Annotated in this window: 58 protein-coding genes and 2 pseudogenes; 44 read left to right on the top strand and 16 right to left on the bottom strand. The window is 62.2% G+C overall.

Going from position 1 to position 51468, the window contains the following annotated elements:
* The 28 genes from VQ045_RS14035 to rplQ all read left to right on the top strand — a co-directional run.
* Positions 1 to 708 (top strand): EF-Tu/IF-2/RF-3 family GTPase (locus VQ045_RS14035; RefSeq protein WP_331830552.1); only part of this gene is annotated, 708 nt, incomplete at its 5' end.
* A gap of 164 nt (positions 709 to 872) precedes the next feature.
* Positions 873 to 1181, top strand: coding sequence for a 30S ribosomal protein S10 (gene rpsJ, locus VQ045_RS14040; RefSeq protein WP_007066362.1), 309 nt, complete (start codon positions 873 to 875; stop codon positions 1179 to 1181).
* Between the two features lie 25 nt (positions 1182 to 1206).
* A complete protein-coding gene (gene rplC, locus VQ045_RS14045) occupies positions 1207 to 1935 on the top strand; it encodes a 50S ribosomal protein L3 (protein WP_327625617.1) in 729 nt (242 codons plus the stop codon).
* A complete protein-coding gene (gene rplD / locus VQ045_RS14050) occupies positions 1935 to 2555 on the top strand; it encodes a 50S ribosomal protein L4 (RefSeq protein WP_327648133.1) in 621 nt (206 codons plus the stop codon). The genes rplC and rplD overlap by 1 nt, the downstream gene beginning before the upstream one ends.
* Positions 2552 to 2845, top strand: coding sequence for a 50S ribosomal protein L23 (locus VQ045_RS14055; RefSeq protein ID WP_253965826.1), 294 nt, complete (start codon positions 2552 to 2554; stop codon positions 2843 to 2845). The genes rplD and VQ045_RS14055 overlap by 4 nt, the downstream gene beginning before the upstream one ends.
* 23 nt (positions 2846 to 2868) lie before the next feature.
* Positions 2869 to 3705 carry a 50S ribosomal protein L2 gene (gene rplB, locus VQ045_RS14060; protein ID WP_327625615.1) on the top strand — a complete coding sequence of 279 codons (837 nt, stop codon included), beginning with the start codon at positions 2869 to 2871 and terminating at the stop codon, positions 3703 to 3705.
* Between the two features lie 12 nt (positions 3706 to 3717).
* Complete coding sequence (gene rpsS / locus VQ045_RS14065; protein WP_206453998.1) at positions 3718 to 3996, top strand: 30S ribosomal protein S19; 279 nt, start codon at positions 3718 to 3720, stop codon at positions 3994 to 3996.
* A 2-nt stretch (positions 3997 to 3998) separates the two neighbouring features.
* Positions 3999 to 4388 carry a 50S ribosomal protein L22 gene (rplV, locus tag VQ045_RS14070; protein WP_327625613.1) on the top strand — a complete coding sequence of 130 codons (390 nt, stop codon included), beginning with the start codon at positions 3999 to 4001 and terminating at the stop codon, positions 4386 to 4388.
* A complete protein-coding gene (gene rpsC, locus VQ045_RS14075; protein ID WP_327648134.1) occupies positions 4388 to 5092 on the top strand; it encodes a 30S ribosomal protein S3 in 705 nt (234 codons plus the stop codon). The genes rplV and rpsC overlap by 1 nt, the downstream gene beginning before the upstream one ends.
* Before the next feature lie 26 nt (positions 5093 to 5118).
* Positions 5119 to 5532: a 50S ribosomal protein L16 gene (gene rplP / locus VQ045_RS14080; protein WP_206454001.1), complete on the top strand. Its 414-nt coding sequence runs from the start codon at positions 5119 to 5121 to the stop codon at positions 5530 to 5532.
* A 12-nt stretch (positions 5533 to 5544) separates the two neighbouring features.
* Positions 5545 to 5745, top strand: a complete 201-nt coding sequence (gene rpmC, locus VQ045_RS14085; protein ID WP_206454002.1) for a 50S ribosomal protein L29 — start codon at positions 5545 to 5547, stop codon at positions 5743 to 5745.
* A gap of 10 nt (positions 5746 to 5755) precedes the next feature.
* Complete coding sequence (rpsQ, locus tag VQ045_RS14090) at positions 5756 to 6004, top strand: 30S ribosomal protein S17 (protein ID WP_206454003.1); 249 nt, start codon at positions 5756 to 5758, stop codon at positions 6002 to 6004.
* A 62-nt stretch (positions 6005 to 6066) separates the two neighbouring features.
* Complete coding sequence (gene rplN / locus VQ045_RS14095) at positions 6067 to 6435, top strand: 50S ribosomal protein L14 (RefSeq protein WP_206454004.1); 369 nt, start codon at positions 6067 to 6069, stop codon at positions 6433 to 6435.
* 14 nt (positions 6436 to 6449) lie between these two features.
* Entirely contained in the window at positions 6450 to 6764 is a 315-nt protein-coding gene (gene rplX, locus VQ045_RS14100; RefSeq protein WP_206454005.1) for a 50S ribosomal protein L24, read from the top strand.
* Positions 6757 to 7320, top strand: coding sequence for a 50S ribosomal protein L5 (rplE, locus tag VQ045_RS14105; protein WP_331830553.1), 564 nt, complete (start codon positions 6757 to 6759; stop codon positions 7318 to 7320). Before rplX ends, rplE begins: the two co-directional genes overlap by 8 nt.
* Positions 7321 to 7345: 25 nt before the next feature.
* On the top strand, positions 7346 to 7651 hold the full coding sequence (rpsN, locus tag VQ045_RS14110; RefSeq protein WP_327625611.1) for a 30S ribosomal protein S14: 306 nt from the start codon (positions 7346 to 7348) through the stop codon (positions 7649 to 7651).
* Between the two features lie 12 nt (positions 7652 to 7663).
* Positions 7664 to 8062: a 30S ribosomal protein S8 gene (gene rpsH, locus VQ045_RS14115; RefSeq protein WP_206454008.1), complete on the top strand. Its 399-nt coding sequence runs from the start codon at positions 7664 to 7666 to the stop codon at positions 8060 to 8062.
* A gap of 41 nt (positions 8063 to 8103) precedes the next feature.
* Positions 8104 to 8637, top strand: coding sequence for a 50S ribosomal protein L6 (gene rplF, locus VQ045_RS14120; protein ID WP_327625610.1), 534 nt, complete (start codon positions 8104 to 8106; stop codon positions 8635 to 8637).
* Between the two features lie 8 nt (positions 8638 to 8645).
* Entirely contained in the window at positions 8646 to 9008 is a 363-nt protein-coding gene (gene rplR / locus VQ045_RS14125) for a 50S ribosomal protein L18 (protein WP_327625609.1), read from the top strand.
* A gap of 116 nt (positions 9009 to 9124) precedes the next feature.
* Positions 9125 to 9679 carry a 30S ribosomal protein S5 gene (rpsE, locus tag VQ045_RS14130; protein ID WP_327625608.1) on the top strand — a complete coding sequence of 185 codons (555 nt, stop codon included), beginning with the start codon at positions 9125 to 9127 and terminating at the stop codon, positions 9677 to 9679.
* Between the two features lie 55 nt (positions 9680 to 9734).
* Positions 9735 to 9938, top strand: coding sequence for a 50S ribosomal protein L30 (gene rpmD / locus VQ045_RS14135; RefSeq protein ID WP_327625607.1), 204 nt, complete (start codon positions 9735 to 9737; stop codon positions 9936 to 9938).
* 114 nt (positions 9939 to 10052) lie between these two features.
* A complete protein-coding gene (gene rplO, locus VQ045_RS14140; RefSeq protein ID WP_327625606.1) occupies positions 10053 to 10520 on the top strand; it encodes a 50S ribosomal protein L15 in 468 nt (155 codons plus the stop codon).
* Between the two features lie 144 nt (positions 10521 to 10664).
* Positions 10665 to 12008, top strand: coding sequence for a preprotein translocase subunit SecY (gene secY / locus VQ045_RS14145; RefSeq protein WP_327648138.1), 1344 nt, complete (start codon positions 10665 to 10667; stop codon positions 12006 to 12008).
* Entirely contained in the window at positions 12005 to 12694 is a 690-nt protein-coding gene (locus tag VQ045_RS14150) for an adenylate kinase (RefSeq protein WP_331830554.1), read from the top strand. Before secY ends, VQ045_RS14150 begins: the two co-directional genes overlap by 4 nt.
* A 159-nt stretch (positions 12695 to 12853) precedes the next feature.
* On the top strand, positions 12854 to 13222 hold the full coding sequence (rpsM, locus tag VQ045_RS14155) for a 30S ribosomal protein S13 (RefSeq protein ID WP_206454016.1): 369 nt from the start codon (positions 12854 to 12856) through the stop codon (positions 13220 to 13222).
* An 84-nt stretch (positions 13223 to 13306) separates the two neighbouring features.
* Positions 13307 to 13696 (top strand): 30S ribosomal protein S11, encoded by a 390-nt coding sequence (gene rpsK, locus VQ045_RS14160; protein WP_327625603.1) that lies wholly within the window; start codon positions 13307 to 13309, stop codon positions 13694 to 13696.
* A gap of 118 nt (positions 13697 to 13814) precedes the next feature.
* Entirely contained in the window at positions 13815 to 14846 is a 1032-nt protein-coding gene (locus tag VQ045_RS14165; RefSeq protein ID WP_327625602.1) for a DNA-directed RNA polymerase subunit alpha, read from the top strand.
* A gap of 143 nt (positions 14847 to 14989) precedes the next feature.
* Positions 14990 to 15415, top strand: coding sequence for a 50S ribosomal protein L17 (rplQ, locus tag VQ045_RS14170; protein WP_327625601.1), 426 nt, complete (start codon positions 14990 to 14992; stop codon positions 15413 to 15415).
* A gap of 176 nt (positions 15416 to 15591) precedes the next feature.
* Here the strand turns inward: rplQ and VQ045_RS14175 are convergent, their stop codons facing one another.
* Positions 15592 to 17427 carry a putative bifunctional diguanylate cyclase/phosphodiesterase gene (locus VQ045_RS14175; RefSeq protein ID WP_331830555.1) on the bottom strand — a complete coding sequence of 612 codons (1836 nt, stop codon included), beginning with the start codon at positions 17425 to 17427 and terminating at the stop codon, positions 15592 to 15594.
* Positions 17428 to 17605: 178 nt separating this feature from the next.
* Here VQ045_RS14175 and VQ045_RS14180 point away from each other — a divergent pair, with 178 nt between their 5' ends.
* The 13 genes from VQ045_RS14180 (at position 17606) to lpxB (ending at position 31012) form a co-directional block, all read left to right on the top strand.
* A complete protein-coding gene (locus tag VQ045_RS14180) occupies positions 17606 to 18625 on the top strand; it encodes an SDR family oxidoreductase (RefSeq protein ID WP_331830556.1) in 1020 nt (339 codons plus the stop codon).
* Between the two features lie 289 nt (positions 18626 to 18914).
* Complete coding sequence (locus tag VQ045_RS14185) at positions 18915 to 19046, top strand: hypothetical protein (RefSeq protein ID WP_327625598.1); 132 nt, start codon at positions 18915 to 18917, stop codon at positions 19044 to 19046.
* A 581-nt stretch (positions 19047 to 19627) separates the two neighbouring features.
* Positions 19628 to 20347 (top strand): UMP kinase, encoded by a 720-nt coding sequence (gene pyrH / locus VQ045_RS14190; RefSeq protein WP_331830557.1) that lies wholly within the window; start codon positions 19628 to 19630, stop codon positions 20345 to 20347.
* Between the two features lie 41 nt (positions 20348 to 20388).
* On the top strand, positions 20389 to 20946 hold the full coding sequence (frr, locus tag VQ045_RS14195; protein WP_327625596.1) for a ribosome recycling factor: 558 nt from the start codon (positions 20389 to 20391) through the stop codon (positions 20944 to 20946).
* A 95-nt stretch (positions 20947 to 21041) separates the two neighbouring features.
* The gene (locus tag VQ045_RS14200; RefSeq protein WP_442873119.1) at positions 21042 to 21728 is read left to right on the top strand and encodes an isoprenyl transferase; all 687 of its coding nucleotides are present in this window, start codon (positions 21042 to 21044) and stop codon (positions 21726 to 21728) included.
* 4 nt (positions 21729 to 21732) lie between these two features.
* Complete coding sequence (locus VQ045_RS14205) at positions 21733 to 22584, top strand: phosphatidate cytidylyltransferase (RefSeq protein ID WP_327625594.1); 852 nt, start codon at positions 21733 to 21735, stop codon at positions 22582 to 22584.
* A gap of 188 nt (positions 22585 to 22772) precedes the next feature.
* Positions 22773 to 23912 (top strand): RIP metalloprotease RseP, encoded by a 1140-nt coding sequence (gene rseP / locus VQ045_RS14210; RefSeq protein ID WP_327648146.1) that lies wholly within the window; start codon positions 22773 to 22775, stop codon positions 23910 to 23912.
* A 201-nt stretch (positions 23913 to 24113) separates the two neighbouring features.
* Complete coding sequence (gene bamA / locus VQ045_RS14215) at positions 24114 to 26573, top strand: outer membrane protein assembly factor BamA (protein ID WP_331830558.1); 2460 nt, start codon at positions 24114 to 24116, stop codon at positions 26571 to 26573.
* A gap of 47 nt (positions 26574 to 26620) precedes the next feature.
* The gene (gene lpxD, locus VQ045_RS14220; protein ID WP_331830559.1) at positions 26621 to 27679 is read left to right on the top strand and encodes a UDP-3-O-(3-hydroxymyristoyl)glucosamine N-acyltransferase; all 1059 of its coding nucleotides are present in this window, start codon (positions 26621 to 26623) and stop codon (positions 27677 to 27679) included.
* Positions 27672 to 28139 (top strand): 3-hydroxyacyl-ACP dehydratase FabZ, encoded by a 468-nt coding sequence (gene fabZ, locus VQ045_RS14225; protein WP_331830560.1) that lies wholly within the window; start codon positions 27672 to 27674, stop codon positions 28137 to 28139. Before lpxD ends, fabZ begins: the two co-directional genes overlap by 8 nt.
* A gap of 3 nt (positions 28140 to 28142) precedes the next feature.
* Positions 28143 to 28949 carry an acyl-ACP--UDP-N-acetylglucosamine O-acyltransferase gene (lpxA, locus tag VQ045_RS14230; RefSeq protein WP_327625588.1) on the top strand — a complete coding sequence of 269 codons (807 nt, stop codon included), beginning with the start codon at positions 28143 to 28145 and terminating at the stop codon, positions 28947 to 28949.
* A gap of 3 nt (positions 28950 to 28952) precedes the next feature.
* Positions 28953 to 29840, top strand: a complete 888-nt coding sequence (locus VQ045_RS14235; protein WP_327625587.1) for an LpxI family protein — start codon at positions 28953 to 28955, stop codon at positions 29838 to 29840.
* The gene (gene lpxB, locus VQ045_RS14240) at positions 29837 to 31012 is read left to right on the top strand and encodes a lipid-A-disaccharide synthase (protein WP_331830562.1); all 1176 of its coding nucleotides are present in this window, start codon (positions 29837 to 29839) and stop codon (positions 31010 to 31012) included. Before VQ045_RS14235 ends, lpxB begins: the two co-directional genes overlap by 4 nt.
* A 48-nt stretch (positions 31013 to 31060) precedes the next feature.
* Here the strand turns inward: lpxB and gltA are convergent, their stop codons facing one another.
* Together gltA and gltX are read right to left on the bottom strand one after the other, a co-directional pair.
* Positions 31061 to 32353: a citrate synthase gene (gene gltA / locus VQ045_RS14245; protein WP_331830563.1), complete on the bottom strand. Its 1293-nt coding sequence runs from the start codon at positions 32351 to 32353 to the stop codon at positions 31061 to 31063.
* A 151-nt stretch (positions 32354 to 32504) separates the two neighbouring features.
* Positions 32505 to 33926, bottom strand: coding sequence for a glutamate--tRNA ligase (gene gltX, locus VQ045_RS14250; RefSeq protein ID WP_331830564.1), 1422 nt, complete (start codon positions 33924 to 33926; stop codon positions 32505 to 32507).
* A 113-nt stretch (positions 33927 to 34039) separates the two neighbouring features.
* On the opposite strand from gltX, the gene VQ045_RS14255 reads away from it, so the two are divergent.
* Positions 34040 to 36445, top strand: a complete 2406-nt coding sequence (locus VQ045_RS14255) for a ComEC/Rec2 family competence protein (RefSeq protein WP_331830565.1) — start codon at positions 34040 to 34042, stop codon at positions 36443 to 36445.
* A gap of 82 nt (positions 36446 to 36527) precedes the next feature.
* Here the strand turns inward: VQ045_RS14255 and VQ045_RS14260 are convergent, their stop codons facing one another.
* The 8 genes from VQ045_RS14260 to VQ045_RS14295 form a co-directional block, all read right to left on the bottom strand.
* Positions 36528 to 36755: a cysteine hydrolase family protein gene (locus VQ045_RS14260; RefSeq protein ID WP_442879874.1), complete on the bottom strand. Its 228-nt coding sequence runs from the start codon at positions 36753 to 36755 to the stop codon at positions 36528 to 36530.
* 67 nt (positions 36756 to 36822) lie between these two features.
* Complete coding sequence (locus VQ045_RS14265; RefSeq protein WP_327649931.1) at positions 36823 to 37479, bottom strand: DUF2848 domain-containing protein; 657 nt, start codon at positions 37477 to 37479, stop codon at positions 36823 to 36825.
* Positions 37480 to 37552: 73 nt separating this feature from the next.
* Positions 37553 to 38833 carry a TRAP transporter large permease gene (locus VQ045_RS14270; RefSeq protein ID WP_327622065.1) on the bottom strand — a complete coding sequence of 427 codons (1281 nt, stop codon included), beginning with the start codon at positions 38831 to 38833 and terminating at the stop codon, positions 37553 to 37555.
* Entirely contained in the window at positions 38830 to 39408 is a 579-nt protein-coding gene (locus VQ045_RS14275; RefSeq protein ID WP_331830567.1) for a TRAP transporter small permease subunit, read from the bottom strand. Before VQ045_RS14275 ends, VQ045_RS14270 begins: the two co-directional genes overlap by 4 nt.
* Positions 39409 to 39428: 20 nt before the next feature.
* Positions 39429 to 40490: a TRAP transporter substrate-binding protein gene (locus tag VQ045_RS14280; RefSeq protein ID WP_327622067.1), complete on the bottom strand. Its 1062-nt coding sequence runs from the start codon at positions 40488 to 40490 to the stop codon at positions 39429 to 39431.
* A gap of 45 nt (positions 40491 to 40535) precedes the next feature.
* A complete protein-coding gene (locus VQ045_RS14285; RefSeq protein WP_331830568.1) occupies positions 40536 to 41321 on the bottom strand; it encodes a putative hydro-lyase in 786 nt (261 codons plus the stop codon).
* 87 nt (positions 41322 to 41408) lie between these two features.
* Positions 41409 to 42335 (bottom strand): LysR family transcriptional regulator, encoded by a 927-nt coding sequence (locus VQ045_RS14290; RefSeq protein WP_327622069.1) that lies wholly within the window; start codon positions 42333 to 42335, stop codon positions 41409 to 41411.
* A gap of 108 nt (positions 42336 to 42443) precedes the next feature.
* Positions 42444 to 42815 carry a transposase gene (locus VQ045_RS14295; protein WP_331830569.1) on the bottom strand — a complete coding sequence of 124 codons (372 nt, stop codon included), beginning with the start codon at positions 42813 to 42815 and terminating at the stop codon, positions 42444 to 42446.
* Between VQ045_RS14295 and VQ045_RS14300 the strand changes: the two are divergent.
* Both VQ045_RS14300 and VQ045_RS22030 read left to right on the top strand, forming a co-directional pair.
* A pseudogene (locus tag VQ045_RS14300) lies at positions 42738 to 43406 on the top strand (L-serine ammonia-lyase); the annotation flags it as partial. The gene VQ045_RS14295 and the pseudogene VQ045_RS14300 overlap by 78 nt on opposite strands.
* Positions 43407 to 43542: 136 nt before the next feature.
* A pseudogene (locus VQ045_RS22030) lies at positions 43543 to 43803 on the top strand (transposase family protein); the annotation flags it as partial.
* A 193-nt stretch (positions 43804 to 43996) separates the two neighbouring features.
* On the opposite strand, the gene VQ045_RS14305 reads toward VQ045_RS22030, so the two are convergent.
* The 5 genes from VQ045_RS14305 to VQ045_RS14325 form a co-directional block, all read right to left on the bottom strand.
* Complete coding sequence (locus VQ045_RS14305) at positions 43997 to 45718, bottom strand: putative bifunctional diguanylate cyclase/phosphodiesterase (RefSeq protein WP_327649703.1); 1722 nt, start codon at positions 45716 to 45718, stop codon at positions 43997 to 43999.
* Between the two features lie 1132 nt (positions 45719 to 46850).
* Positions 46851 to 47915 (bottom strand): site-specific integrase, encoded by a 1065-nt coding sequence (locus tag VQ045_RS14310; protein ID WP_331830570.1) that lies wholly within the window; start codon positions 47913 to 47915, stop codon positions 46851 to 46853.
* The gene (locus tag VQ045_RS14315; RefSeq protein WP_331830571.1) at positions 47912 to 49027 is read right to left on the bottom strand and encodes a hypothetical protein; all 1116 of its coding nucleotides are present in this window, start codon (positions 49025 to 49027) and stop codon (positions 47912 to 47914) included. Before VQ045_RS14315 ends, VQ045_RS14310 begins: the two co-directional genes overlap by 4 nt.
* Positions 49028 to 49333: 306 nt before the next feature.
* Positions 49334 to 50341 carry a hypothetical protein gene (locus tag VQ045_RS14320; protein ID WP_331830572.1) on the bottom strand — a complete coding sequence of 336 codons (1008 nt, stop codon included), beginning with the start codon at positions 50339 to 50341 and terminating at the stop codon, positions 49334 to 49336.
* 239 nt (positions 50342 to 50580) lie between these two features.
* Entirely contained in the window at positions 50581 to 51348 is a 768-nt protein-coding gene (locus VQ045_RS14325; protein WP_442879875.1) for a tyrosine-type recombinase/integrase, read from the bottom strand.
* Positions 51349 to 51468 lie beyond the last annotated feature (120 nt).

Raw genomic sequence — 51468 nt, forward strand, 5'->3', positions numbered from 1 at the left:
GAGTTCCCGGGCGACGACATCCCGATCGTGAAGGGTTCGGCGCTGGCGGCGCTGGAGGATTCCAACAAGGAGATCGGCGAGGACGCGGTGCGGGCGCTGATGGCGGAAGTCGACAGGTATATTCCGACGCCGGCGCGTCCGATCGACCAGCCGTTCCTGATGCCGATCGAGGACGTGTTCTCGATTTCGGGTCGCGGCACGGTGGTGACGGGGCGTGTCGAGCGCGGCATCGTGAAGGTTGGCGAGGAAGTCGAGATCGTCGGCATCCGCGACACCAAGAAGACGACGGTGACGGGCGTGGAGATGTTCCGCAAGCTTCTGGACCAGGGCCAGGCGGGCGACAACATCGGCGCGCTGATCCGCGGCGTCGACCGCGAGGGCGTCGAGCGCGGCCAGGTTCTGTGCAAGCCGGGTTCGGTGAAGCCGCATACGCGGTTCATGGCCGAGGCGTACATCCTGACCAAGGAGGAGGGCGGTCGCCATACACCGTTCTTCACCAACTACCGGCCGCAGTTCTATTTCCGCACGACGGACGTGACCGGAGTGTGCACGCTTCCCGAGGGCACCGAGATGGTGATGCCGGGCGATAATGTGACGATGGACGTGACGCTGATCGTGCCGATCGCGATGGAAGAGAAGCTGCGCTTCGCCATCCGTGAAGGCGGCCGCACCGTCGGCGCCGGCATCGTCGCCAGCATCGTCGAGTAAGATACGCGACAAGCGGGCGCGTTGCGGCACGATTGAGTGACGCGCCCGGTTCTTTGCCCGAAGGGGCGAGCGGGGCATGCCTCGCGCCACGTTGGCTGCTTTGAGAAGACAAGCGCTCGGAAAGCGCCGCCGCGCCGGTGGTCTCCGACGAGAGGACGAATGAAATGAACGGCCAGAATATCCGTATCCGCCTCAAGGCGTTCGATCACCGGGTTCTCGATGCGTCGACCCGGGAGATCGTGTCGACCGCCAAGCGTACCGGCGCGAACGTGCGGGGTCCGATCCCGCTGCCGACGCGGATCGAAAAGTTCACCGTCAACCGCTCGCCGCACATCGACAAGAAGTCGCGCGAGCAGTTCGAAATGCGCACCCACAAGCGGCTCCTCGACATTGTCGATCCGACGCCGCAGACGGTCGACGCGCTCATGAAACTCGACCTCGCCGCTGGCGTAGATGTCGAGATCAAGCTCTGATCCGAGCACGGGAAGGATAACGCCCATGCGTTCAGGTGTGATAGCCCAGAAGGTCGGCATGACCCGCGTCTACAATGACGTCGGCGAGCATGTTCCGGTTACCGTTCTGAAGGTCGAAAACCTCCAGGTCGTCGCTCAGCGGACCAAGGAAAAGAACGGCTACACCGCCGTTCAGGTCGGCGCTGGCCTCGCCAAGGTCAAGAATACGACGAAGCCTATGCGTGGCGTGTTCGCCCAGGCTTCGGTCGAGCCGAAGCGCAAGCTCGTCGAGTTTCGCGTTTCGGACGACAACATGATCGACGTCGGCGCCGAGATTACGGCCGAGCATTTCGTTCCGGGGCAGATGGTCGACGTGACCGGAACCTCGATCGGTAAGGGTTTTGCCGGCGCGATGAAGCGTCATAATTTCGGCGGACTGCGCGCCACCCACGGCGTCTCGGTCTCGCACCGTTCGCATGGTTCGACCGGTCAGCGTCAGGATCCGGGCAAGGTCTTCAAGAACAAGAAGATGGCCGGGCACATGGGACAGGTTCGCGTCACCACGCAGAATCTCGAAGTGGTGCGCACCGATCTCGACAAGGGCCTGATCCTGATCCGAGGCGCGGTTCCGGGTTCGAAGGGCGGCTGGATCGAAATTCGCGATGCCGTCAAGGCTTCGCTGCCCGACAACGCGCCGAAGCCGGCCGCGCTGCGTTCGGCCGCCAACGATGGCGCCGCCGCGGAAACCGCGGACGCTTCCGAGGGAGCGGAATAATGGACATTACGATCAAGAGCCTCGATGGCAAGGACGCTGGCACGGTTACGCTGGCGGACGAGATATTCGGTCTCGAGCCACGCGAGGACATCCTGCAGCGGATGGTTCGCTGGCAGTTGGCCAAGCGCCAGCAGGGTACGCATCAGACGCTCGGACGCGCGGACATCGCGCGCACCGGTGCCAAGCTGTATCGCCAGAAGGGCACGGGCCGGGCTCGTCACGGCTCGGCGCGCGCGCCGCAGTTCCGCGGCGGCGGCAAGGCCCATGGCCCGACCTCGCGCAGCCATGCTCATGACCTTCCCAAGAAGGTCCGGGCGCTGGCACTTAAGCATGCGCTTTCGGCCAAGGCGAAATCGGGCGGCCTCATCGTCGTCGACGAGCTGAAGTCGTCGGAAGCCAAGACCAAGGCGATGATCAAGAGCTTCGCCGGTCTCGGCCTTTCCAACGCACTGATCATCGGCGGCGCCGAGCTGGACACGAATTTCTCGCGCTCGGCCCGCAACATTCCGAATATCGACGTGCTGCCGATCCAGGGCATCAACGTCTACGACATTCTCCGCCGCCAGACGCTGGTTCTGTCTAAGGCTGCGGTCGAGGCTCTGGAGGAGCGGTTCAAGTGAGCGATCTTCGCCATTACGACGTCATCACGAGCCCGGTGATCACCGAGAAGTCGACGCTTCTTTCGGAATCCAACCAGGTTGTCTTCAACGTGCCGCGCACCGCGACCAAGCCGGACATCAAGGCGGCTGTCGAGGCGCTGTTCGGGGTGAAGGTCACCGCCGTCAACACGCTGGTCCGCAAGGGCAAGGTCAAGCGCTTCCGTGGCCGTATCGGCCGCCAGAGCGATCAGAAAAAAGCCGTCGTGACGCTGGCCGAAGGCCAGTCCATCGACGTCTCGACCGGTCTTTGATCGGGACCGGAGGAGCTTAGGCAATGGCACTAAAGAATTTCAAACCGAACACGCCGAGCCAGCGCCAGCTGGTCATCGTCGATCGCTCGGGTCTGTGGAAGGGCAAGCCTGTCAAGCAGCTCACCCAGGGGCTGACTCAAAAGGGCGGACGCAACAACACGGGTCGGGTAACCGCGCGCTATCAAGGTGGTGGTCATAAGCGGACCTACCGCATGATCGACTTCAAGCGCCGCAAGCTCGACATGTGGGCGACGGTCGAGCGGATCGAGTATGATCCAAACCGCACCGCGTTCATCGCGCTGGTCAAGTATGAGGACGGGCAGGTCGCCTACATCCTGGCGCCGCAGCGGCTTGCCGCGGGCGACAAGGTGATTGCTGGGCTCACGGGCGTCGACGTCAAGCCGGGCAACGCGATGCCGCTGTCGGCGATGCCGGTCGGAACCATCGTCCACAATGTCGAGATGAAGCCGGAAAAGGGCGGTCAGATCGCGCGCTCCGCCGGGTCTTACGCTCAGCTCGTCGGCCGCGACTCCGGCCTTGCGATCCTTCGCCTGAATTCGGGCGAGCAACGGCTGGTGCCGTCGTCGTGTTTCGCCACGGTCGGCGCGGTGTCCAACCCGGATCATTCGAACATCAACCTCGGCAAGGCTGGTCGTTCGCGCTGGCTGGGTCGTCGTCCGCATGTCCGCGGTGTCGCCATGAACCCGGTCGACCACCCGCATGGCGGTGGTGAAGGCCGGACATCCGGTGGACGCCATCCGGTATCGCCCTGGGGCAAGCCGACGAAGGGCAAGCGGACCCGCCAGAACAAGGCGACCGACAAGTTCATCATGCGCTCGCGTCATCAGCGTAAGAAGTAAGAGGATTTTTTCATGACACGTTCCGTCTGGAAGGGTCCGTTCGTCGATGGCTACCTTCTCAAGAAAGCCGAGAAGGGGCGCGCGAGCGGCCGCAACGATGTGATCAAGATCTGGAGCCGTCGTTCGACGATCCTGCCGCAGTTCGTCGGCCAGACCTTCGGCGTCTACAATGGGTCCAAGCACATTCCCGTGTCGGTGAACGAGGACATGGTCGGGCACAAGTTCGGCGAGTTCGCTCCAACCCGGACCTATTATGGCCACGGCGCCGACAAGAAGGCGAAGAGGAAATAACGATGGGCAAGGCCAAAGCCGAACGTCGGCTGAAGGATAACGAGGCGAAGGCTGTTGCCCGGACGATCCGTGTCAGCCCGCAGAAGCTCAATCTCGTCGCGCAGCTGATCCGCGGCAAGAAGGTCGGCGCCGCGTTGGCAGACCTGACCTTCTCGCGCAAGCGGATCGCCGAGACGGTAAAGAAGACGCTGGAAAGCGCCATCGCCAACGCCGAGAACAATCATGATCTCGACGTCGATTCGCTGATCGTCGCCGAGGCCTATGTGGGCAAGTCGATCACGATGAAGCGTTTCCATGCCCGCGGTCGCGGTCGGGCGAGCCGGGTCGAGAAGCCGTTCTCGCATCTGACGATCGTCGTGCGCGAGATCGCCGAACTCGAGGAGGCCGCGTAATGGGTCAGAAAATCAATCCGACCGGCTTTCGGCTCGGCATCAACCGCACCTGGGATTCGCGTTGGTTCGCCAACACCGGCGAATATGGCCAGTTGCTCCACGAGGATCTGAAGATCCGCCGCTATCTGCTCGAAGAGCTGAAGCAGGCCGCGATCTCCAAGATTGTCATCGAGCGTCCGCACAAGAAGTGCCGGATCACGATCCATTCGGCGCGTCCGGGCATCGTCATCGGCAAGAAGGGCGCGGACATCGAGAAGCTTCGCAAGAAGCTCGCCTCGATGACCAACGCCGAGACGCACATCAACATCGTCGAGGTGCGCAAGCCCGAGACGGATGCGACCCTGGTCGCGCAGTCGATCGCCCAGCAGCTGGAGCGCCGCGTGGCGTTCCGCCGCGCCATGAAGCGCGCCGTCCAGTCGGCGATGCGCCTCGGCGCCGAGGGCATCCGCATCAATTGCGGTGGCCGTCTCGGTGGCGCGGAAATCGCGCGGACGGAGTGGTATCGCGAAGGCCGTGTGCCGTTGCACACGCTGCGCGCCGACATCGACTATGGCACCGCCGAGGCGAAGACTGCCTATGGCATTTGCGGCGTCAAGGTCTGGATCTTCAAGGGCGAGATTCTCGAGCACGATCCAATGGCGTCCGAACGCCGGCAGATCGAGGGCGACAGTCAAGGTGGCGGTCGTCGCCGCGAACACGCCTGAGCGTTCAGAATTCGGAGTGAACTAAGATGCTGCAGCCAAAGCGCACTAAGTACCGGAAGGCGTTCAAGGGACGCATTCATGGTACCGCAAAGGGCGGAACCGGCCTCAACTTCGGTGCCTTCGGCCTGAAGGCGATGGAACCGGAGCGGGTGACCGCTCGCCAGATCGAGGCGGCTCGCCGCGCGATCACCCGACAGATGAAGCGCCAGGGGCGCGTGTGGATCCGGATTTTCCCGGATCTGCCGGTGACCTCGAAGCCTACTGAAGTCCGCATGGGTAAGGGTAAGGGCTCCGTCGACTATTGGGCGGCGCGCGTTCATCCTGGCCGCGTGGTCTTCGAGATCGACGGGGTCGATGAAGTGACTGCCCGCGAGGCGCTTCGCCTCGGTGCGGCAAAGCTGCCGATCCGCACGCGCTTTATCCAGCGCATTGCCGAGTAAGGAGAGTTTGAAGTGAAAGCTTCCGACGTCAAAGCGATGACCCAGGACGAACTCACCGATGAGCTCGGCAAGCTGAAGAAGGAGCAGTTCAATCTGCGCTTCCAGCGTGCCACGGGTCAGCTCGAGAATACCGCCCGCGTGCGCCAGGTGCGCCGCGATATCGCGCGCATCAAGACGATTTCTCGCCATAAGGCGGGCGAGGCCAAGGCCTGAGGACGGAACTATGCCGAAACGCATCCTGCAGGGGACAGTGGTCTCCGATAAGAACGAAAAGACGGTGGTCGTGCTGGTGGAGCGTCGCTTCACCCATCCGCTGTTCAAAAAGACCGTGCGCCGGTCGAAGAAGTACAAGGCGCACGACGAGAACAACCAGTGCAAGGTCGGCGATATGGTCTCCATCGAGGAGACCCGGCCGATCTCGAAGGACAAGAGCTGGATCGTCGTTTCGAACGGCGTGGCAGCAGCCAGTTGATGGATTGGCCGGGACAGTGCGGTTCGGCACGTCCCGGCAGCAAGTTTTGAAGGCGGCCTGACATGATTCAGATGCAAACAAACCTCGACGTCGCGGATAATTCCGGCGCCCGTCGTGTCATGTGCATCAAGGTGCTGGGCGGCTCGAAGCGGAAATATGCCTCGGTGGGCGACATCATTGTCGTTTCCGTCAAGGAGGCCATTCCGCGCGGCCGCGTGAAAAAGGGCGACGTGATGAAGGCCGTGGTGGTGCGTACCGCCAAGGACATCCGCCGCGCCGATGGCTCGGTCATCCGGTTCGACCGGAACGCCGCCGTCATTATCGACAACAAGAAAGAGCCGCTTGGCACGCGTATCTTCGGACCGGTTCCGCGCGAGCTTCGCGCCAAGAGCCACATGAAGATCGTCTCCCTGGCCCCCGAAGTTCTTTAAGAGGAGAGCGGACGATGCAGAAGATCCGCAAGGGCGACAATGTCGTCGTGCTCGCCGGCAAGGACAAGGGCCGGTCGGGTGAAGTGATTCAGATGATGCCGAAAGAGGGGCGGGCACTGGTGCGCGGGGTCAATATGATCAAGCGCCATCAACGCCAGTCCGCTTCCCAGGAAGCCGGCATCATCACCAAGGAAGCCCCGATCCAATTGTCGAACATCGCGGTCGCCGACCCGAAGGACGGCAAGGCGACGCGCGTGGGCTTCAAGACCCTCGACGACGGCACCAAGGTGCGTGTCGCGAAGCGCTCGGGAGAGCAGATCAATGGCTGATACGGAAACCGCTTACGTGCCGCGTCTCAAGCGCGTCTATCGCGAAGAGGTCCGCAAGGCGATGCAGGAAGAGTTCTCGTACAAGAACGAGATGCAGATTCCCCGCGTCGACAAGATCGTGATCAATATGGGCGTCGGCGAAGCCACCGCCGATTCCAAGAAGCCGACGGTGGCGGCCGAGGACCTGGCAAGGATCGCCGGCCAGAAGCCGATCATCACCCATGCCCGTAACTCGATCGCCGGATTCAAGGTCCGCGAGGGCATGCCGATCGGCGCGAAGGTCACGCTTCGCAAGGATAAAATGTACGAGTTCATGGATCGGCTGGTCCAGATCGCGCTGCCGCGCGTTCGTGATTTTCGCGGCCTGAACCCGAAGAGCTTTGACGGTCGCGGCAATTTCGCGATGGGCGTCAAGGAGCACATCGTGTTCCCCGAGATCAACTATGACAAGGTCGATCAGATGTGGGGCATGGACATCATCGTCTGTACGACGGCGAAGACCGACGAGGAAGCCCGAGCGCTTTTGAAGGCGTTCAACTTCCCCTTCCGCCAGTAACGGCAGACGAGCAAAGGACGAGACAATGGCCAAAAAGGGCATGATCGAGCAGAACAACCGGCGCATAAAGCTGGTGGCGAAATACGCCGCCAAGCGCGCTGCTCTGAAGGCGATCACCAAGAATGCCGACGCTCCCATGGAGGAGCGTTTTCAGGCGCAGCTCCAGCTCGCGGAACTTCCGCGCAACGGCTCGAAGGTACGTATCCGCAATCGCTGCGAAGTGACGGGCCGTCCGCGCGCCTATTATCGCAAGCTGAAGATGAGCCGCATCGCGCTCCGGGAACTTGGCAATAATGGCCAGATCCCCGGTATCGTGAAGTCGAGCTGGTAAGGAGGTAGCGACATGTCACTGTCTGATCCGCTCGGCGATATGCTGACCCGCATCCGTAACGCGATCATGCGCAACAAGACGACGGTTTCCACGCCGGCGTCGAAACTGCGCGGTCGAGTCCTCGATGTCCTGAAGGACGAGGGCTACATTCGCGGCTACACCCAGACCGAATTCGAGAACGGCAAGTCCGACTTCGAAATCGAGTTGAAATATTACGACAATGGCCCGGTCATTCGCGAGATCGCTCGCGTTTCCAAGCCCGGTCGTCGGGTCTACGTTTCGGCGAAGACCATCCCGCAGGTCGCCAATGGTCTCGGCATCTCCGTCCTTTCGACTCCGAAGGGCGTTATGGCCGATCACAGCGCCCGCGAACAGAATGTCGGCGGCGAGGTGCTCTGTCGCGTCTTCTGACGCGGCAGCCTCGACCCGCAACGAACGGACAGGGTATCGAAATGTCTCGTATTGGTAAGAAGCCGGTCGCCGTGCCCGAGGGCGTCACCGCCTCCGTTGAGGGGCAGACGGTCAAGGCTAAGGGACCGAAGGGCGAACTGTCCTTCGTCGTCAATGAAGAAGTGCTGGTCAAGATGGAGGACGGCGCTGTGGCCGTCGATCCGCGCGACAATTCCAAGGATGCGCGCTCCAAATGGGGCATGTCGCGGACAATGATCGCGAACATCCTCAATGGCGTGAAGACGGGCTTCGAAAAGAAGCTCGAAATCAACGGTGTTGGCTATCGCGCGTCGCTTCAGGGCAAGAATCTCCAGTTGGCTCTGGGCTTTTCGCACGACGTGCTCTATCCGGTGCCGGAAGGCATCCAGATTGTCGTGCCCAAGCCGACGGAAATCGTCATCTCGGGTATCGACCGGCAGCAGGTCGGCCAGGTCGCGGCTGAAATCCGCGGCTATCGCGGCCCAGAGCCCTACAAGGGCAAGGGCGTGAAATACGCGAACGAGACGATCGTTCGCAAAGAAGGCAAGAAGAAGTAGGGCTCGTTATGGCTACCTTGAAGGCAAACCTGCGACGCCGGGCTTCGCGCATCCGCCGCTCGCTGAAGAAGGTGGCGAACGGTCGTCCGCGACTGTCCGTCCACCGCTCTTCGAAGAACATCTACGCGCAGATCATCGACGACGCGGCGGGCCGTACGCTCGCTTCGGCCTCGACGCTCGAGCCGTCGCTGCGGTCGGAACTGAAGACCGGCGCCGACACCGCCGCGGCTGCTGCCGTCGGCAAGCTTGTCGCCGACCGCGCGAAGGAAGCCGGGGTGAGCGATGTCGTGTTCGATCGCGGCTCGTTCGTCTATCATGGCCGCGTGAAGGCGCTGGCCGAGTCGGCGCGCGAGGGCGGTCTCAACTTCTGAGGCCTGCTCGGTTCGCCCGGACGTTTTCGTTGGGGCGGATCGTATGACCGTTCGGCGGCCGCTTAATGCGGCCGTCTTTTCAAAAGACGCCTCCGGAAAAGAATAAGGAACAGGATATGGCGCCTCGTAACGACAGACGTGACGACCGCGATGACGGTTTCGTCGACAAGCTCGTCCACATCAACCGCGTCGCCAAGGTGGTGAAGGGCGGCCGCAGATTCGGTTTTGCCGCGCTCGTCGTCGTCGGCGATCTGAAGGGCCGCGTCGGCTTCGGCCACGGCAAGGCGCGCGAAGTGCCGGAAGCGATCCGCAAGGCGACGGAAGCCGCCAAGCGCGATCTGATCTTCGTGCCGCTGCGCGATGGCCGGACGCTGCATCATGACGTCACCGGTCGCCACGGCGCCGGCAAGGTCATTCTGCGCGCCGCCGAGGCCGGTACCGGCATCATCGCCGGTGGTCCGATGCGCGCCGTCTTTGAGGCGGTCGGCATGCATGACGTTGTCGCCAAGTCGCTGGGATCGTCGAACCCCTACAACATGGTTCGCGCCACCTTCGACGGGCTCCGGAACGCCACCCATCCCAAGGATGTCGCGTCGCGTCGGGGTATCAAATATTCGACCCTTCAGGCCCGCCGCCGGGAAGTCATCGGCGCTCAGGCGGCCGAAGATTGATTGGAAGCGAGAACCTCCTTCGAGGTTCTCGCGCTTTGACTGAAGGAGCCAATCGATGGCCGAAAAGAAATCCGCAGGGTCCACGGTCACGGTCGAGCAGACCGGCAGCCCGGTCCGCCGCCCTGGTGCTCAGCGCCAGACGCTGGTCGGTCTTGGCTTGAACAAGATGCACCGTCGCCGCACGCTGGAGGATACTCCCGCGGTGCGCGGCATGATCGCCAAGGTCGCTCACCTCGTGCGTGTGGTCGAAGAGGCTTGACGAGCGCCGCGGAGCGACGAGCTTCGCGCGAGCGACGAGCCAAATCCCTTTGCCAGAACCTCGACCGCACGCATCGCATCGCGTTGCCGGGATCGAAGTTCCAGGAGAAACAAAATGAAACTTAACGAGATTTCCGACAAGGACGGCGCCACCCACTTGCGCCAGCGCGTCGGTCGTGGAATCGGCTCGGGACGCGGCAAGACCGGTGGTCGAGGCGTCAAGGGTCAGAAGTCCCGGTCCGGCGTCGCCATCAACGGGTTCGAAGGCGGTCAGATGCCGCTCTTCCGGCGCCTGCCGAAGCGTGGCTTCACGAATATTTTTGCCAAGAGCTTCAACGTGGTCTCAGTTGGCCGCATCCAGCAGGCGATCGACGCCGGCAAGCTGGACGCCAAGGGCATGATCGATCTCGCCGCGTTGAAGGCGGCGGGCGTGGTGCGCCGTTCCAAGGACGGCATCCGCCTCCTGGGCGACGGCGATCTCTCGGCGAAGGTTTCGATCACGGTCAACGGTGCGTCGAAGTCGGCGGTTGAAAAGGTCGAGAAAGCGGGCGGTTCGGTGACGACGGCGGGTGCGGGGGCTTAATCGCCCTTCTTGCACACGCCTTCCTCGCCGTTTATCTCTCGTGCTTCCTCGGGGGGAGAGATTTGCTCTCCCCGCTCGAGTGAAGCGGACCGCGCGTGACCGTCTTTCTGCTGACCCGCGGGACAACCCGGAGACAAGTTCGACATGGCATCGGCTGCGGAACAACTCGCCGCTAACTTGAACTTCTCGGCCTTCGCCAAGGCCGAGGATCTCAAGAAGCGCATCTGGTTCACTCTTGGCGCACTGCTTGTTTATCGCCTCGGGACCTATATACCGATGCCGGGCATCAATCCGGACGCGTTGGCGCAGGCGTTTCAGCAGCAGTCGACCGGCATTTTGGGCATGTTCAACATGTTCTCCGGCGGTGCGGTCGGGCGAATGGCGATCTTTGCCCTCGGCATCATGCCGTATATCTCCGCCTCGATCATCATTCAGCTGATGACGTCGGTCATTCCGTCGTTGGAGCAGCTGAAGAAGGAAGGCGAGCAGGGCCGCAAGATCATCAACCAGTACACGCGCTACGGCACGGTGCTGTTGGCGACCGTGCAGGCGTATGGCATCGCCGTCGGGTTGCAGACGCAGCCGGGGATCGTCGTCGACCCTGGCACATTCTTTCAGATTTCCGCGGTCATTACGCTGGTCGGCGGCACCATGTTCCTGATGTGGCTCGGTGAGCAGATCACCGCGCGCGGCATCGGCAACGGTATTTCGCTGATCATCTTCGCCGGAATCGTCGCCAATCTCCCGTCCGCGATCGCCAACCTGTTGGAGCTCGGCCGGACCGGGGCGCTGTCGACGGCGATCATTCTCCTCGTGATCCTGGTCGCGGTGGTATCGATCGCCGTGATCGTGTTTTTCGAGCGGGCGCAGCGCCGGCTTTTGATTCAGTATCCGAAGCGCCAGGTCGGCAACCGCATGTTCCAGGGCGACACGTCGCACCTGCCATTGAAACTGAACACTGCAGGCGTCATTCCGCCGATCTTCGCGTCGTCGCTGCTGCTGCTGCCGGTGACGATGGCGAATTTTTCCGACACGTCGGCTCTGCCGGGCTGGGCGACGACCATCATCGCGTCCCTCGGCAACGGACAGCCGCTGCACATGTTTCTCTATGGCAGCTTGATCGCGTTCTTCGCCTTCTTCTATACGGCGGTCGTCTTCAATCCGAAGGACACGGCCGACAATCTGAAGAAGCATGGCGGTTTCGTCCCAGGCATTCGGCCGGGTGAGCGAACGGCGGAGTATATCGACTACGTGCTGACGCGTATCACGGTGGTGGGAGCGATCTATCTCGTTCTTATCTGTCTCTTGCCGGAATTCCTGATTTCGGCCGTGGGGGTGCCGTTTTATCTGGGCGGTACGTCGCTGCTGATTGTGGTTAGCGTGACGATGGATACGGTCGCTCAGGTGCAGGGGCATCTTCTGGCGCACCAGTACGAGGGCCTCGTCAAGAAGTCGAAGCTCAGAGGTGGGAGACGGGGAGCCAGATGAGACTCATACTGCTCGGGCCACCGGGAGCCGGGAAGGGCACCCAGGCACAGAGGTTGATCGAGCGGCACGGGATTCCGCAGCTTTCGACCGGGGACATGTTGCGGGCGGCCGTCACCGCCCAGAGTGAAATCGGCCTGAAGGCGAAGGCCGTCATGGATGCCGGGAATCTGGTGTCGGACGATATCGTCAATGCGATCGTGTCCGAACGGATCGATCAGGACGACTGCGCCGAGGGGTTCATCCTCGACGGATATCCGCGCACGCTGAATCAGGCGGATGCGGTCGAGGCGATGCTCGAGAACAAGGGGTTCGGGCTCGACCACGTCATCGAAATCAAGGTCGATGACGACATTCTGGTGCGGCGGGTTTCGGGGCGTTTTTCCTGTGCCAACTGCGGCGCGGTCTATCACGACGAAGATAGGCAGCCGAAGGTCGCTGGGGTCTGCGACGTTTGCGGGTCGACCGAGTTCAAGCGCCGTCCGGACGACAACGCGGAAACTATGCGGACCCGCCTTCGCTCCTATTACAGAGATACCTCGCCGCTCGTCGGCTACTATCACTGCAAAGGTACTCTGCGCGGGGTCGACGGCATGCAGCCGATCGATGTCGTGACCGCGAGCATCGAAACCGTTCTCAGCGCCGAACCCGCATCAGGCGGGTATCGCGCTGGACAAGCGGGCGGTTGACTTGTCAAGCCCCGTTGCTCTATAGCCTGCGCCTATTCGCGAATCCTTTGCGATCGGCGCAGGCCTTCGTTCGAGGGCCAGCTTCGGTCGTTTTCGGCCGTAGGGCTCTCATCTTGCATGAGACGGGCTCCCTGCCCATCTAAATCTAGGAGTATCGACGTGGCCCGTATCGCTGGCGTCAACATCCCGAGCAACAAGCGCGTCGTCATCGCGCTGCAGTACATCCATGGCATCGGTTCGACCTTCGCCAAGGAGATCGTGCAGAAGGTCAATCTCGGCGATGAGCGCCGGGTCAATGATCTGACCGACGGTGAAGTGCTGCAGATTCGCGAGATCATCGACCGCGACTATCAGGTCGAGGGCGATCTGCGCCGCGAGACGGCGATGAACATCAAGCGTCTGATGGACCTCGGCTGCTATCGCGGCCTGCGGCATCGTCGCAGCCTGCCGGTTCGCGGTCAGCGGACCCATACCAACGCCCGTACCCGCAAGGGTCCCGCGAAGGCGATCGCAGGCAAGAAGAAGTAATTTTTACACGGCGCGCCCTCTGGGCGCGCTGTTGGTGTAGCCGCCGGCATTACGGCGGTGTGGATATCAAACAGGACTTATTAAATGGCCAAGGAAGCACAACGCGTTCGTCGCCGCGAGCGCAAGAACATCATTTCGGGCGTCGCCCATGTGAGTTCGACCTTCAACAACACGCTGATCACGATCACCGACGCGCAGGGCAACGCGATTGCCTGGTCGTCGGCTGGCGCTCAGGGCTTCAAGGGCTCGCGCAAGTCGACGCCGTTCGCCGCGCAGGTTGCCGCGGAAGACGCTGCCAAGAAGGCGCAGGAGCACGGCATGCGGACCCTCGAGGTCGAGGTGTGCGGACCAGGTTCCGGGCGCGAGTCCGCGTTGCGCGCACTGCAGGCAGCCGGCTTCACGATCACGTCGATTCGGGACGTGACGCCGATCCCGCATAACGGCGTGCGTCCGCGCAAGAAGCGCCGCGTTTGATGCTTTCCGCCGCGTCCTTTTAGGGGGCGGCGTGCGGCCGACAGGAGGGGTTTCACCCTCCGTTATCAGACCTATCGCCACGATTGGATGGTGGCGAGGAAACTGAAAGGCATCCGTCATGATTGCTAGCAACTGGCAAGACCTTACCAAGCCCAACCAGGTGGTGTTCAAGAGCGGCGGCAGCCGTGTCAAGGCATCGCTGACGGCAGAGCCGCTTGAGCGCGGCTTCGGGCTTACCCTCGGCAACGCGCTGCGCCGCGTCCTGCTCTCGTCGCTCCAGGGAGCGGCGATCACCGCGGTCCAGATCGACGGCGTATTGCACGAGTTTTCGTCGATCCCGGGCGTGCGGGAGGATGTCACGGACATCGTCCTCAACATCAAGGAAATCTGCATCGGTATGCAGGGCGAGGGACCGAAGCGCATGGTCGTGCGCAAGCAGGGCCCTGGCGTCGTACGCGCTGGCGACATCCAGACGGTAGGCGATATCGAGGTTCTCAATCCCGAGCATGAGATCTGCACCCTCGACGAGGGCGCGGAAATCCGCATGGAATTTACGGTCAACACCGGCAAGGGTTATGTTCCTGCCGACCAGAATCGGGCGGAAGATGCGCCGATCGGCCTGATCCCGGTCGACTCGCTGTTTTCGCCGGTCAAGAAGGTGTCCTACAAGGTCGAGGCCACCCGCGAGGGGCAGGACCTCAACAAGGACAAGCTGACCATGCAGATCGAGACCGACGGCTCGATCACCGGTGAGGACGCGGTGGCCTATGCCGCGCGCATTCTCCAGGATCAGCTGTCTGTCTTCGTCAACTTCGAAGAGCCGCAGCGTGACCAGCGCGGCGCGGCCGGGGCCGCCGAGGAGCAGATGGCCGAACTGGCCTTCAATCCGGCGCTGCTGAAGAAGGTCGACGAGTTGGAGCTTTCGGTTCGCTCGGCCAATTGCCTGAAGAACGACAACATCGTCTATATCGGCGATTTGATCCAGAAGACCGAAGCGGAGATGTTGCGGACGCCGAATTTCGGCCGCAAGTCGCTGAACGAGATCAAGGAAGTGCTCGCCTCGATGGGGCTGCATCTCGGCATGGAAGTCACCGATTGGCCGCCGGAGAACATCGACGATCTCGCCAAGCGTTACGAAGACCAGTACTAGGACGACGCGCGCCCGGCCGCTGTCGCGGCCGGGCGCCACTGCAATGATTCAAAGGAACGGCGGCCTGTCGCATCGACGGCAGGGACGCAAAGATCCCGACCTCCGGCGCCAAGGCGTCGGCATATTTCTCTGAGGAAAACCCCATGCGTCACGCCAAGCGCGGCCGGAAACTCAACCGTACCGCCAGTCACCGTAAAGCGATGTTCGCCAACATGTCGGCGTCGCTGATCATGCACGAGCAGATCGTCACAACCCTGCCGAAGGCAAAGGAACTGCGCCCGATCATCGAGAAGATGATTACGCTGGGCAAGCGCGGCGATCTTCATGCCCGTCGCCAGGCGCTGTCGAAGGTCCGCGACGGCTCCGTCATCGCCAAGCTGTTCGATACGCTGGCGACCCGCTATGCTGATCGCAACGGCGGCTATACCCGCGTTCTCAAGGCCGGTTTCCGCCGCGGCGACAACGCTCCGCTGGCGGTTATCGAGTTCGTCGATCGCGATCCCGAGGCTCGCGGCGCGATCGATCGTGAGCGGATCGAGGCCGAAGGCGAGCAGGAAGACGCCGCCTGATCCTCGGATCGACGCCATGACAGAATGACGAAGGGGCCCGCGTGGCCCCTTTTTCGTGCGTGGCGTCGGCCGCATTTCGCGACTTGCCGATCAGGTACTTCAAGCAGCAACGTATAGTCGTGTGACGCGGGTTCCGACGGCAGATGGCTTTGGCGGGTTGGGCGGCCGTTGTCATATCACGCCGGCGATTGACCCTCGTGGTCACGTTGTGCCCTCTGCTGCAAGAGAGCCGTCGTGCGTGCAGCGTCGGCAGGCCGAGCGAAATGGAACCCTTGGCCGAGGCGGCATCCGAGCTCCGAGAGCCGTTTCGCCTGAGTAGCACACTCGATTCCCTCGGCGACTGTCCTCATGCCCAGCTTAGCGGAGATATCGATCAGAGCTTCGACGATGACACGGCTGGGGGCGTCGGTCAGGAGGCGGTCGATGAAACTCTTGTCGATCTTGATGACGTCCACCGGGAAACTGAGAAGGTGGGTCAGCGAGGCGAAACCGGTGCCGAAGTCGTCGAGGGCGACAAGCATCCCCTTGTCTCTAAGACGTGTCACCGCTCTCGCGACATCGTGGTTAGGGCCGTCCATGAAAACCGTTTCGGTCACTTCCAAGACCAGATGCTGCAACGAAACCTGTTGGGCATCGAAGGCGGCGCAGATGGTTTGATCGAGGTTTCTGTGCCGAAAATCGGACATCGCGAGGTTCACGCCGACATGCTGGAAGGGGATGCCGTCGTCGAGCCACGTCCGGATATCGGCCGCGACCTGAGACAGCATTTGGTTGGTCAGTCGGTCGGCGACGTGGGGATCGGTGAACGCGTCCGCGAATTCGCCGGCAGACGCGATGCGGCCATCCTTGGTTCGCAGCCGCGCCAAGGCCTCGAGACCGACGATCTGCTCGGTGTCCAGCCGCACGATGGGCTGATAGTAAGTCACGATCCGGTGCTCGGTAAGGGCGAGGGCGATCTCGCGAATGGTTTCAGTTCGTCGCATGACCGAGGTTCGTAGCCCCGGTTCAAACGCCACGTAACCGCCTCGGTGGGTTTCCTTGGCATGCAAGAGGGCGAAATCGGCGTTCTGATGTAGGAGATCGGGGCTGTCCCCATCCATTTCTCGGACGACGCCGCCAATGGTCACCTGAGGTGCAATCGTGTTGCCGCGGCATTGAAACGGGTCGTGCATGGCGTCCAAAATGCGCGAAGCGAAATCGCGCAACTCGGCGTGATCGGCAATGTCGTCGGCGAGGACTGCAAACTCATCGCCGCCAATCCGGAAGGTCGAGGCCGAGATCGACGCCACCCGCTCCAATCGGGCTGCAACCTCTCGAAGGACTTGGTCGCCGACGACATGCCCCATTGTGTGATTGATCGTCTTGAGGTGTTCGATCTCGACGAGGAGCAGGGCGAAAGATCTGGGCTCATCGGCCACCTTGCTCTCGATGACGGCATTGAAGCGGCGGCGGTTCTGCAGGTTCGTCAGTTGATCGTAACGTCTCAGCTGTTGATTTCTCTGCTGCAGGTGCCACCGATCGATTCCGATCCTCAAGAGACGAACGCAGGTTTCGGCGACCATCCGCTCCTGTCGGGATGGGCTGCGCTCGGTGTGAAAGTACATTGTGAAAAGAGCGACAAGCTGGCCCGTGGGCGCTTTGACAGCGCTTGACCATGATGCCGCCCAGCCGCTGGGCAACGCCAGCTCGGATGGGGGCCGCGGCCTGACGTTCGTCGTTTCCTCGGGATCGCGTGCCGGATTGCCGCCGGTGACGAACTCGGTTCGGTCTAACCAGTCGTCGGGTAGACGAGCAAGGAGGTCCCGATATTGTGTCGGAAGCGAGGGACCCGCATTCGAACGCAGGCGTTGTTTCTCGTTTACGGCTATGATCGAGCACGCAATGTCGGGTGTGAGCGCCTCAACCCGACGGCAGAGGAGAGTAAGGACTGCTTCGAACTCCCCGGCCGCAGCCATGGCGTCCAGAATTTCGATCTGTAGCCCATGCAAGGTCCAGCTCGGATCCGCGGTCATGAGAGGGGACACTCCTAAGTCAGTGAGGCATACTATTAGGTCGAATTTGTTGCAGTTCCTTCTTTTTCGCGGCGACAATTTTCCCGATTTCTCGAAGATCCGCATGTCGCTGCTTTTAGTTGTAATTTGAAACCATAATTTTTCGCAAGTTTTTTCACGGCTCCAAGGCGGAAAACGCATGTCCGATCTCGTGCTTCTCACCGGCATTTCCGGTTTCATTGCCAAGCAGGTCGCCCTGGAGTTGCTGGCGGCGGGCTATCGGGTGAGGGGGACCGTGCGCTCCGCTGGCAAGGCCGCGTTCGTCCGGGACACGCTGGAAAAGGCCGGAAGGGCTGTCGACCGGCTGGAATTCGTCGACGCGGATCTGACCCAAGATAACGGCTGGGATGCCGCTGTGGCCGGATGCCGCTTCGTCGTGCATACGGCCTCGCCGTTTCCCGCGAGGCAATCCAAGGATAGATATGCGTTGGTGCCAATCGCCAGGGGCGGGACGCTCCGTGTCGTCGAGGCCGCTTCCAGGGCGGGCGTCGAGCGAATTGTTCTGACCTCCTCGGTGGCAGCGATCTATTACGGCCACGGCGCAAAGCGAGGGGCGCACTATTCGGAAGCGGACTGGTCCAATGTCGAAAGTTCGGACATTTCCGATTATGCGGTCTCGAAGACGGAAGCCGAAAGGGCGGCCTGGAAGGCCGTCGAGGCGGGCGGCCCGGAACTCGCCGTCGTCAACCCCGCCTTCGTACTCGGTCCGCTGCTCGATCGGGAGACGGGCACCTCGGCGGACCTGATTCGGACGATGCTCATGGGGCGGCTCCCGGCCGTGCCGGACATCACCTTCGGCATCGTCGATGTTCGCGACGTCGCCCGCGCTCATCTCCAGGCCATGACCGTACCCAATGCGGCGGGACGACGGTTCATTCTGTGCGGCGGCTCATTGTCGATGATGGAGATCGGTCAGGCGATCGCGCTCGCCGACCCGTCCGCCGGCAGCCGGATGCCCAAGCTGGTGCTGCCGGATTTTCTGGTGCGCACGATCGCCGTCTTCGCCGCACAAGCCCGCGCGGCCGTGCCCGAACTCGGGCGCCGGAAAACTCTCGCGACGAAGGCCGCCGAACAAACGCTCGGAATCGATTTCCGCCCACCGGGTGAGGCCATCGCCGCCATGGTTCGGAGCCTAAAGCAACTTGGCCTCGCGAGATGAAACGCCGGTTCGGAGGTGGGCAAATTCCGGTCGCAGTCATTAACCATGCGATGGCCGAATTTTGGAACTGTGGCGCAATTGCCATCGAAAGCCCCGCAAACCCGTGCGATAGGGGGGCCGGCCGCTATGCGGAAGAAAATTCGTCGAAACCGAGGCAACCAATCGCGGCTTGGAGACTTTTGTTTCCAAGACTGTGGGCGACCCACGCGAATGTAGCAAAATTTACGCGGAAGAAACTAGTTCGATGAATGATGCAATCACCATGAACAACTCCTCGGGACGGCCTTCCATGCGCAGAACCCTGCTGACGCTTCTGGGCGCGACTGCTGCCTTCGGTATTCTGACGGCCAGCTATGCCACCGCGGAACTTCCCGAGCAGGCTCCTGCGGCGACGGTTATCGGCACTGTGGATCTTCGCTAGAATTGCTCTTTTCGATGCTCTGAATTGATAAAAAGCGGCCTTGTCGAGGCCCACCAGAGTGCTGACAGACCCCGCTGATTTTCGGCGGGGTTTTTGTTTGAGCGGCGCAGTCTGTCCGATAAGGTTCGCAAGGCAGCGCCGGTTGGGCGTGTCGGCTCAGCTCATACGGGGCCGGCGTTGCGGTGAGCGCCATCGCGATCTTCTCCATGTTCTGGGCGGCGGCCGGGGGGAGGCACCAGCTGGAGACGCACCATGGAGCCGCCGCTCCTTCGAGACCGGCGAAGCGCCCCCATCTCGATCGCTGATTGCTCGTGGGCCGGTTTCTTCAATACAGCCAAGCCATCAAAAACCCCCGGCTAGTGCCAGGGGTTTCTCAGCAGTCTGGCGGGCGGCCGCTTCACAAGGGGGCGCCCTTATTGTATCGCATCCTCGAATTGGCGCGCCCGCATCATGGGGCCGCCACGATTTCCATGAGCCTTGCCGGTTGGCGGCGAGGCGTCTCCCGTACTCGTTCCGGCGAGGCCCGGCGCGTCTTCATCGCTGCGCCTTCAGGTTCTCCGCGGACGCAAGCAAGGTGATCGATGACAACCGAAGTCCGGTATCGGCGGGTTCTTCTTAAGGTCTCCGGTGAAGCGCTGATGGGTTCCCAAGGCTTTGGAATCGACGTCGCCGTGGCCGATCGCATCGCCGCCGACATCGCCGAAGCGCGCGCCTTAGGCGTCGAGATTTCCATCGTCATCGGCGGCGGCAACATTTTCCGTGGCGTTGCGGTGGCCTCGAAGGGCGGCGACCGGGTGACGGGCGATCACATGGGCATGCTGGGTACCGTCATCAACGCCCTGGCGCTCAGGACCTCGCTCATCAAGATGGGTGTCGAGACGATCGTCCTGTCCGCCATCGCCATGCCCGAAATTTGCGAAAGTTTCTCCCAGCGAACCGCGCTGGCGCATCAGGCCGCGGGCCACGTGGTCATCTTCGCCGGCGGCACCGGCAATCCGTTCTTCACCACTGATTCCGCTGGCGCCCTGCGTGCCGCGGAAATGGGCGCGAACGCTTTGTTCAAGGCTACGCAAGTCGATGGTATCTACTCCGCCGACCCCAAGCACGACCCCGACGCCGTACGCTACGACCGGCTGACCCATGACGCCGTCCTGCAAAAAGGTCTGGCCGTCATGGACGTTGCCGCGGTTGCGCTGGCGCGCGAAAATCATATTCCGATCGTCGTCTTCTCCATCCACGAGAAAGGCGAATTCGCCAGGATTCTGTTGGGCGGCGGCCGCGCGACGATCGTCACGGACTGAGTTTCGTTTACGCCCGCATAGCCGAGAAAGAGGAAAGCAAGATGGCCGACATGGATTTCAACGAACTGCAGCGCCGCATGGATGGCGCCGTCGCCAGCTTGAAGAGCGATCTCGGCGGCCTTCGGACGGGTCGCGCTTCGCCGAGCCTGCTCGATCCGATCAGCGTCGAGGCTTACGGTTCGCAGATGCCGATCAATCAGGTTGCCAACATTTCCGTCCCCGAGCCGCGCATGATCAGTGTGTCGGTGTGGGACAAGCAGATGGTCGGCAAGGTCGAGCGGGCGATCCGTGAGAGCAATCTCGGTCTCAACCCCGTCACCGACGGCACGACGCTCCGTATTCCGTTGCCGGAACTCAACGAGCAGCGGCGCAAGGAGTTGGTCAAGGTCGCCCATCAATATGCCGAAAGCGCCAAGGTTGCGGCCCGCCATGTACGTCGGGACGGCATGGAGGTGTTGAAGAAGATGGAAAAGGATGGCGATATCGGCCAGGACGAAAGCCGGCAGATGTCGGACCGGGTTCAGAAAATGACCGACGACATCATTTCCGATATCGACAAGGTGCTTTCCGGTAAGGAAGCCGAGATCATGCTGGTCTAAGCTCAAGCGATAACGCGCCGAACGACGGGCGCGCGGCGAACCCAACAGGGAAAGGCGGGATCACGGTGCGGCATCTCCAACACGTCGCCATTATCATGGACGGCAACGGCCGCTGGGCACATTCGCGCGGCTTGCCGCGCAGCATGGGCCATCGCCGCGGCGTCGAGGCGGTGCGCGAGGCTGTGCGCGCGGCTGGCGAACTCGGCATCCAGTATCTGACCCTGTTCGCCTTCTCGTCCGAAAACTGGCGCCGCCCACAGGATGAAGTCGCCGAGTTGATGGGATTGTTGAAGCATTTCATCCGCCGCGACCTTGCGGATCTCCACAAGGAAGGAGTCCGCGTGCGCGTCATCGGCGCGCGGGACAATTTGACGGACGACATCCGCGCACTGCTCGATGAGGCCGAGAGCTTGACCCGCGACAACCAGCGCCAGACGCTGGTTGTCGCTTTCAATTACGGGGCGCGGGACGAAGTGGCGCGCGCGATGCGGCGGATCGCCGAGAAGTTCGCGGCGGGAGAGGTGCCACTGGAAGCGCTCACGCCCGATTACCTTGACGCGCATCTCGATACCGCGGGCATCCCGGACCCCGATCTGATCATTCGCACCAGCGGCGAGATCAGATTGTCGAATTTCCTGCTCTGGCAGGCCGCCTATTCGGAGTTCGTGTTCCTGCCCTGCCTGTGGCCCGATTTCGACCGCAAAGCCTTCGAGGGTGCGATCGAGGAGTATTTCAGCCGCGATCGTCGCTACGGTGGCCTGTCCCGCGAAATCGCTTCCTGAGCTGATGGGGCTAGGGATTCGGCAATTTTTCGGCGCCGGAAGCTGGACCGACCTGCGGTCGCGGCTGATTTCGGCCGTCGTCCTCGGTCTCCTCGTCCTCGCTCTGACGATCATCGGTGGGTGGCCATTTCGGCTTTTGTGTTTCGCGACCGGGCTCATCGTGTTCGACGAGTGGTCGCGAATGACAAGGGCTCAGCGCGTCGGTCCGATCTTCAGCTTCGCGCGGCGCGCGCTGGTCGTGGCGCTGTTCGCCTTCGTTTTCCGGTTCTATCTCCTGGCACTGGTAGTCGTGATTCTGGCGGCTGCGTTTATCGCCTTTATCGATCGGAACGAGCGCAAGGCCGACTGGGTTCTCGGTGGTTTGCTGTATTCCGCCTTGGCGGCACTCGCGCCGGGCATGTTGCGCGGTGACGACAGTGCCGGGCTCGCCGCCCTTGGCTTTGTCATCGCGGTCGTGTGGTCCACCGACATCTTCGCCTATTTTACCGGCCGATCGATTGGTGGGCCGAAGCTCTTGCCGATGGTCTCACCCAAGAAGACAATGTCGGGTGCGGGCGGTGGACTTGTGGCCGGCAGCCTTTTCGGGGCGCTGTTCGCTCTGTCGATCGGTAGCGCGTTGAGCCCGTTCATCCTGGTCCTTGCCGCCGTTCTATCGGCGCTTGGCCAAGCGGGAGACCTTTACGAATCGTGGATCAAGCGGCGTTTCGGCGTCAAGGATTCCGGCCGGCTCATTCCTGGCCACGGGGGGCTGATGGATCGAATCGACGCGTTGATCGTAGCCATCGGCGCGGCTTGGCTGGTCGGCCTTCTGATCGCAGGCTTCGGCAATCCGGCCCACGGGATCTTCGCGCTCTGACAGATGACAGGCTACGGCATCGCCGCGTGTTCTTGAGGGCGATACGGGCTCGTATCGGGTCCTGAAGGATGCGCGAGGCTGAAATCTCGTACGCGGCCATCATTGCGACGCGATCATACGGGGCTTATGACAGTTGCATTGCGGTGGGCGGCTGCCCGCCCGCATGGATCAATCAAGAGGATGCCCTGATGGAATTCGCCGGAGGTTTGGCCGGTCTGTGGAGCGGAGGACTCGTCTATGTCGTCCCGTTTCTGTTTGTCCTCACGATCATCGTCTTCTTCCATGAACTCGGCCACTATCTGGTCGGGCGCTGGTGCGGGATCAAAGCACTGGCCTTTTCGATCGGGTTTGGGCCGGAGCTCATCGGCTTCAATGACCGCCACGGAACCCGCTGGAAGCTCTCGGCGGTTCCGCTTGGCGGATATGTGAAGTTTTTGGGTGATGAGAACGCCGCCTCCGTGCCGGACCACGAGGCACTGGCGAGCATGGACGAGGCCGAGCGAGCCGGGGCCTTTCCGGCCAAGAGCGTCAGCCGCCGGGCGGCAACGGTCGCCGCCGGTCCGATTGCCAATTTCATTCTCGCCATCGTTATTTTCGCCGGCGTGGCCTTCGTCAATGGTCGCGTCGTCGGCGATCCGGTCGTGGCCGACGTTCGTGCCGAATCGCCCGCCGCGGAAGCCGGGTTTCAGCCCGGCGATCGCGTCGTTTCGGCCGACGGAGAGCCGATACGCTATTTCTCCGATCTGCAACGCTATGTGTCGGCGCGTCCCGATACGCCGATTCTGATGGCCGTCGAGCGCGAAGGCAGGACAGTCGAGCTGACCGTCACGCCGAAGAGCGAGACCCAGACCGACGGATTCGGCAATAGCTTCACCGTTCCGGTGATCGGGCTGGTCGCGACGAATGACGGCTCGTCGTTCCGGCTAGAGCAATTGTCCTTGTTGGAATCGCTTGGCTATGGCGTCTCCCAGACGTGGTACGTGACCGAGCGCACCGTCGATTTCATCGGTCAGGTGATCACCGGCCGCCAGAGCACAGACCAGATTGGCGGTCCGATTCGTATCGCCCAGGTCTCGAGCCAGGTGGCGACGATCGGGTTCGGCGCTTTGCTCAACCTGGCGGCACTGCTGTCGGTGTCCATCGGCCTGCTGAATCTGCTGCCGATTCCGATGCTGGACGGTGGCCATCTACTCTTTTACGCCTATGAGGCCGTTCGCGGCAGGCCGTTGAGCGAGCGGGTGCAGGAAATCGGGTTCCGAATCGGGCTCGCACTGGTAATGCTGCTTATGGTATTTGCATTTTGGAACGATATTTCCGGCTTGGTCTGAGAATGGCGAGTCGGGACGGGGGCCTGGGGTTGCAAAACATCAACTATCGCGGCGGTGTCCGTGGCTGCGTTGCAACGGGTTTCCAATTCCTCAATGGACTCGGTCCAGGTTGCTTGAATGAATTCCGAAAGCCGGTACAAGGCGTTGACGCGTGCTGTTCCCTTGGCGCTTCGACACAATGACAAGAAGGTGGTTGAACCCATGATGGCTGGAACGAAAATCTTACGCGCCGCTTCGGCGGTCGTCCTGTCCTCGACCGTTCTCGCCGCGACGACCTTGGGTGCTCAGCTTGCCGTCACCACGGCCGTCGAGGCGGCTGTGGTCAACCGCATCGAGGTGAGGGGGAACAGTCGGGTCGAGGCGGACACGGTTCGCAGCTTCACGCAGATCCGGCCCGGCCAGAACGTCAGCGAGGCCGAACAGGACGAGGTCCTTCGTCGCCTCTTTGCGACAGGATTGTTCTCCGACGTTCGCGTCAGCCAATCGGGTGGCACGCTCGTCGTCCAGGTCGACGAGAATCAGATCGTCAATCAGGTTCTTTTCCAGGGCAATTCCAAGATTAAGGACGAGCAGCTTATGGCTGCGGTTCAGACCCAGCCGCGCGGAGCCTATTCGTCCGCCACGGCGCAGGCGGACGTCGAGGCGATCAGCGGGGCTTACACTAGCATCGGTCGCAGCGATGCGGTGGTCAGCGTCACCACGCAGCAGGTCGGCGAGAACCGCGTCAACGTTATCTATAATATCCAGGAAGGCGACCGCACGAAGATCGCCTCGATCAGCATCGTCGGCAACAACGCCTTCAGCGACAGCCGCTTGAAGCAGACCATCGCCCTGCGCGAATCCGGGCTGCTCAGCTTCATCCAGCGCGACGACATTTATGATGAGGATCGTCTGCGCACCGACGAGGAGACGCTGCGGCGCTTCTATTTCAATCGGGGCTACGCCGACTTCCGTGTCATCTCGTCGGTGGCCGAGCTCGACGAAACCCAGAATTCCTACTTCATCACGATCACCGTGGACGAAGGGGAGCGTTACACCTTCGGCAATGTGGCGATCGACAGCACCATCCCGGGAATCGATTCCGAGGCGCTCTACAGCGAACTGGAAACCCGTCCGGGCGAGGTCTACAGCGCCAAGGATGTCGAGGAGTCGCTGGTCAATCTGACGAACAGCATGGCCAACGCCGGCTTTGCCTTCGCCCAGGTCACACCGCGCGGCGACCGTGATTTCACCAATCGAACCATCGCGATCAATTACGTGATTGACCAAGGTCCGCGCGCCTATGTTGAGCGGCTCGAAATTCGCGGTAACACCAAGACCCGCGACTACGTGATCCGGCGCGAGTTCGACGTTTCCGAAGGCGATGCCTTCAACCAGGTCCTGATTCAGCGCGCCAAGCAGCGGCTGGAGGATTTGAAGTTCTTCGAGAAGGTTTCGATCTCGACGGCCCCCGGCGCGGAGCCGGATCGGGTGATCGTCATCGTCGATGTGGTGGAAAAGGCCACGGGCGAGCTCTCGCTCGGCGGTGGCTACACGACCGGCGGCGAGAATGCGGGGCCGGTTGCGGAAGTCGGCGTCACCGAGCGAAACTTCCTCGGTCGCGGCCAGTTCATCAAGGTATCCGCCGGGTTCGGAAAGGACACGCGGAACTACAGCCTGTCCTTCACCGAGCCGTATTTCCTGGGTCGACGCCTGGCGGCGGGATTCGATGTCTATCGTAGTGAGAGCACCTCGGGTGACTATGATTCGGTTCGGACCGGCGGCGACGTGCGCCTGGCGGCACCGATCACCGAGAACCTGACGGCGCAGATCGCCTACAACTTGAAGCAGGAAGAATTCGGCGACAACAACGGCTTCTCGATCCCTGACGCGGCCGGCGTCTCTCCGGGCACGGCCGGATATGTCACCACGCGCAGCACCTGCGCCGTTCCCAATCCGGTCGGCAATCAGTTCAACTTCGGCACGACGACGCCATCCACGGCCCCGAACTACACCAAGTCGCCGATCATCAATCAGGCGATCTGCGACAGCCCCTATCTCACGTCGTCGATTTCCTATTCGCTGACCTACAACACCCTCGATAATGCCGGCGACCCGCGTGAGGGTTTCTTCATCCAGGGCGGGCAGGAATTCGCAGGCATCGGCGGCGATGCGAATTTCATCAAGACTACCGGCAAGGCGACCTATTTCAAGCTTCTCAACGAAGAGTACGACGTCATCGGCCAGTTGAGCTCGGCGGGCGGAAACGTCTCCACCCTCGGCGGTGACGACCTGCGGGTCTTCGACAACTTCTTCAAGGGTCAGGACGTCGTCCGCGGCTTCGACTACAAGGGCATCGGCCCCCGCCAGAACGGCGTGTCGATCGGCGGCACGAACTACGCGAACGCGTCCGCCGAAGCGACCTTCCCATTACCGTTGATTTCTCGCGACTACGGGTTCCGTGGCGCGGTCTTTGCGGACGCGGGATCGCTCTGGGGGTCTGAGTTCGAGGGCGCTCCGGGCGTCATTGGAACAGACGCGGCGCTGAGGGCCTCCGCGGGTGTTGGACTGATCTGGGCGTCGCCGTTTGGCCCGCTTCGGGTCAACTATGCCCATCCGTTCGTCAAGGAAGACTTCGACGAACTGCAGGAGTTCTCCTTCGGGTTCTCGTCCCGCTTTTAATCGGAAGGGAATTGAGGTCGGCGATGTCGACCTCAATGCCGTTGTCGATGCCTGATTCAATTTTCTTTCCGCGTGGCAATGGCCTCGCTTTGGGCGAGCTTGCCGAGATGGCAGGGGCCACGCTGGCCAACGGCGTGGATCCCGAGCGCACCGTCAGTGGCATTGCTCCGCTGACCGAGGCCGGCTCCGACGACCTCTCCTTCTTCGACAACGTGCGCTATGCGGATGACCTGGCGACAACCGCCGCTGCTTGCGTGGTCGTCGACCAAAAAAATCTCCGGCTGATTCCTCCTCAGGTTGGCGCGCTGATCGCCAAGGATGTCCAGAGCGCCTTCGCTGCGGCGGGGCAGGCTCTGTTTCCGCTCGCCGTCGCGCCGACGGCAGCCAGCGGCCAAAGTGGACTTTCGCCGCGCGCGGATATCCATCCGACTGCGCGGATCGAGGATGGCGTGACGGTCGAGGCCTTCGCGGTGATTGGACCGCACGTTGCCATTGGGCGCGATACGCTGGTGGGAGCGGGAGCGATTATCGGTGCCGGCTGCCGGATCGGCCGCTCCAGTCGGATCGGTCCCGGCGTCTGTGTGACTCACGCTTTGCTGGGTAATCGGGTGATACTCCACCCGGGCGTTCGTGTCGGCCAGGATGGGTTTGGCTACGCGGCTGGACCGGCGGGCTTGCGGAAATCGGTCCAGATCGGCCGAGTGATTATCCAGGATGACGTCGAGATCGGAGCCAATACCGCGGTCGATCGTGGAGCGATCCGTGACACGGTCATCGGCGAGGGGACGAAAATCGACAATCAGGTCCAAATCGGCCACAACGTCACGATCGGGCGTCATTGTGCGATTGTCGCGCAGGTCGCAATATCCGGCAGCACGACGATCGGAGATGGCGTCATGATTGGTGGTCAAACCGCGATCAACGGCCATTTGACGATCGGTGATGGCGCCCAGATCGCGGCGGTATCGTCGGTTGCCGGCGACGTCCCTGCGGGCGCCCGCTGGGGCGGGACGCCGGCCAAACCCGTCCGCGAATGGTTTCGCGAAATGACGCTTCTATCCGAACTTGCCAAGAAACGGCGTTCGCCAAGGAAAAACGATGAGTGACGAGTCGACGGTGCTAGGCAGCGCCGACATCCAGCAAATCCTTGAACTCCTGCCGCACCGCTACCCCTTTCTGATGGTGGACCGCATCATCGATATCGAGGGTGACATGCGGGCCGTCGGCATCAAGAACGTGACCGCGAACGAGCCGCATTTTCTCGGGCATTTCCCGTCGATGCCGGTGATGCCCGGCGTCCTCATCATCGAAGGCATGGCGCAGACCGCGGGCGCGATTTGTACCCGCGCAGCCGGCACCGGCACACCGCGGCTCGTCTATTTCATGACCATCGACAACGCCAAGTTCCGCAAACCCGTGGTTCCTGGCGATCGGCTCGAATATCACGTTACCCAGACGAAGAAGCGGGCCAACATCTGGAAGTTCGACTGCATCGCCAAGGTGGATGGCGCCAAGGTCGCGGAGGCGAGGGTCAGCGCGATGCTGGTGCCGCGCGACGCGTCCTGAATCATGAGTTCCACGATGATTCATCCGACTGCCGTCATCGAAGACGGCGCCGAGATCGGCGATGGCTGTGAGATCGGACCATTTTGCCACATCGGCCCACAGGTCAGGCTCGGCGCGAACAGCCGTCTGCGCTCGCATGTGGTCCTTTGGGGCAATACGGCCATCGGCGAGGGGGCGCAGATCTGGCCGTTCGCCTCGCTCGGCCATGCCCCTCAACATCTGAAGTACCGGGGCGAAGACACCCGTCTGGTGATCGGTCGCAATTGTCTCGTGCGCGAGCATGTGACGATGAACGCCGGGACGGTGCAGGGGCGCTCGGAAACGACGATCGGCGACGATTGCGCCTTCTTCACCGGTGCGCATGTGGCGCACGACTGCGTGCTCGGCCGCAATGTCACCTTGATCAACAATGTGATGCTGGCGGGCCATTGCACGATCGGCGAATTCGCCACGATCGCCGGCGGCTCGGGAATTCACCAGTTCACCAGAATCGGCCATCATGCCTATGTCGGCGGCCTAGCGGCGGTCGAGGGTGACGTCATTCCGTTCGGAATGGTGCTGGGCAATCGCGCCTATCTGTCCAGCCTCAATGTCATCGGCATGAAGCGCGCTGGCTTCAATCGGGAGGCGATCCGCAATGTGCGGCGGGCCTATCGCATGCTGTTTTCCTTCGATCTGACGTTCAAGGAGAACATGGACGAGGTACAGGCCGAGTTTCCGGACGATCCGCTCGTGCAGGATTTGCTTGGTTTTATCCGCGCCGGCGGCGACCGGGCCCTTTGTTTCCCCCGTAACACGCAGTCGGCATAGGCCGTGAGCCCGGATCACCCCGGCGAGGCTCTGGGGATCGTCGCAGGCGGCGGCTCGCTGCCCCGGATCGTCGCCGAGGCTGCTCGCGCCGCGGGCTGGCGGCCAGTCGTCGTGCGGATCGGTGACGGCATCGGCGACGACTGGAGCGGATTTGACGGCGGTGCATTTGCATGGGGCCGCACGGGCGACGCGATCGCCTGTATGACAACGAGCGGCGTTCGTCGTCTGGTCTATTGCGGAACCGTGTCCAAGCGACCGGATTTTCGCTCGCTGCTGCCAAGCGTCCGGACCTTGCTGCGGCTTCCCGCGGCGCTGCGGATCGTGCGCGGCGGCGACGACAGGCTGTTGCGGACTCTCACCCGCTATCTCGAGCGCGAAGGCTTTGAAATTCTGGCCGTTCAGGAAATCGCGCCACGCCTGTTGGCGCCGTCGGGTCCGCTGGGCCATAGGGCGCCACGAAGCGAAGAGGTTGCGGCCCTTTCGCTCGCCGTGCAGGCTGCCCGTCAGCTTGGGAAACTGGACATCGGCCAGGCGGTTGTCGCGTCGGACAATCGGGTGATTGCCCTGGAGGGAATCGAGGGAACCCGGGCGATGTTGGCGCGGGTGGCGGAGTTGAAAGCCGGCGGTAAAATCGGAAAGCGCGAGCTCTGTGCTCTGGTCAAGAGCGTCAAGCCGCAGCAGGATCAGCGTTTCGATCTACCCAGCATCGGTGTGGCGACGATCGAGGAGGCTGCCACGGCCGGAATTTCCGCCATCGGGGTTACCGCCGGGCGCAGCCTGATTCTGGGCCTCGACGACGTGATCGCGGCGGCCGATCGTCATGACATCGCGCTGGTCGGCCTGGCGGACGAGGCCGTGCCGGAGATCATCCCATCGGGAGAGCGCAATTGACGACCATCGGATTCGTCGTCGGAGAACCCTCGGGAGACCGGATCGGCGCTGATCTGATTCGCGCGCTCCGCAGCCAGACGGACGGCGAGTTGCACGTCGTCGGTCTCGGCGGCGAGGCGATGCAGGCGGAGGGGCTGACGAGCCTGTTCGACATCCATGAGCTGTCGATCATCGGCATCGGGGCGATCGTCGCGCGACTGCCGCAGCTGCTGCGCCGGGTATCGCAGACGGCGGATTTCATCGTCGACGCCAAGCCGGATGCATTGGTGATCATCGACAGCCCGACCTTTTCACATCGCGTCGCCAGGCGGGTGAGGGCGCGGCTGCCGCAAATGCCGATCGTCAATTATATCCCACCGACGGTGTGGGCTTGGCGGGAAGGGCGGGCCGCCGCCATGCGCCCCTATGTCGACCACGCGATCTGTGCCTTGCCGTTCGAACCCGAGACGCTGCGCCGGCTGGGTGGGCCGCCCGCGAGCTATGTCGGTCATCCGTTGATGACGACGCCCGCGCTGCGACAAATGATCGAGGAAGTGAACCGGCCTGCCGCCGATCGGGCACCGAGCAGCCCGCCGACGCTTCTGATCCTTCCCGGCTCGCGCCGGGGCGAGATCAACCGGTTGATCGACGATTTCGGCGCGACCTTCCAGCAATTGCTCACGAGGATGCCGGGACTGACCGCAATCATCCCGACGCTGGAGCGCCACCGGCCAATCATCGAGGCAAAGATCGCCAATTGGGGAAACAAACCGGTGATCGTAACTGGCGAGGCGGAAAAATGGGCGGCCTTCGCCAAGGCCGATGCCGCGATCGCAGCATCCGGGACCGTTTCGCTGGAATTGGCGCTGGCGGATGTCCCGATGGCTTTGGCCTACCGCCTCGACCCGATCGGTTATCGGTTCCGCCATCTGATTTCAGCCTGGACCGCCGCGCTGCCGAATTTCATCGCGGGTCATCCGCTGGTTCCCGAGCACTTCCACGAATTCGTGCGCCCGGAGATGCTGGCGCGCCGTCTTCAGCGCCTGTTGACCGATACGCCTGAACGGCGGGCGCAACTCGCCGGCTTCGCCGAGATACGCGACGCGATGGCCATCGATCGCCCGCCTGGGGAGGCCGCTGCCGACATCGTGCTTGATCTCCTGCGGCAAGGCCGTCCGACCAAGCCGGAATAGAAACGGGCGCCGAGGCGCCCGTTATCGTTTGCGATGGGAATGCCGGTATCAGCTGCGCTGGTCGACCGCCACATAGTCGCGCATCGTGGCGCCGGTGTAGAGCTGCCGCGGACGGCCGATGCGCTGATGCGGATCCTCGATCATCTCTTTCCACTGGGCGATCCAGCCGACGGTCCGGGCCACGGCGAAAAGCACCGTGAACATCGTCGTCGGGAAGCCGAGCGCCTTCAGCGTGATGCCGGAATAGAAGTCGACATTCGGATAGAGCTTCTTCTCGATGAAATACTCGTCGGTGAGCGCGATCCGCTCGAGTTCCATCGCGACCTCGAGCAGCGGGTCGTCCTTGATGCCGAGTTCGTCGAGAACCTCGTGACAGGTCTTCTGCATGATCTTGGCGCGCGGATCGTAGTTCTTGTAGACCCGGTGACCGAAGCCCATCAGGCGGAACGGATCGTCCTTGTCCTTGGCGCGGGCGATGAACTCGGGGATGCGGTCCTTGGTGCCGATCTCCATCAGCATGTTCAGCGCCGCCTCGTTGGCACCGCCATGGGCAGGCCCCCAAAGGCACGCCACGCCGGCCGCGATGCAGGCGAAGGGATTGGCGCCCGACGAACCGGCGAGCCGCACGGTCGAGGTCGATGCGTTCTGCTCATGGTCCGCATGGAGGATGAAAATCCGGTCCATCGCCTTCGCGAGCACAGGATTGATCTGATACGTCTCGCAGGGAACCGCGAAGCACATGTGCAGGAAGTTTTCGGCGTAGGCGAGGTCGTTGCGCGGATAAACGAACGGCTGGCCGATATGGTATTTGTAGGCCATCGCCGCGATCGTGGGCATCTTGGCGATCATTCGCAGGCTCGCCACCATCCGCTGGTGCGGATCGGCGATATCCGTGGAGTCGTGGTAGAAAGCCGACATGGCGCCGACCGAGCCGACCATGACGGCCATCGGATGAGCGTCGCGGCGAAAGCCGGTGTAAAAGCGGCTCATCTGCTCGTGGACCATCGTATGCCGCGTCACGCGGTATTCGAAATCCTCCTTCTCACGCGCCGTCGGCAGTTCGCCATACAGCAGAAGATAGCAGGTCTCCAGAAAATCGCCCCTCTCGGCGAGCTGGTCGATCGGGTAGCCGCGATGCAGCAGCACGCCCTCGTCGCCATCGATGTAGGTGATCTTGGATTCACAGGACGCCGTCGACGAAAAACCCGGATCGTAGGTGAACAGACCGGTCTGCTTGTAGAGCGTCGTGATATCCACGACGCCCGGGCCGATAGTGCCACTGTGCAGGTCCAGCCCCGCCTCCTTTGTGCCCAATGTGAGCTTCGCCGACTGTTCTGCCATGCGTTTTCCCTTCAATGGTTGCCACGGCGGTTGAGACCTATCGCAGCGCACACGTTTTACTCAGATGATTGCCTACTCCAAAGCCACCGGAGCGACAAGTTCCGGCGCCAAATCCATATTGCGTTGCGAAGTCCGGACGATGAGGACTGGCTCAGCCAGCCTGATCGCCCAGCCGCGCGAGCGACTCCTCCCGGCCGAGCACCTCCAGAACATCGAAGACGCCCGGCGAGGTCGTGCGTCCCGTCAGCGCGGCACGCAGCGGCTGCGCGGCTTTCCCGAGTTTCAAGCCGTTTGCCTCGGCATAAGCGCGGACAAGCGTTTCAAGCTCGCCGGCCGACCAGATCGATACCGCCGCAAATTGCGGCAGCAACGCCGCGATGATGGGACGACCGCCATCGGCGAGAATCGCCTCGGCCTTCTCCTCCAGATCGAGCGGGCGATCCGCGTACAGATAGCTCGTGCTCTCGGCCAGTTCGACCAACGTCTTGGCCCGGCCCTTCAGGCCCGGCATCGCGGCGGTCAGTTTGGCGCGCACCTCATCGTCCGTCCGCGCCTTGAGAATCGCTCCATTCGGCAAGACATCGCGCTCGCCCATCAGCGTCTCGACCAAGACGGCATCGTCGCTCTGGCGGATCCAGTGGCCATTGATCGCCTCCAGCTTGGCGAAATCGAAGCGCGCCGCCCCTTTGTTGATGTCGTCGATGCCGAACCAGGCGATCATGTCCTCGGTCGAGATGATCTCGTCGTCGCCATGGCTCCAGCCGAGCCGCACCAGATAGTTTCTGAGCGCCACCGGCAGATAGCCCATGGCCCGGTAGGCCTCGATGCCGAGCGCGCCATGCCGCTTCGACAGCTTGGCCCCGTCCGGCCCGTGGATGAGCGGGATATGCGCCATCACCGGCACATCCCAGCCCATGGCTTTGTAGATCAGCGTCTGGCGCCCGGCATTGGTCAGGTGATCGTCGCCGCGAATGACGTGAGTAACGCCCATGTCGTAATCGTCGACGACGACGGCCAGCATGTAGGTCGGGTTTCCGTCCGAGCGCAGCAGCACGAAATCGTCGAGATCCTTGTTGGGAAACCGCACGTCTCCCTGGACGCGATCATGGACCACCGTTTCGCCCTCCAGCGGAGCGCGCAGCCGGATCACCGGCTTGACGTCGGCGGGCGCCTCGGAAGGGTCACGGTCGCGCCAGCGCCCATCATAGCGCGGCGGACGCTTCTCGGCCCGGGCCTTCTCGCGCATCTCCGTGAGCTCGGCCTGGCTGGCGTAACAGCGATAGGCCGCGCCCTTGGCCAGCAATTCCTCGACCACCTCACGATGGCGCTGCGCGCGCGCGAACTGGGAGACCGGGGGCTCGTCCGCCGACAGACCCATCCAGGCGAGACCCTCGATGATCGCCTGAACCGCTGGCTCGGTCGAGCGCTCGCGGTCGGTGTCCTCGATCCGCAGCAGCATCTTGCCGCCGGTTGCGCGGGCATAGAGCCAGTTGAACAGCGCCGTCCTCGCGCCACCGATATGCAGGAAGCCGGTCGGTGAGGGGGCAAAGCGGGTCACGACGGTATCCGTCATGGAGTCTCCGATCGAAAAGTCAGGGCAAATTGCGCGATCGTGGACGATCGCTTTCGCGTGCCGGCTGTGTAGCATAGGCGAGAGGAGAGACAAGGCGACGGGACCCGGAGCCGATGGACACAGCCGCCGATCGCAACGACAGCGCGAACGAGCAAAAGGGACAGCGTGCCCGAGCCGACGGCTCTAGAGCCTGGCGCGGGTTCCGGCCGCCGCCGCGCCCCGAATGGGGAGCGATCACCGCCGGCTGGCTGACCGCCCAATTGGAGGCCGAGACCCGCCACCGCTCCGGCTTCCATCTGATTGCGATCGGCCTGATGGTCGGGGTGGCGGTCGTTTACGGCATCGGATGGCGCCCTGGCCTGGCGGTCGCCGCCATCGCTTCCACCGTGTTGCTGGCGCTGGCCTTCCTCGTTCCGGAGCGGCCGGTGCTTCGCCCATCGCAGGTATGCGCCGGCTTCGTCCTTGCCGGCGCCGTCTTGGCGATGACCGAGATCGAACGCACGGACACGACGTTGTTCTCGGGCGAGGCGACGGTGCGGATCGCCGGCACCGTGGTATCGCGTGAGCGCACCGACAACGGCCGATATCGATACGTGATCGATATCGCCTCGACCGACCGACCGGTCCTTTCGCGCCCGCCGGAACGGGTGCGGATCGTCGTTGGCAGCCGCCACGCCCCGATTCCACCGGGCGGCGACTTCCGCGGTCTCGCCCGACTTCGGCCGCCGTCGGGTCCGGCTTTTCCGGGCTCCCATGATTTCGCCTTTGCGCCGTTCTTCAACGGCATCGGCGCCTACGGTTACTCCTTGGGAGCACCGGAACCGCCCGCATCCGACATCTTCGGCAGCGCGGCGCGAAAAGGTCTCGGTGCGTGGCTTCGACAACGCCAGACGGCGACGCGTCTGGCCATGACCGAACGCATCAGCCAGATCATCGGCGGAGCCGACGGCGGCATTGCCGCCGCGCTCGTCACGGGCGAACGGACCGGCATTCCGGACGAGGCGGAGGAGTGGCTGCGCGGAACCGGGCTCGCCCACGTACTGTCGATTTCCGGTCTGCACATGGCGATCGTCGCCGGATTCGCCATGCTTCTGGTCCGCTCGGTGTTCGCACTGGTGCCGGCGATTGCCTTGCGGTTTCCCATCAAGAAGATCGCCGCCGTCGCCGCGCTTGTCGTCGCCGCCTTCTATCTCGCTCTGTCCGGCGCTAATATCGCGACGCAGCGGGCCTTCATCATGCTTGCCATCATGCTGACGGCGGTCCTGCTCGATCGCCCGGCCCTGACACTTCGTAACGTGTCGATCGCGGCCATCGTGGTGATTGCGCTGACGCCGCACGCGGTGATGACTGCCAGCTTCCAGATGAGCTTTGCCGCGACGGTCGCGCTGATCGGCGGATATGCGGCTCTTTCGCGGCGCCGGGCGCGATCGCCGGTACCGCCCGGAAGCCGTGGTTGGGGGCATCGCATCCTGTTGGCGTTTGCGGCAATCGCGATGACCTCGCTCATCGCCGGAACGGCCACCGCGCCCTATGCGGCCTACCATTTCCACCGCCTGGCGACGTTCGGCCTCGTCGCCAACGTTTTGACCATGCCGCTGTTCACCCTCTGGATCATGCCGCTGGCGTTGATCGGCTCGCTGGCGATGCCCTTCGGTCTCGATGCCTGGGCGTTCCAGGCGATGGGGTACGGCATCGGCCTCGTCCTTCAGATCGCGCGGTTCGTCTATGAGCGCTTGCCGGATCAGGCGATCGGCCTGACCACGGCCACGGGTCTCGTTCTCCTGACGGCGGCCATCCTGGCGGCATCGTGCTTCGCGAGCCGCCTACGCTATGTGGCAATTCCGCTGGCCCTCGCCGGACTGGCGGCGGCACCGGATCGCGTCGCGCCGCCTGAGCTGCTCATATTCGAGGATGGCAAGGAGGTGGCGCTGGTTGCTGAGGACGGGCAACTCGCCTTTCTGCGCGAACGCCCGAACGATTTCATCGCCGCGCAATGGGAGCGAGCGTTCGAGGCGCGTGGGAGACCGTCGGCCGACCGGGAACCACGCCGGCGCATTTCGGTCGACTGTGACGAAGCGCTTTGCCGCTTCGAGACCCGCGATGGGTTGAAGGTTGTCTGGACGGACGATTACGAGAAGACCGGCGTCGCCTGCGATAGCGGTGACGTCGCGATCGTCGCCCGTGCGATCCGCCTGTCCGCCTGCCGCTCGGGCGCCATCCTGGTCACACTTCGGACCCTCCGGCGGACCGGCTCGCTGGCGATACGGCGCGACGCTCTGTCCGGTCGACCGATCGTCGATCGCGCTATCGCGGACCCACCGGCTGAATGGAATCGCCATCGCCTGGCGCCTTGGCCGGAATATTGGCGGAAACCGGCGGTGGAGACGCCTGCGACGGCAGCCCGGCGGCAAGACGAGGCGGTCGAGACCGTCAACGACGCGGCGAGCAGCACGGCGGCCAACCCGACGGTGGGGCTTCGGGAGAATCCGCGGCCCAAGGCGGCAGGGGAGCCGAACTAATCAGCCGCTTCAGTGATGCGATAAGGCTGGCATTCAACTCTGCCGCGCGGCTCTGGGAATGCTGAACACATTCGCGCCTGTCTCACTCCCGGGCGGATGAAGAGCGGGTCGCGAGCCCGATCATCTCTTGGGTGGTCAACGTCTGACAATAGCCTGTGAAAGCGGCAAGCGCGTTGACGTGTCGCTCCTTGGAATGGGTGGCGCAGGCATCCGAGATGCATATGGGATAGAAGCCGCGGTCGGCGGCATCCCGCACCGTGTGGTCGACGCATTGATCGGTGAACTCTGTTGACGACCTGCACCGCCCGATTCACGGCGCGAAAGGTCAAACGGCCGGAGGCGCACTTCAAGGCGAAAGCTGGTTCTTTCAGCTTGGCTCACTCCACCGCTGGCAGAACCAGGCTTTCGTACTCATGTTCGATCGTACGGCCAAGCACCGGGTCGTGCAGCTGCATCCGGAAGTAGCGGGCAGGTCGGACGCCCCCCGACAGAACCCCCAGCGTGCCGCACATCATTGCCGTTCCCGGCTGCAGGCGATCGGGGCCCGCCGCGAAGGGAGATGTCTCGATCAGTCCCGCCAGCGGCCGGATCTTCGCCACGCCGCCATCCTGATACGGTGTCCACTCTGTGCCCGGTTCGTCGCGGATCCACGAGCGCAGCGCGATCTCGTCCAGATGTCCGCACACTTCTTCGTAGCGCCAAAGCCGCTTCGCCACTGGCTTGGCGCAGACCTGCTTGGACAGCGCGACGGAGTGGGCTTCCAATTCGCGGTCCGTGTGATCCGAACCGAGCCCAAGGAACAGCGCCTTGCCATCGTCCAGCAACAGCGGCTCGACCTCGCCCGACGATGTCGCGCCGACGACCTGGATCGCGGCGTCGTTCGTAAGGAGAGCCGAGCCGATCCGGTAGAACAGTGGGACGGCAGACGGCGGCGCGACTCCGATCGCTTTCAGTTCGGCGATGTGGTGGTCGACGGCGGCCTGGTCACGCCCGGTCCAGCCGGCAATCACGGCGTTGTCAATGTTGACAGACAATGGGCTGTCACGGAGCACTTCGAACGTCAATGTCGTGGTCAAGATCGTACCTGCCTGTTGTGACGGTTGGAAATCAGAGGCCGTTGGCGAGAAAGAGCGCAAGGCCCGGGAACAGGATGAGCGCGAAGACCATCGCCAGCATGGTCAGCGCGTAGGGTGTGACGCCGAGCATCACTTCGCTCAGCGAGCCCTTGGATCGGGCCGCCTGGACGACATAGAGATTGAGTCCGACCGGCGGCGTTATCAGCGCCATCTCGATCAGCACGATCATCAACACGCCGAACCAGATCTTGTCGAAGCCGAGGTCGGCGACGATCGGCACGACGATCGGGATGGTCGCGATCATCAGCGACAGCGTTTCGATGAAGAAACCGAGCACGATGTAGAGAAGGACGATCACGAACAGGGTGCCGTATGCCCCGAGGCCGAGATTGTTGAGGAGTTCCGTGAGCTGGCGGCCGAGCCCGGCGGAGGCCAGCGTGTAGTTGAGGAAGTAGGCGCCGACGATGACGAACATGATCATCGCGGTGGTGCGCACGGTGCCCAGCAACGCCTCGCGGATCATCGAAAAGGTCAGTGCCCGATGGGAGGCGGCAATGGCGAAGGCCATTGCAACCCCGATGGCGGCTGCTTCCGTCGGGGTCGCCCAACCGCGATAGATCGATCCGACAACGACGCCGAACAGGATTGCGATCGGCAGAAGGTGGCGCAGTCCGGAGAACCGCTCGCGCCACGAGAAGCTGCGCGAGGGACCGCCGAGCGCGGGTTTGATCTTGCAGATCACCGCGGTCACCGCCATGAAGCCGAGCGCCAGCAACAGCCCCGGCAGAAGACCGGCGAGGAACAGTCGCGGCACCGACGTTTCGGTGAGAAACCCGTAGACGATCAGGTTGATCGACGGTGGAATGAGGATTCCAAGAGTGCCGCCGGCGGCAATTGCTCCGGCGAACAGTTTTGGATCGTAGCCGAGCCGGTCGGCCTGGGGCATCGCGACCGTGGCGACCGTGGCTGCGGTGGCGACGGATGATCCGGACGTCGCCGAAAACAGCGTGGCAGTCGCGATATTGGCGTGGACCAAGCCGCCCGGCAGCCAGGAAAACCAGGAATCGAGCGCGGCATAGGTCCGCTCCGCGATGCCGGCGCGCACCAGGATTTCTCCCAGCAGAACGAAGAACGGAATGGCGATGAGGAGGAAGCTGTCGGACGACGAATAGACGATCTGGCCGAGGCCCCGGATCAAGGGGAAGGGCGAATAGAAGACATCGATCCCAATACCGAGCAGAAACAGGACGACGCCGACCGGTAGGGAAAGGGCGAGCAGCCCGAGAAGTCCGACGCTGACTGATCCGATCATGGTATTTCCCCGGCTTCGCCGCCGTCGCCCGCTACGTCCCGCACGGCTTGCCAGTCTCGCCCCAACGCCGACACGACGATGCAGACGAGCAGGACCGCGGAGACGAGTGCGAGCCAGACCCAACCCGCAAACCAGATCGATTGCGGAATCCACAAAGGTGTACCCAGCGGTGTGTTGGCGTGTGAGCCGCGGGCTAGCGTCTTGCCCAGGACGTCCCAGGAATAGAAGGCGACGAGGCAGGCGATGCCGCTCAGGCTGGCCAACGCCAGAAGGTCGAACAGTGCCCGCCCAGCGGTCGACAGACGCAACTGCAGAATATCGATGCGCACATGCGCGCGCTCGGTCAGCGCAAAGCTGAAGCCCCAGGTGGCGACACCGGCCATCACGTAGCCCGAGATCTCGTCGGCACCGCCGAGGCTGCCAATCGACGTTTGCCGAAGAACGATCTCGAGGAGGATGAGGGCGACAGTTGCCAGGAGAGCCATGCCGGCGAGAACCGCGATTACGCGGTTGATCGTGGCCAGCGCGGCGGCGACCCGGACCGGGCCGCCACGTCTTGCTTGGGTTCCTGTCATGACCGCCGCCCTTTTTCGTCTTATTGCGCGGCGATGGTGACACCGACGGCTTTGCCGACCGACTCGTTCCAGCGCTTGGCCCAGTCCCCGCCGGCCCGTTCGGCCCAGTCTGGAAGTACCTTCTCGGTCAGCACTTTCCGGGCGACTTCGCGATCCGAGTCAGTCGGCTCGACCAAGGTCATGGAAGCGGGCTTGCCCGCTGCGCAGTCGCCGGAGCCGGTCAGGCAGGCGACATCGCGTGACAGCGCGTCAGCGGCTTGGTCCCAGGCCGGGGCCTCGAACTTGGTCTTGATCTCGTCTTGAAGGAACGTCTGCATCTCGGGTGACAGCTCGTTCCATTTGTCGAGATTCATCGCGGTGACGACAGGGTCCCAGCCGCCGAGCGGCAGAGTGAGAAGATGCGTCGAGGATTCCCACCAACCGGCGCTGTAGCCGGAGCCGGCACCGGTCACGGCGCAATCGACGACGCCGCGCTCGAGCGCGCCGGGCACTTCGGAAAACGCCATGGTGATCCCCTCGGCGCCGAGTTCTTCCAGCAAGATCGCGGTCATCCGGCCGGAGGCGCGGATCTTCTTGCCCTTGAGGTCTTCCAAATTGGAGATCGGCGCGTTGCAGAAGACGACCTGAGGCGGGTAGGGGGCGATCGCCAGCAGCTTGGCATTGAAGCGGTCGCGCATGATGTCTTCGACCATCGGCTTGGCGGCTTCGGCGACGTCGCGGGCCGTTGCTGCGTCGGTAGCGATCAGCGGAACGTCAAGGCCCTCGAGTTCGGGCGCGTCTCCCACCGTGTAGTCGGCGACCGTCATGCCGATGTCGAAGACGCCGTCGCTGAGCAAACGGAAGACGTCGGCACCCTGAACGCCCATCTGGTCGAAGGTGGTCAGGTTCACCGTGACGGCACCCTTCGAGTCCCCCGGTAGGATTTCGGTCCAGAACGGCTGCTCGAATTCCTTGTAGAGCGGCAGGCTACTCCAGCTACCGACCACGGAAAGCGTTGTGTCCGGCAGGTCTTGCGCATTCGCGGCAGCGTTTGCCGCCAGCAATGCCGTTGAGATCGAGAGAGTGCGAAGAAGTGCTTTCATTACGTGACTCCATTTGGTGGCAGGTGACAAGAAGCGGGTGATTGGTCAGGAACTTCGTTCGGCCAGGAGATCGGTCACCAGCATGTGGCCAGGATCGTGGGTGATGGCGATATCCGGTCGCGCGGCGCGGATCGCCATTTGTGGGGTGACACCGCAGGCCCAGAAGACCGAAACTTCGTTTGGCCCGATCACTGGGGCGTCGCCGAAGTCCGGATTCATGATGTCGGCGATGCCGATCGCGGCTGGATCGCCAAAATGCAGCGGCGCTCCATGCGCCAGCGGCTGACGGTCGGAAAGAACGATCGCCCGAATCGCATCCTGGGGGGAGAAGGCGCGCATCGAGACGACGATCGGGCCGGCGAAGGGGCCGGCGGGTTTCGTTGCGATGTTGGTCACATACATCGGCACGTTGGTATCCGCGTCGATATGCGGGACCCGGATCCCGGCGCGTTGCAGAGCTGCCTCGAAGGAGAAGGAGCAACCGATCACGAAGGTAACGAGATCGTCTCGCCACTCCTTTGTCAAATCACCTGGGGAGCCGACCAGCTCGCCGTCGCGAAAAATCCGGTAGCGCGGCACGTCTGTACGGATATCGACGTCCGCACCGAGAGTCGGCAGGCGGGGATCTCCGGCCTCCCCGACGGCCAGCAGCGGGCACGGCTTGGGATTGAGGACACAAAAGCGCAGGAAATCCCCGGCCAAGGCTTCCGGAAGGATCGCCAGATTTCCCTGAAAATATCCAGGCGCCTGACCGCTCGTCGGACCTGTGAAAGAACCGGACCGAATCCGTTCGCGCAAGGTGCGAGGGGATCGCTCGAACTCTCCGGTCATTTCCTGGGCAGCCTCCCGAGCTGTTTATTTTTTCTGCAAGGGGAGTGTTCCATCCGTCGCTGCATGCGTCAATTGATCAACTTTCGATCATTTTGATCCGCTGGGAAGATCAAATGGATGGTCCATCGCCGCGACGGCTTGTTCCGCCGCGACCTTCAATTCGGCGCTGACGTCGGCGTCCAGCGACGGGTGGTGCGCCAGAACAAAGCGGAGTGGTTTCGGTTTCGCGGCTGCGACGGTGTCGAGCCGCCTGATCCGACCAGCGACAATGTCCGTGGCGGCCATGCTGGACGGCAGAACGCCAATTCCGAAGCCGGCGCGCACCAGATGCAACGCGGTCGAGAGCGATGCGCAGCCGTGCAGCAGTGGAGCTGCATCGAGGTGGGCGGCGGTGAAGATCGCATCCAGATTTCGATAGGGAATGGTACCCTTCGGAAAGGTCACGATCGGATGCCTCGCCAAGTCCTTCAATGTCAGCGGGTGGTCGGGGACGTCGGTCGTCGCGGCCGCGAACCAGTCAATGATGCTGGCGTGGATGAATGTGCCGGACGCCTGGGCCGGTACCCACTCCTCCATCAGGACGGCGATATCCAGATCGTCCTGCAGCAGCTTGGCCGCGAGGACTGACGACGTGTCGACAGCCAATTCGATCCTAAGGTTTGGAAAACGATCACGGATTCGGGTCATCATGCCAGGCAGCCATGTATGCACGACCGTTTCCGCCACACCGATACGGATCGTGCCGGCGAAACCGCCCTCATGCCCAAGCGTGGCCATGATGCGGTCGCGCATTTCGGTGAGACGCGCCGTCTGGTCGAGGAAGGTGCGACCCGCCGGCGAAAGCCGTCCACGGCGCTTGCGCCGGTCGAACAGTTCGACACCCAGCCGATCCTCCAGCGCGGCGATCCGCGCTGATACGGCGGACTGGGACAGTCTCATCTGCGCGGCTGCGGCCCGGAAGCCACCATGCCGGACGATGCAACTGACGATCTCGATATCCTTGATGTCGAACATTGGCAGCCAGCCTCCGAAGTGGGTCGTCGGATGATAACAGTCTCGGCGGTCAAGTACCTGCTCGCCGGCGTTGGACAACTTGCCCGACAGCCTGGACAGGCCTTGGATCTAGGTTGTGTGGACAAACCCGATCCATTGTCTGATCGTAGCAATCTCAACGAATCCGAGAAAGCTTGAGGCCAGATTGTCGTAACGGGTGGCGATGCGGCGGGTCTGCTTGAGGCGATTGAAGAAGCGCTCGATGCGGTTGCGCAGCGCGTATTTGGTCTTGTCGACCGGGCGCTGAACTCTGCGGTTCGACTTTGTCGGGATCACCGGGTCTGCGCCGCGCCGCTCGAGATCGTCGCGAATGGCGTCGCTGTCATATCCCAGCGCGAGATGGACGCATCGAGACACGAGGCCGTGTCGGTGCGACAGCGTGCTCGCGGCATTCACGAGCAACTCCTGACGGAGCGCGGCCGAAACTCGGCGCAGCCCCATGCTGTCAACGACTGGCTTTCGGTCTATGCAATGGCGGTCAACGAGGAAAACGCCGCTGGCGGACGCGTCGTCACCTCACCGACGAACGGCGCCGCCGGCGTCGTGCCGGCGGTCCTACGCTACTATCTCGACCATTGCGTGGGGGCGGAATCCAAGAACACTCCGGTGTTCCTGCTGACAGCTGCGGCGATCGGCGGCCTGATCAAGCACAATGCCTCGATCTCGGGCGCCGAAGTCGGATGTCAGGGGGAGGTGGGGTCGGCAGCCGCGATGGCGGCTGCAGGGCTTTGCGCGGTCCTTGGAGGAACCAACGAGCAGATCGAAAATGCTGCGGAGATCGCGCTCGAGCACCATCTCGGGATGACCTGTGATCCGGTTCGGGGACTGGTGCAGGTTCCCTGTATCGAGCGCAACGGCCTCGGCGCAATCAAGGCGGTCTCGGCGGCGTCACTCGCACTGCGGGGCGATGGCAAACACTTCATGCCCCTCGACAATTGCATCGCGACGATGCGGCAGACCGGGATCGACATGAGCGAAAAGTACAAGGAGACGTCGCTTGGAGGACTCGCTGTAAACCTGCCGGAATGCTGAGGTGGATAAAGGGAGGGTCTTTTTACGCTAAAGGCCAGAAGCGTGGGCCAGACCCGGGGCAATCGCTTGAAGGGAGGCGATTCCGGCACGGAGATTACCGTGATTCATAGGAGACCTCGAATCGGTGAGGTTTCCCATGTCCGGCCAGTCGCTTTTGGATCAGTTCTCGGCTCTCGAGGACTCGCGTCAGACGTGGACGGCGATCCATCCCTTGCCGAGACCGTGTTGATCGTGCTTTGCGGCACGATGGATGGCGAGAGCGGAGGACTGCGTCGAGATTGAGGAATGGGCCGGCCAGAAGCTGGATTTCCTCAGGCGCTTTCTGCCTTTCGCGTGGGGCGTGCCCTCGCACGACACGCTCAACCACGTCATGAACGCCTTGTCGGCAATGCTTTTTCGCAGGACCCGACGGGGTGTGCCCATCCGCTGCTAGAAAATCAATGACTTAGGCGTGGCGGAGAGGAAGGGAGAAGGACCCCGTTCCTCGCGTTCAAGCATTCCAGGTGTTGTCGCCGACAGATGCGCCTTGACCTCGGCGAGACTGTATCACGAAATCGTACCAGTAAGCCGGCTGATTTCCAAAGTCACGCCTACACCTGAACCAGCCGATTTTGGGAAATCCAATCTCGTACATCGCACCCCCAAAGTGGCCGGGCTATGTAAAAGCCCTGGCCTTTGTCGCAGGATAAATCTCGAACCTTGCCATATGTTTGTTCGTTTTCGATCCCCTCGGCGACAACCTGGAAACCTAGTGCATGAGCGGTCTGTATGACCGCAGCAACGATTATCTGCGTCTTCTGATCGGACAGCAGACTGTCCATGAATGAGCGGTCGAGTTTAAGCGTGTCGGCGGGAAGGTCCCTGAGATAGGTGAGCGAACAGTGGCCGGTCCCAAAATCGTCCAGCGCGATCCTGACCCCGAGCTGCCGGAGTTCACCGAGCACGCTGATAATCGCCGATGGCATGGTGGCGAGCGCCGTTTCGGTGATTTCAAGTTCCAACTGCGACGGAGGCACCTCGTGCCGTTTAACCAAGTTTTTGAACGTGCCGAGAAAGGACGGGTCTTCCAGGTTACGAATGGAGACGTTAATGGCCACAGGCAGGACCAGTCCGTCGCGCCTCCAAGCCGAAGCCGCGGCCAAACTGGCGTCGAGAATGCGCTCCGTGAGCGGTTTTATCAGGGCGGTTTCCTCGGCCAGAGGAATGAAGTCCCCGGGTGAAACGATGCCGAGCTCGGGGTGCTTCCATCGGGCAAGTGCTTCCACCCCGACGCAGATACCCGTGGACAAGTCCACCTTGGGCTGAAACTGCAGCGCAATCTGCTCGGGTTTGGCCAATGCGGCCTGCAAGTCCGGTAAGAGCCGCGAGATGGACCTGTACTTTCTGTCCTTCTCATCGTCATAGACGGCGTATGGCTCGCCCGCATCGATCGCTTCTTGCAAGGCGGCGGTCGCACTTCGGAGCAGGTCCAGAGCCGTCTTACCGTGGCTCGGGTAGGACGAAATCCCGACATTCCCCCCCGCCAGCATCGGCGTGGCATCGGTTGCGAACGGCGAATGTAGAACGTCGAGTATCATGCGACACAGACGGGGAGCATCATCCCACACAGCACTCGGTACGACGGCGGCAAACGCACCGTAACCCAGATCATAGAGCATCGCCTCATTGGAGAGAACCTCCTTCAATCGGGAGGCTGTCCCGGTCAACAGGGCATTGGTTTGAGCGTATCCCAAGCTGGCGGCGGTCCGGTCGACATGCCTGAGCTTGATACTCAAGATCGCAAAAGTTCCATCCGTCCGGCGGTCCGACTGAATTTTGGCATCAACATGATCCAGAAGAGACTGCCTGTTCGGTAAACCGGTCATGAGATCGTGCCGACTGAGATGTCGGGCGGTGTTAAGTTGCAGCATGAGCGCGCTCCACAGTGCCCCCGCGAGTGCCCCGATGAACGTGAAGAAGCCCATCTGCACGGTCCAATTGGCAGCGTCTTGGAAAGTGCCTGCATCGACATCGAGGGGCATGAGCGGACCCACAAGGAGGCCGGCGACCAGGCCGGTGGCTGCGCCAGCAGGAAGTCCGAACAGAAAAGCCGCGACAAGGATCGGGACATAAAGCGAGTGGACATATGCGAGCTTTGTGCCGCCTGTCGCCCAAACGAAACCAGCAGCCAGCGCAAGTAATGTCGCAATTGTTATCACCCCGACGATGAGCCGCAGGCTATTGCGAACATGTGGGATGTCCGTCCAGCCAGAGATGCCGCCCCGCGCAAGTTCCAGCAATCGTGGACTTTGAAGCGTGTGATGAAAAATCATGCGTCTATCCCTCTAGCTAGCCTTCATCTCTAAGAACAATATTTCCCTCACGACCAGAAGATGATCTCCGTCTGGAAGAACGGGCTCTGCGCTCCTCATCTTTAGGGCTCACGTTCCGATCCTCCGCTAATTTGAGGCTCTCCTCAAATTTCTGCCGGATGACCCTCTTCGCGGCGTACCTCCGGAGCGCTGTGATCAGAAAAATGATGATTGATGTAAACACCATTATTCCCAGACCGGCGATGGTTCGGTTCTCGCTGGCATCCCGATCGTTTACCTGGGGGGGGCAGGCCACGGATGTGCCGTTGGGACAGCGGGATTGAGACCCGCCGCGCTCCCACCCACGCTCGTCGGCTAAATATCCCATGTCATCGCGAGGAGAACCGATGACAGTTGTTTGGACGACAGGTCTTGAGAAGAAGGAGCCGGTAGTCGGTCGTGCGTGCGGAACATTTAAAGTCGTGGTGTTGGCTTTGCACGCGATGCCAGACGCTCTGAAGTCCGTCTCGTCGCGCGCTTGCGCTCTTTCACTGGGGCCGTCATTTCTTACCAACGCCAAGACACAGCTAGCGGCATTGGATAATGACACCACGACAAGATACCGCGCCCCACTGGCAGCGTGCACCGTCTCGATGATAGCACCGACCAGTGCTCCGTCCCGAATTCGCCATTCCACCAGCCGCACACTGGGGCCGCTCCAATTCTTCCAGTCTCGCCAGCCGCCGAGCCCCCGAACATCAAGCCGTTTCTCACGATTGATAAGGCCCGCGTAAATGGAGAACTGCCTATCTTCTTCAATAAACAGGATCGAATACCCGTCAGGTCCGAGACATCTTGCTCGGTGAAGGCTCGGCCTTCCTTTTACGATCTCACACCGCTCACTGACGACCGAAGAGGCCTCAAACGCCAATGCGCTCGAGATCGGTAAAGGGATGAGACCCACGAATATCAGCGCAATCACCAGCGATTTCGATGTAGAGGTACGCCGGCCCCATCCTATGGGATAAATTGATATAAACACTTTCATTTTCAACCACATAAGGTGCCCGGGACATCTCTAAGGGGGACACGAAAGTGCTAATTATTGCTTACAAAAATTGTGAACCTCAGCCGGGACCAACCGGTCACGGGGTCACAACAACGCGGCGACAGCGTTGTCCACAAACAGCTCGCCATCTCGGATATATCGGCTGAGCATCGCATCGCTGGCGTGCCCGGTTTGTTGCCTGATCTTCCATGACGAGGCACCCGCCTGAGCGGCACTGGTGGCGAAGCCGGCACGCAGGCTGTGGCCCGAGAAGCCTTCGGGATCGAAGCCAGCCGCTGCCAAGCGTTTCTTCACGATAATCGAGACGGCTTCTCCCGACAGACGCTGATCCCTGATGCGCCGATGTCGGGTCATGCCTCTGAAAATGGGGCCGGCCTCGATGCCGGAGGCCGACAGCCATGCTTCCAGGGCGGTGACCGGGCACCACCGCGTCCGGCCGTGGGGTATCCCGATCTTCCGTCCTGCCCCGGCCTGGTCTGTCTTCGATCGACGCAGCGTGACCACGAGCCCCTGACGCACGGTCTCCACATCGGCGACGTCCAGACCGACCAGTTCCGATCGGCGGAAGCCGCCAGCGAACCCGATCAGCAGCAGGGCGCGATCGCGCATGTCCTTCGGCCTGTCGCCCATCGCCCCCAGCACGGCGAACAGATCATCGCGCAATAACGGCTTGGCCTGTCGCTGAGCCGAGCCGTTCCTTCGTCTGATGCCTCGAAGGGTCGCCTTGACGAGTGCATCGGTCGTCGGGCTCGACACCCGCTTCAACGCGTGGGCTTTCGACAGCGAGGCAAGCCGCCGGGTCAGCGTGGCCGGGGTCAAAGCGTCGGCGTGGGTGGCCAAGTAAGCGGCGATCATTTCGGCCGACGCCGGGATCATGCCACCCCAGGCGAGGAAATGATCAAGGTCGGATTGGTAGGCCCGCTTGCTGTTCGCAGACAGTGAGCTGTCGACCAGATCGGCGACGACTGGTGAGAGATCGTTAAAATGCGAGACATCGCCTGTGCAATTGATTGCACGCGGGGCTTTGTAGTTCGTGCAATCAATTGCAATTCTACCGACCGGCGCGTTAATTTTCCGTTTATCGCCCGCGTTTTTCTCTTTTTTGGGCTCTGATAATGGAGGGTTATCGGAGGAGAGACCGGGCGTCATCGTGCATTCCCCTTGGCCGATGACGATCCAAGGATGCCCGCTCGGACCGCATTCAGATGGCCAAGATTGGCCCGAAACGCGTCGAGCACGTCGGCCATTCCGGTGGCAGGGATGCCGGCCCAGAGCAGGTCCGTCTCGCGCCCCAGCGTCTCAAGCTCATCCACCTGATCCCACTCGAACCGATACGCCACTGGCATGGCGTCGGTGTAGAAGGCCGCGAGATACGCGGCGTCCCTATGCCGGAACTCGGGGACGTGTCGTTCAAGAGCCGAGCGTGCATTCTGGTTCTCACGAGCGAAGGTCACGATCGCCTGACGCCCAGCCCGCGTGTGCTTGTCGAGGGCATAGGTCGGGACGCCATCCACGAACATCGTGGGTGGGACCGGCACTGATCGGCTTGTCGGCTCACTCCGTCCCCGTCTGAGCTCCTGGAGGAGCGGCGGCAGCATGAGGACGATGGGCTCGCGTGTGGCCTTCGCAGCGGCCTGTATGGCCAGTCCCGTCGCTTCTGGCAGGCCGGCATCGATATAGGCCGTCATGAGGCCGATCAGATCACCGCCGCCGATGCGCTTCTCGGTGCCCGCTTCGACGCCCGAGGCGAACCACGACGCCGTCGCCCTTAACGCCAATGGCTGCTCGGCATCCGTCGCAACCGCGATCCTTTCTCTGACGCTGAGCGCACCGACGGTTTCGCGGTGGCATTCCCAATTCGGCCGGTGGACCGCCGAGCAGATCAAGTAGTCGCTCGACCTCTCCTTCGGAGCCGCCGCCATGGCACGGACCATCCAACGGGCAACCGTCGGCGTGTCGCCATGTTGACGTTGATGGCGGGCGTCGGTGCAGAGCCGGGTGAGGGTCACCAGCAGATCGGGAGCGCCGATGCCGATGTCTTCATAGGCGATCACCATCAAGCGACGAAAGATGCCGGTCCCCCGATGACGGATCAGCGTCAGGATGGCGCGTTCGGCGGTCTCGGCGTCACCTCGTCGGATCGCCTTGTGGACGGTCGAACTGGCCACCCAGGGGTCGCAGGGTAGCGGCCTCAAGCTCGGCAGCGGACTGTTCTTCGCGTCGTCGGTCAGCGGGATTTCGGGTTGGAATAGGTCTGTCATCATGGCCTCCTTGCCGTGGCAGGGAGGTCGAGATCGAGAGACCCCAAATTGACGCTAGCTGATGGGCGAGCGTGGGCAAGGAGGTGTACACAAATATCCGAAACAGGGGCGAAAACCGCCCGTGTGCAATCAATTGCGCCGACCTAGTCCGAAGGCGAAATGGCTCTTATTCGGTATGGTTTCGTACTTTTCATAAGCGAACCACACGCTTTCAAATTGACGGTTCACGGTCGGAAACCGTCCATGTCCCTGGAACACGCCCCGAGATGGGATTTACAAAACTAAGGGACAATACCGGACAGCAGGCTATGGCATCTTGGCGAAATGGGCCTTGTCACCGACCACCAAGGCTTTCAGCGTGGCTGGCCAGTTGTTCCAGACGACCTCGGCGTCCCACCAAGTCACTTGGCACGCTTTCAGATGCTTGCGGTACTTGGCTTTCTTATCTTTCGGCAGGAGGCTCAAAGCCTTGTCAACGCCCCTGAACCGGACGCTGTCTTCGAACATGCTCCATTCCCACTCCTTGCCCCCAGGCGGTGGCGGCGGGAAGTTCTGAACGAGCGTCGTCCCGGCAAATGGGTTCTTGAGCTTGTGCAGCCCCTTCAGCGTGATCGACGGGTTTCGAAGCCGGCGCTCGATACGAACTCTCGTCTTGCCTTCCCAGCTAGCGCCCTTGGCGATCAGCTCGGCCTCCTTGTCGTAGATCAGGGTCTGGTTCCCCTTGCTGACGCCGTAGACCACGTTTTCCAGGTGGCCGTCGGTCGACCAGTCCTGCTTCTTCATCCCCTGCTTGGCGAGGTAGAGGAAATCGTCCAAACGAACCGCGTGGAGATCAACAGCGACGTCAAGCCGCGTGATCTTCCCATGCTCGATCGCGTACTCCCACCCGTCGTTCATTACCGATTTCAGCTGACCGTTAAACACATCCATGCCGGTCTGGCCGAGCGCAGAGGGGTTGAAATCGAACCTCAGCTTCTCGGCCAGACCGGCGGCATGACGATAGTACAGGCGGGGCTGGTGCTCATGGTTGGGCAGGTTGATCGCATACCCGCCGTTGAAGCCATTCAGCCACGGCGCTGGCTGCAGAAACGATTTGTCGTCCCACGCTCCTACCATCGTCTGATGGATCGCCTGGGCCATCCCCTTGCTGTGAGGTGTCACCAGGACGGTGAGCTTGTCGATGAAGGGTATAAGTTCCGAAGCAGGTTTGGGACCTGTAGGCGGGCTTGTATGGCTATTGGGATGGTCGTTTTTCGGCTGTGTTTGGGTCTTGTTAGAAAGCCCCTTCGGTACCTTGAGTTTGATGATCGTCACGCCGCATGCCCTAGCCGTGGAAATTCGTCACGGCCCATGATCGGGGAAAGGCGTTAAGAGAGCGAAAAACTCTGCTCCCAGCTATGGGAGGTTATGACATCAAGAAGCTCAGATCAATCGGGTACTCCACTTTATCGATCACGGCATGCAGCTCATCGATCTTGGGGCCGCTGCCGTAGTGGCTGTGGACCTTCTTATCGGCATGACCCAGAAGCGCCATCGCCAGACGCTCAGGGGCTTCAGCCGCATAAACCGCGTCCGTGAAATTGTGCCGGAATGAGTGGAAGGCGGTCTTCGGGGTCTTGAANCGCCATCGCCAGACGCTCAGGGGCTTCAGCCGCATAAACCGCGTCCGTGAAATTGTGCCGGAATGAGTGGAAGGCGGTCTTCGGGGTCTTGAAGCCTACCTGACGGGAGTACCGGCCCCACCACTTGCTGAAGTTATGCGAGAAGTAACCGTCCTTCCCCTTTTCGATGTCCGAGAACACACGATGGGTGCCGGGCTTGTCGGCCACCAGCTCAAGCAGACCGCCCTTCAGCAGGACGTCATGTACCGGGACGCGACGCGCGCTCCCCGCCGTCTTCAGCGACTTTCCTTCGCCCTTCGAGATGTCAAAGAACCAAACGTCCTTCTCCTGCTTGATGTCCGAGACGAGGAGCTGAACGATCTCCCCCATGCGCATGCCGGAATACAGGGCAATCAGTGGCACCCAGAATTTACCGTCACGGATCACCTCCGGCCCTGCTTTGTGGCGCTGCGAGCCCAGGTGACCGGCGTAAAGCGGTGATGAGAAGATCGTCTTGAGCTGTTCGACGGAATAGGGATCACGACCGTCACGGCCCTTCGGCCCAACCCCCGTGATCTTCACCTTCTCGCCCGGCACCTTCTCGATCAGCTCCTCATCATACGCCCAGCGAAGGAAGGAGCGGAACATCGAGAAGTATTTGTCCTGCGTCTTCGGCGAGATGACGGGTCCACCAGAGGAAATGGCTTCGAGCACCGTCATCCCCTTGGTCGCGGCCAGCTTCGTGTAGTTTGAAGGCAGGCGTTGCAGGGCGTCACGAAGGGAAATTACGTCGGCCGTATCAAGGGCACGAACCAGCTTCTCGCCCCCGATGATGCCGAC

The organism is Aurantimonas sp. E1-2-R+4 (assembly GCF_036549515.1).
Classification (GTDB): Bacteria; Pseudomonadota; Alphaproteobacteria; order Rhizobiales; family Rhizobiaceae; genus Aurantimonas; species Aurantimonas coralicida_A.

Coding starts and splice junctions, on each gene's coding strand:
- rpsJ (WP_007066362.1), top strand. CDS start 873: ATGAACGGCCAGAATATCCGTATCCGCCTCAAGGCGTTCGATCACCGG.
- rplC (WP_327625617.1), top strand. CDS start 1,207: ATGCGTTCAGGTGTGATAGCCCAGAAGGTCGGCATGACCCGCGTCTAC.
- rplD (WP_327648133.1), top strand. CDS start 1,935: ATGGACATTACGATCAAGAGCCTCGATGGCAAGGACGCTGGCACGGTT.
- rplB (WP_327625615.1), top strand. CDS start 2,869: ATGGCACTAAAGAATTTCAAACCGAACACGCCGAGCCAGCGCCAGCTG.
- rpsS (WP_206453998.1), top strand. CDS start 3,718: ATGACACGTTCCGTCTGGAAGGGTCCGTTCGTCGATGGCTACCTTCTC.
- rplV (WP_327625613.1), top strand. CDS start 3,999: ATGGGCAAGGCCAAAGCCGAACGTCGGCTGAAGGATAACGAGGCGAAG.
- rpsC (WP_327648134.1), top strand. CDS start 4,388: ATGGGTCAGAAAATCAATCCGACCGGCTTTCGGCTCGGCATCAACCGC.
- rplP (WP_206454001.1), top strand. CDS start 5,119: ATGCTGCAGCCAAAGCGCACTAAGTACCGGAAGGCGTTCAAGGGACGC.
- rpsQ (WP_206454003.1), top strand. CDS start 5,756: ATGCCGAAACGCATCCTGCAGGGGACAGTGGTCTCCGATAAGAACGAA.
- rplN (WP_206454004.1), top strand. CDS start 6,067: ATGATTCAGATGCAAACAAACCTCGACGTCGCGGATAATTCCGGCGCC.
- rplX (WP_206454005.1), top strand. CDS start 6,450: ATGCAGAAGATCCGCAAGGGCGACAATGTCGTCGTGCTCGCCGGCAAG.
- rplE (WP_331830553.1), top strand. CDS start 6,757: ATGGCTGATACGGAAACCGCTTACGTGCCGCGTCTCAAGCGCGTCTAT.
- rpsN (WP_327625611.1), top strand. CDS start 7,346: ATGGCCAAAAAGGGCATGATCGAGCAGAACAACCGGCGCATAAAGCTG.
- rpsH (WP_206454008.1), top strand. CDS start 7,664: ATGTCACTGTCTGATCCGCTCGGCGATATGCTGACCCGCATCCGTAAC.
- rplF (WP_327625610.1), top strand. CDS start 8,104: ATGTCTCGTATTGGTAAGAAGCCGGTCGCCGTGCCCGAGGGCGTCACC.
- rplR (WP_327625609.1), top strand. CDS start 8,646: ATGGCTACCTTGAAGGCAAACCTGCGACGCCGGGCTTCGCGCATCCGC.
- rpsE (WP_327625608.1), top strand. CDS start 9,125: ATGGCGCCTCGTAACGACAGACGTGACGACCGCGATGACGGTTTCGTC.
- rpmD (WP_327625607.1), top strand. CDS start 9,735: ATGGCCGAAAAGAAATCCGCAGGGTCCACGGTCACGGTCGAGCAGACC.
- rplO (WP_327625606.1), top strand. CDS start 10,053: ATGAAACTTAACGAGATTTCCGACAAGGACGGCGCCACCCACTTGCGC.
- secY (WP_327648138.1), top strand. CDS start 10,665: ATGGCATCGGCTGCGGAACAACTCGCCGCTAACTTGAACTTCTCGGCC.
- VQ045_RS14150 (WP_331830554.1), top strand. CDS start 12,005: ATGAGACTCATACTGCTCGGGCCACCGGGAGCCGGGAAGGGCACCCAG.
- rpsK (WP_327625603.1), top strand. CDS start 13,307: ATGGCCAAGGAAGCACAACGCGTTCGTCGCCGCGAGCGCAAGAACATC.
- VQ045_RS14165 (WP_327625602.1), top strand. CDS start 13,815: ATGATTGCTAGCAACTGGCAAGACCTTACCAAGCCCAACCAGGTGGTG.
- rplQ (WP_327625601.1), top strand. CDS start 14,990: ATGCGTCACGCCAAGCGCGGCCGGAAACTCAACCGTACCGCCAGTCAC.
- VQ045_RS14175 (WP_331830555.1), bottom strand. CDS start 17,427: ATGACCGCGGATCCGAGCTGGACCTTGCATGGGCTACAGATCGAAATT.
- VQ045_RS14180 (WP_331830556.1), top strand. CDS start 17,606: ATGTCCGATCTCGTGCTTCTCACCGGCATTTCCGGTTTCATTGCCAAG.
- VQ045_RS14185 (WP_327625598.1), top strand. CDS start 18,915: ATGCGCAGAACCCTGCTGACGCTTCTGGGCGCGACTGCTGCCTTCGGT.
- pyrH (WP_331830557.1), top strand. CDS start 19,628: ATGACAACCGAAGTCCGGTATCGGCGGGTTCTTCTTAAGGTCTCCGGT.
- frr (WP_327625596.1), top strand. CDS start 20,389: ATGGCCGACATGGATTTCAACGAACTGCAGCGCCGCATGGATGGCGCC.
- VQ045_RS14200 (WP_442873119.1), top strand. CDS start 21,042: ATGGACGGCAACGGCCGCTGGGCACATTCGCGCGGCTTGCCGCGCAGC.
- VQ045_RS14205 (WP_327625594.1), top strand. CDS start 21,733: ATGGGGCTAGGGATTCGGCAATTTTTCGGCGCCGGAAGCTGGACCGAC.
- rseP (WP_327648146.1), top strand. CDS start 22,773: ATGGAATTCGCCGGAGGTTTGGCCGGTCTGTGGAGCGGAGGACTCGTC.
- bamA (WP_331830558.1), top strand. CDS start 24,114: ATGATGGCTGGAACGAAAATCTTACGCGCCGCTTCGGCGGTCGTCCTG.
- lpxD (WP_331830559.1), top strand. CDS start 26,621: ATGCCTGATTCAATTTTCTTTCCGCGTGGCAATGGCCTCGCTTTGGGC.
- fabZ (WP_331830560.1), top strand. CDS start 27,672: ATGAGTGACGAGTCGACGGTGCTAGGCAGCGCCGACATCCAGCAAATC.
- lpxA (WP_327625588.1), top strand. CDS start 28,143: ATGAGTTCCACGATGATTCATCCGACTGCCGTCATCGAAGACGGCGCC.
- gltA (WP_331830563.1), bottom strand. CDS start 32,353: ATGGCAGAACAGTCGGCGAAGCTCACATTGGGCACAAAGGAGGCGGGG.
- gltX (WP_331830564.1), bottom strand. CDS start 33,926: ATGACGGATACCGTCGTGACCCGCTTTGCCCCCTCACCGACCGGCTTC.
- VQ045_RS14255 (WP_331830565.1), top strand. CDS start 34,040: ATGGACACAGCCGCCGATCGCAACGACAGCGCGAACGAGCAAAAGGGA.
- VQ045_RS14270 (WP_327622065.1), bottom strand. CDS start 38,833: ATGATCGGATCAGTCAGCGTCGGACTTCTCGGGCTGCTCGCCCTTTCC.
- VQ045_RS14275 (WP_331830567.1), bottom strand. CDS start 39,408: ATGACAGGAACCCAAGCAAGACGTGGCGGCCCGGTCCGGGTCGCCGCC.
- VQ045_RS14280 (WP_327622067.1), bottom strand. CDS start 40,490: ATGAAAGCACTTCTTCGCACTCTCTCGATCTCAACGGCATTGCTGGCG.
- VQ045_RS14285 (WP_331830568.1), bottom strand. CDS start 41,321: ATGACCGGAGAGTTCGAGCGATCCCCTCGCACCTTGCGCGAACGGATT.
- VQ045_RS14290 (WP_327622069.1), bottom strand. CDS start 42,335: ATGTTCGACATCAAGGATATCGAGATCGTCAGTTGCATCGTCCGGCAT.
- VQ045_RS14295 (WP_331830569.1), bottom strand. CDS start 42,815: ATGGGGCTGCGCCGAGTTTCGGCCGCGCTCCGTCAGGAGTTGCTCGTG.
- VQ045_RS14305 (WP_327649703.1), bottom strand. CDS start 45,718: ATGATTTTTCATCACACGCTTCAAAGTCCACGATTGCTGGAACTTGCG.
- VQ045_RS14310 (WP_331830570.1), bottom strand. CDS start 47,915: ATGACGCCCGGTCTCTCCTCCGATAACCCTCCATTATCAGAGCCCAAA.
- VQ045_RS14315 (WP_331830571.1), bottom strand. CDS start 49,027: ATGACAGACCTATTCCAACCCGAAATCCCGCTGACCGACGACGCGAAG.